The sequence below is a fragment of the Yonghaparkia sp. Root332 genome, assembly GCF_001425665.1.
GTDB lineage: Bacteria > Actinomycetota > Actinomycetes > Actinomycetales > Microbacteriaceae > Microcella.
Genome location: NZ_LMCX01000002.1, coordinates 740,043 through 797,713, shown reverse-complemented (window position 1 = coordinate 797,713; position 57,671 = coordinate 740,043). Strand labels below are relative to the sequence as shown.

Genomic DNA, 57,671 nt, shown 5'->3' with positions numbered 1-57,671 from the left:
GTCGAGCGCGTGAGGAAGGTCTCACCCGACGCGAGGTCGCGGAACACGATCGCCTTGTACTCGGGGTGGATGTCAGTCTTCATGAACGGTTCCTTGGATTCTCTGTTCAGCGGGGTGCCCCCGCTGCGGGCAGGTTGATGGGCAGGCGAAGGGCGAACCTTCGAGGCCGACTCTCAAGACTAGCAGAGCGCGGCTCGGTGCTCGGGTCGGGTCAGGCGCCCCGAGCGGCGAAGCGGTCGCCCTCGCGGCTGACCTGGAGCGGGATCCCGAAGGCTTCCGTCAGGTGCTCGGCCGTGATGATCTCGTCGATCGGCCCCGCGGCCGAGATGCGACCCTCGGCCAGCAGCAGCGCGTGCGTGAAGCCGGCCGGGATCTCCTCGACGTGGTGGGTGACCATGACCATCGCGGGCGAGTCGGGCGAGCTCGCGAAGCTGCCGAGCAGGAGCACGAGCTCCTCCCGGGCGCCGAGGTCGAGGCTCGCGGCGGGCTCGTCGAGCAGCAGCAGCTCGGGGTCGGTCATGATCGAGCGCGCGATCTGCACGCGCTTCTGCTCGCCGTCGCTCAGGCTGCCGAAGCGGCGGTCGGCGAAGCGCTCGAGGTGCCACTCGCGCAGCACGCGGCGGGCGCGGCGCTCGTCGACGTCCTCGTACTCCTCGTTCCACCGACCCGTGACCGAGTGCGCCGCAGTCATGACGACGTCGAGCACTCGCTCATCGGCGGGCACGCGGCGCGCCATCGCCGTCGAAGCGAAGCCGATGCGCGGCCGCAGCGAGGCGAGGTCGGAGTGCCCGATCTCCTCCTCGAGCACGGTGACGCGCCCGCTCGTGGGGTGCAGGTTCGCGGCGGCGAGCTGCAGGAGCGTCGTCTTGCCCGCGCCGTTGGGGCCGAGGACGACCCAGCGATCGGCGTCCTCCACGTTCCAGCGGATGCCGTCGAGGATGGCGGCGCCATCGCGGCTGAGGGAGACATCGTCGAACTCGAGAACGCTGGCCATGATGCGTCCAGCCTAGACGAGCAGGCTCGCGTAGAGCGCGCGTGTCCGTTCCGCGATCGCTCCCCACGCGAAGTGCTCCTCCGCGCGCGCACGGCCCGCTCGGCCCATGGCCGCGGCGCGCTCGGGGTCGCTCACGACCTCGCCGAGCACAGCCGCGAGATCGGCGACGAACCTCGCGGGGTCGACGGGGATCCCGGTGCCGTCCTGCACCTGCTCGATCGGGACAAGCCGGCCGGTCTCGCCGTCGGCGACGACCTCGGGGATCCCTCCGGTGGCGGTGCCGACGACGGCGACGCCGCAGGCCATGGCCTCGAGGTTGACGATGCCGAGCGGCTCGTAGACGCTCGGGCACACGAACGTCGTGGCGTGGGACAGGACGGCCGCGAGCTCGCGCTGCGAGAGCATCCGCTCGATCCAGACGACGCCCGTGCGCTCCGCCTGGAGCGCGGCGACGCCGTTCTGCACCTCGCGCAGGATCTCGGGCGTGTCGGGCGCGCCGGCGCACAGCACGAGCTGGACGTCCTTCGGCAGCGACCGCACGGCCTCGAGCAGATACGGAAGACCCTTCTGGCGGGTGATGCGGCCGACGAAGACGATCGTCGGGCGGTCGGGGTCGATGCCGAGCGTGCGGACGAACTCGTGGTCGATCGTCCGCTGCCATCCGTCGAGGTCGATGCCGTTGTGGATCACGCCGACCTTCTGCTCGTCGAGCTTCGGGTAGGAGCGCAGGATGTCGCGGCGCATGCCGTCGCTCACGGCGATGACGGCATCCGCCGTCTCGAACGCCTCGCGCTCGATCCAGCTGGAGATCCGGTAGCCGCCGCCGAGCTGCTCGGCCTTCCACGGCCGCAGCGGCTCGAGACTGTGGGCGGTGACGACGTGCGGGATCCCGTGCAGCATCTGCGCGAGCTGACCGGCGGCGTTGGCGTACCAGGTGTGCGAGTGCACGATGTCGGCGCCGTCGACGTCGTCGGCGATCGCGAGGTCGACGCCGAGCGTCGCGAGGGCCGGATTCGCCGAGGAGAGGGCGCCGGGGACGAGGTAGGCGTGCGTGTCGGCCTCGTTGCGCGGGGCGCCGAAGCAGCGCACGCGGACATCCAGCGCATCGTGGCGCAGCGCGCGCACGAGCTCCGCGACGTGGACTCCCGCCCCTCCGTAGACCTCGGGCGGATACTCACGGGAGATGACGTCGACGCGCATGGTGATGACGCTAGTACAGCGCCTGGGAGTCGCCTACTGTGGGGGCATGGCGACCCCCAAGGTGTTCGGAATCGTGCTGGCTGGCGGCGAGGGGAAGCGGCTCATGCCGCTCACGGCAGACAGGGCGAAGCCCGCCGTGCCCTTCGCGGGGGGCTACCGCCTCATCGACTTCGCGCTGTCGAACCTCATCAACTCGGGGCTGCGCCAGATCGTCGTGCTGACCCAGTACAAGAGCCACTCGCTCGACCGCCACGTCTCGCAGACCTGGCGGCTGAGCGGCATGCTCAACGCCTACGTCGCCTCCGTTCCGGCGCAGCAGCGACTGGGCAAGCGCTGGTTCTCCGGCAGCGCCGACGCGATCTTCCAGAGCCTCAACCTGATCCGCGACGAGAAGCCCGACATCGTCGTCGTGGTCGGCGCCGACCACGTGTACCGCATGGACTTCACCCAGATGATCGAGGCGCACATCGCTTCGGGCGCGGGCGTCACGGTCGCCGGCATCCGCCAGCCGATCGAGCTCGCCGACCAGTTCGGCATCATCGAGACCGACCCCGCGAACCCCTCGCGCATCGCCGCCTTCCACGAGAAGCCGAGGCAGGCGGTCGGCCTCGCCGACGCCCCCGACCAGGTGCTCGCCTCGATGGGCAACTACGTCTTCGACGCCGACGTGCTCATGGACGCGGTGACGCGCGATGCCGAGCTCGAGGACTCCGCCCACGACATGGGCGGCGACATCGTGCCCGACTTCGTCAACCGGGGCGAGGCGTTCGTCTACGACCTCAACCACAACGACGTTCCGGGCGCGACCGAGCGCGATCGCTTCTACTGGCGCGACGTGGGCACGATCGAGTCGTTCTTCGACGCCCACCAGGACCTCATCGCGGCCCTCCCCGTCTTCAACCTCTACAACACCGCGTGGCCGATCTACACGCAGCAGCTCAACATGCCGCCGGCGAAGTTCGTGCGCGACGGCGCCGGTGAGACGGGCCACGTGATCGATTCGATCGTGTCGCTCGGCTCGGTGCTCTCGGGCGCCCGCATCGAGCGCAGCGTGCTCGGCACCTGGGTCACGGTCGAGTCGGCCGAGGTCGCCGATTCGGTCGTCTTCGAGCGCACGACGATCGGCGCGGGCGCCGTCGTCCGGCGGGCTATTCTCGACAAGGAGGTCGTGGTCTCCCCCGGCGCGCAGGTCGGCGTCGACCACGCCGCCGACCGAGCCCGCGGCTTCACGGTCACCGACACCGGCATCACGGTCGTCGGCAAGGGCATCCGCATCGAGTGATCGGGCGCGTGCGCCCCCGACGAGGAGTGCCCGCCCCATGACCCGCTTCCTCGTCGTCCTCGACGTCGACTCCACGCTCATCGAGCAGGAGGCCATCGAGCTCCTCGCCGACGAAGCCGGATCCGGACCCGCCGTGGCCGCCATCACCGATCGCGCGATGGCGGGCGAGCTCGACTTCGCCGCCTCGCTCGCCGAGCGCGTCGCGACGCTCGCGGGCCTCGATGACGGATGCTGCGCTCGCGTCGGCGCCCGCATCACCCTCACGACAGGAGCCCGCGAGCTCGTCGCGGCCGTCCACGCCGCCTACGGGGCCGTCGGCGTCGTGTCCGGCGGGTTCCACGAGCTGCTCGACCCGATCGCCGCCGAGCTCGGGCTCGATCACCACCGCGCCAATCGGCTCGAGGTCGTCGAAGGTCGATTCACGGGCCGCACGCTCGGCCCCGTCATCGATGCCGAGGCCAAGGCGATCGCCCTGCGCGAGTGGGCAGCGGAGCGCGGGGTGCCGCTGGCCCGCACCGTCGCTGTCGGCGACGGCGCGAACGACCTCGCGATGCTCGAGGCCGCGGGGCTCGGCGTCGCCTTCGCCGCGAAGTCCATCGTGCGCGAGCGCGCCGACGTCAGCATCGCCCGCCGCGACCTGCGCGACGTGCTCCCGCTGCTCGGCCTGCGCGGCTGAGCCCGCTGCGGGTCGGGCGGGGCGTCAGTGCCCCATCCCGAGGCCGCCGTCGACCGGGATGACCGCGCCGGAGATGTAGGCGGCGTCGTCGCTCGCGATCCACGTCACGACGCGCGCGACCTCCTGCGGGCTCGCGAAGCGGCCGGCGGGGATTGAGTCCTTGTACGCCTTCTGCTGCTCCTCCGGCAGCTCGGCCGTCATGTCGGTCTCGATGAAGCCGGGCGCGATGACGTTCGCGGTGATGCCGCGGCCGCCGAGCTCGCGCGTGATCGAGCGGGCCATGCCGACGAGGGCCGCCTTCGAGGAGGAGTAGTTGACCTGCCCGGGCGAGCCGTACAGCCCGACGACGGAGGAGATGAGGATGATGCGGCCGAACCGCGCCTTGAGCATCCCCTTCATCGCCCTCTTCACGGAGCGGAAGGCACCCGTCAGGTTCGTGTCGACGACTGTCTGGAAGTCCTCGTCCGACATGCGCAGCAGCAGGGTGTCGCGCGTGATGCCCGCGTTGGCGACGACGACCTCGATGGGGCCGTAGGCGGCCTCGACCTCGCTGTAGGCGGCGTCGAGGGAGGCGGCGTCGGTGACGTCGGCGGTGACGGTCAGCGCGCCCTCCGGGCCGGTGCCCGAGCGGGCGGTGACCGCGACGCGGTGGCCCTGGGCGAGGAACTCCTCGGCGATCGCGTAGCCGATGCCGCGGTTGCCTCCGGTGACGAGAACGGTGCGCTGAGTGGTCATGGCATCAAGCCTATTGGCAGGCTTCGAACCAGTGATCTCGCAGGCGGCGAACGTACACTCGAGACCTCATGAAGCAGCCGACCGGCGCCGCCATCACCAGCCTCCCGTCCTCTCCGACCGACGAGCGGCGCACGCGCATGATCAAGTACTCGGTGGCGATGGCCGTTCGCCTCGTCTGCATCGGCGCGTGCTTCGTCGTGCCCGGCTGGTGGCTGCTCCTTCCCGCCCTCGGCGCGATCGTCCTGCCGTACTTCGCCGTGGTCGTCGCCAACAACGTCGCCCCGAGCGACGGCCGCGCGGTCGAGCGCCCCGGCCAGCTGCTGCCCTACACGCCGCAGGGCCCCGCGGCGTGATCTCGCTCCCCGGGGAGATCTCCGGAACGCGCTGCTCGCGCAGCGGGTGCCGCGCCGAGGCGACCTGGGCGGTGAACTGGCGCAATACGCGCATCCACGGCCCCGAGCGCGTCAAGGTGTGGCTCGCGTGCGACGAGCACCGCGACTTCCTCTACGACTTCGTCGCCCAGCGCTCGTTCCCCGTGACGATCACGCCCGCGGGCGTGGTCGTCGACTCGCTGCCGGATCCGGGAGAATCGAGGGCGTGAGCATCCTGAGCCTGGCCCTGCAGCGCCGCTGGCTCGGCTGGCTCGGCCTCACGGCCCTCTTCGCCGTGGTCTGCGTGGGCCTCGCCCAGTGGCAGTGGCAGCGGCGGCTGGAGGCGGTCGCCGAGATCCGCGTCGTCGCGGCGAACTGGGATGCGGCCCCGGTTCCGCTCACCGAGGCTCTGCCCGAGACCGACGTGCTCGATCCGGACCTCGAGTGGCAGCCCGTGGAGCTCGTGGGCGAGTACCTCGTCGACGAGCAGCTGCTCGTGCGCGCCCGGCCGCTCAACGGCCGGCCCGGCTTCGAGGTGCTCACTCCCCTGCTGCTCGACGACGGCACCGTGTTCGTCGTCGACCGGGGCTGGCTGCCCGTGGGCTCGGAGCAGGACTCGCCCGACGTCGTGCCCGCTCCTCCGAGCGGGCGCGTGGAGGTGCTCGCGCGGCTCAAGCCCGGCGAGCCCGAGCTGCGCGGCCGCGGCGCCCCCGAGGGTCAGATCGCGACCATCCACCTGCCCGACGTCGCGCAGCGGGTCGAGGCGGGCGCCGTCATGACGGGCGCGTACGGCCTGCTCGACAGCGAGTCGCCGGCCCCCGACACTCGTCCGGTCGCGGCGACGCGGCCCGTGCCCGACGAGGGCCCGCACCTCAGCTACACCTTCCAGTGGTACCTGTTCGGCCTCATGGGCTTCATCGGCTACGGCTGGGCGCTGCGCAAGGAGCGCCAGCGCATCGTCGCCGAGGAGACCGGCGAGCCGACGCCGCAGCGGGTGCGCGCGCGGGCGAGCGACGCCGATGAGGAGGATGCCCTGCTCGGGCACCGCTAGACGCGGGTCAGGCGAGCGAGATGAGCTCGGCGTAGTCCTTCGTCCAGAGGTCCTCGACGCCGTCGGGCATGATGAGCACGCGCTCGGGGTTGAGCGCCTCGACGGCGCCTTCGTCGTGGCTGACGAGGATGACGGCGCCGGAGTAGTTCGCGAGCGCTCCGAGGATCTCCTCGCGGCTCGCGGGGTCGAGGTTGTTCGTCGGCTCGTCGAGCAGCAGCAGGTTGGCCTTGGAGACGACGAGCATCGCGAGCGAGAGGCGCGTCTTCTCGCCGCCCGAGAGCACGCCTGCGGGCTTCGCGGTGTCGTCACCCGTGAAGAGGAACGAGCCGAGCACCTTGCGCGCCTCGAGCTCGGTGATCGCGGGCGAGGCCGACATCATGTTCTGCAGGACGCTGCGCGTGACGTCGAGCGTCTCGTGCTCCTGCGCGTAGTAGCCGACCCTGAGGCCGTGGCCGGGCTCGAGCTGGCCGGTGTCGGGCTGGTCGACGCCGGCGAGGATCCGCAGGAGGGTCGTCTTGCCCGCGCCGTTGAGGCCGAGGATGACGACCTTCGAGCCGCGGTCGACGGCGAGGTCGACGGCCGTGAAGATCTCGAGCGAGCCGTAGCTCTTCGAGAGGTTCTTCGCCTGCAGCGGCGTCCTGCCGACGGGTGCGGGCTCGGGGAACCGCAGCTTCGCCACGCGGTCGACCGCGCGCACCTCGTCGAGGCCGGCGAGCATCTTCTCGGCGCGCGCGACCATCTGGTGGGCGGCGGCGGCCTTCGAGGCCTTCGCGCCGAAGCGCGCGGCCTGCAGCTGCAGGGCGGTCGCCTTCTTCTCGACGTTGGCGCGCTCCTTCTTGCGCCTCTCCTCGTCCGACTCGCGCTGGCGCAGATAGTTCTTCCAGCCCATGTTGTAGACGTCGATGACCTGGCGGTTCGCGTCGAGGTAGAAGACCTTGTTGACGGTCTCCTCCACGAGGTGGATGTCGTGGCTGATGACGATGAAGCCGCCCTGGTACGAGCTCAGGAACTCGCGCAGCCACACCACGGAGTCGGCGTCGAGGTGGTTGGTCGGCTCGTCGAGGATCATCGTCTCGGCATCGCTGAAGAGGATGCGGGCCAGCTCGATGCGGCGCCGCTGACCGCCCGACAGCGTCTTCAGCGGCTGGCTGAGGATCCGGTCGGGCAGGTTCAGGTTGCTCGCGATCGAGGCGGCCTCGGCCTCGGCCGCGTACCCGCCGAGCGCGAGGAATCGGTCGGTGAGCCGCCCGTAGCGGTTCATCGCCTTCTCGCTCACCGCCGGGTCGGGGCTCGCCATGTCCAGCGTCGCCTGCTGCATGTCGATGACGATCTGGCCCAGGCCTCGAGCGTCGAGGATGCGCGTGCGGGCGAGCTGCTCGGGGTCTCCCGATCGGGGATCCTGCGGCAGGTAGCCGAGCTCTCCCGTGCGCTGCACGTGCCCGGCGGCGGGGAGCTCGTCGCCTGCGAGAACCTTCGTGAGGGTCGTCTTACCGGCGCCGTTGCGACCGACGAGTCCGACCTTGTCGCCCTTGTCGACGCGGAAGGAGACGTTCTCCATGAGCAGGCGCGCTCCGACTCGGATCTCGAGATCCTGCACAGCGAGCACAGCGAACGTCCGTTTCTTTCGTGGGTTTCGTCAGGGAGGGGCACGGGGGGCCAGCCCGATAGTCTAACCGCAGTCCCTTGGTCCCCGATTCCCGTGAGGAACGCATCCCCGTGACGCTCGCCACCGCTCTCCCCGCCCGCTCGACCCTCGTCGACCGCGTCGTCCCCCGCTCGCTGATCTCCGACGCCGCGCTCGTCATCGCCGGCACGGCGCTCGTCGCGGCGCTCGCGCAGGTCGCCGTCCCGCTCTGGCCGGTGCCCGTGACCGGGCAGACCCTCGCGGTGCTGCTCGTCGGCGCCTCGCTCGGCGCAGCACGCGGCGCCGCATCGCTCGGCCTCTACGCGCTGCTCGGCGCGATCGGCCTCCCGATCTACAGCGACGCGGCCTCCGGCTGGAGCGTGCTCGTCGGCCCCACCGGCGGCTACATCATCGGCTTCGTGCTCTCGGCCGCGATCGTCGGCTGGGCGGCTGAGCGCCGCTGGGACCGCGGCTGGCTCAAGGCCGCCGTCACGTTCATCGGTGGCTCGCTCGTCGTGTTCGCGGTCGGTCTGCCGTGGCTGTCGTACTCGCTCGGCGGGTTCGGCCTGCCGAACGACCTGCAGGCGACCCTCGTTGCGGGGTTCTACCCCTTCATCATCGGTGGGCTCATCAAGGCCGCGATCGCTGCAGCGCTCCTGCCGGCGATCTGGAAGGCCGTCGAGCGCAACGACCGCACTGAGGCCTAGTCGTCTCTCGCACCACGAAGGCCCCCTCCCGATCGGGAGGGGGCCTTTCGCGTGGTCGTGACGGGGATCAGATGCTGAAGCCCAGCGCTCTCATCATGTCGCGACCGTCGTCGGTGATGCGCTCGGGGCCCCACGGCGGCATCCACACCCAGTTGATGCGGAACCGCTCGACGATGCCGTCGAGCGAGCTCGCGACCGATTCCTCGATCACATCGGTGAGCGGGCAGCCGGCGGAGGTCAGGGTCATGGAGATGATGAGCGCGTCCGTCTCGTCATCCCACGCGAGGTCGTAGACGAGGCCGAGATCGACGATGTTGACCCCGAGCTCGGGGTCGACGACGTCCTTCAGCCCCTCCTCGACCTGGTCGAAGAGCTTCGGCTCGAGTGCGGTGGGCATGCGACTAGCCTACGGTCGACCCGGTCAGGTAGCGGTCGTAGCCCTCGTTCTCCAAGCGCTCGGCCAGCTCAGCGCCGCCCTCCTCGGCGACGCGGCCGTCGACGAAGACGTGCACGAAGTCGGGGTGGATGTAGCGCAGGATGCGCGTGTAGTGCGTGATGAGGAGCACGCCGAGACCCGTCTGCTCCTTGACGCGATTGACACCCTCCGAGACGATCTTGAGCGCGTCGACGTCGAGGCCCGAGTCGGTCTCGTCGAGGACGGCGATCTTCGGCTTGAGCAGCTCGAGCTGCACGATCTCGTGACGCTTCTTCTCACCGCCCGAGAAGCCCTCGTTGACGTTGCGCTCGGCGAAGGAGGTATCCATCCGCATGGCCTCCATCGAGCCGCGGAGCTCCTTGATCCAGCCGCGCAGCGCGGGGGCCTCGCCGTCGATCGCGGTCTTCGCGGTGCGGAGGAAGTTCGACACGGTCACGCCAGGGATCTCGACGGGGTACTGCATCGCCAGGAAGAGCCCGGCCTTCGCGCGCTCGTCGATGCTCATCTCGAGCACGTTCTCGCCGTCGAGCGTGATCGAGCCGGAGTCGACGGTGTACCGGGGGTGGCCGGCGATCGTGTACGCGAGGGTAGACTTGCCCGAGCCGTTGGGGCCCATGATGGCGTGGATCTCGCCCTGCTTGATGGTCAGGTCCACGCCGCGCAGGATCTGCTTGACGCCCTGGTCGGTCTCGATGCTGACGTGGAGATCGCGGATCTCGAGGGTTGCCATGTCTGTCTCTTCCTTACGTGGTGAGGGTCTGGTCGGCGTCGACGAAGATCTCGCCGTTCTCGACGGTGACCGCGTAGACGGGGACCGGCTCGTAGGCCGGGAAGTTCTTCGGCTTGCCGGTCGCGAGCTCGAACTTCGAGCCGTGCGCCCAGCACTCCAGGCTGTCGTCCTCGACGAAGCCCTCGCTGAGCGAGATGTCGCCGTGAGTGCAGGTGTCGCCGAGCGCGTGCACGGCGCCCGAGGAGTCCTTCACGACGGCGATGGGCTTGCCGTCGATGACGACCTTCATCGCCGTCGCGGGCGCGAGCTCGGCGTCGGTGCAGACGCGTGTCGCGGCCATCGTCACACCACCGCCACGGCGGCGAGCTCGGCCTCGATCGCCGCCAGCAGCCGCGACTCGAGCTCGGGCTGGCCGATCTTCTGGACGACCTCGAGCAGGAAGCCGAGGACGACGAGGCGGCGAGCCTCCTGCTCGGGGATCCCGCGCGAGCGCAGGTAGAACAGCTGCTCGTCGTCGAAGCGACCCGTCGCGCTCGCATGGCCGGCTCCGGCGATGTCGCCGGTCTCGATCTCGAGGTTCGGGATCGAGTCGGCGCGCGTGCCGTCGCTCAGGACGAGGTTGCGGTTCTGCTCGTAGGAGTCGGTTCCCGGCGCGGTGCGGCCGATGAGGACATCCCCCACCCAGACGGTGCGGGCGCCGTCGCCGTTCAGCGCGCCCTTGTAGGTGACGCGACTGACGGTGTTCGGGGCGTCGTGGTGCACGTAGACGCGCTGCTCGAGGTGCTGGCCGGCGTCGGAGAAGTACAGACCGAGGAGCTCGCCCGTGGCGCCCTGCTCGGCGAGGTGCGCCGAGGGGTTGACGCGGACGACCGCGCCGCCGAGGGAGACCACGACGTGCTTGAGCACGGCGTCGCGCCCGATGCGCGCGAACTGGCTCGACAGGTGGACGCTCTCGTCGTCCCACTCCTGCAGGCTCACGACGGTGAGGTGCGCTGCGTCGCCGACGACGATCTCGACGTTCTCGCTCAGGCGAGCGCTGCCGCGGTTGTCGATCACGACGATGCCGCGCGCGTTGGGGTCCGCGGTGATGATCGTGTGGGCGGCGCGCGGGGTGCGGTCATCCCCCGTGCGATCGATGACGACCTCGGTGAACTCCTCGGCGGTCAGGGTGACCGCGAGGGCCTCCTGGAAGCTCGACCAGGCGTTCGCCGCCGCGCGCTCCTCCGCGAGGCCCGCGGAGCCGATGCGCGCGTCGTCACGGGCGATCCACTCGCTCGTGACGCCCGCGGCCTCGCTCACGACGGCCGGGAACCGGCCGCCGTCGAGCTCGCCGTCGATGAGGTCGCGGACCTTCTCGACGGGCGTGAGGCGCCACTCGAGCTCGCGCCCGGTGACCTCGGGGAAGTCGTCGTGCACGGCTGAGGCGAAGCGCTCGGAGCGCGTCTGCACGGGGACGTCCCACGCGCCGTCGGTGTGGGCCGTCGAGCCCGGGACAAGAGGCTTCTCAGTCTCGATGGTGGAGCTCATTCCTAGCCGACGCTGCCTTCCATGCTCATCTCGATGAGCTTGTTGAGTTCCAGTGCGTACTCCATGGGGAGCTCGCGCGCGATGGGCTCGATGAACCCGCGCACGATCATCGCCATGGCCTCGTCCTCCGGGAGCCCGCGCGACTGCAGGTAGAACAGCTGCTCCTCGCTCACGCGCGAGACCGTCGCCTCGTGCCCGAGCTGCACGTCGTCGACGCGGATGTCGATCGCCGGGTAGGTGTCGGAGCGCGAGATGGTGTCGACCAGCAGCGCGTCGCACCGCACGGTGTTCGCCGAGTGATGCGCGTTGGCGTCCACCCGCACCTCGCCGCGGTAGCCCGCGCGGCCGCCGCCGCGCGCGATCGACTTCGAGACGATCGACGACGTCGTGTACGGCGCCATGTGGATCATCTTCGCGCCGGCGTCCTGGTGCTGGCCGGGGCCCGCGAACGCGACCGAGAGCGTCTCGCCCTTGGCGTGCTCGCCCATCAGGAAGATCGACGGGTACTTCATCGTGACCTTCGAGCCGATGTTGCCGTCGATCCACTCCATCGTCGCGCCCTCGTGCGCCACGGCGCGCTTGGTGACGAGGTTGTAGACGTTGTTCGACCAGTTCTGGATCGTCGTGTAGCGGACGCGGGCGTTCTTCTTCACGATGATCTCGACGACGGCCGAGTGCAGCGAGTCGCTCTTGTAGATCGGCGCGGTGCAGCCCTCGATGTAGTGCACGTACGAGCCCTCGTCGGCGATGATGAGCGTCCGCTCGAACTGGCCCATGTTCTCGGTGTTGATGCGGAAGTAGGCCTGCAGCGGGATCTCCACCTGCACGCCAGGGGGCACGTAGACGAAGGACCCGCCCGACCAGACGGCCGTGTTGAGGGCGGCGAACTTGTTGTCGCCGGCGGGGATGACCGTGCCGAAGTACTCCTCGAAGAACTCGGGGTGCTCGCGCAGGGCCGTGTCGGTGTCCATGAAGATGACGCCCTGGGCCTCGAGGTCCTCGCGGATCTGGTGGTAGACCACCTCGGACTCGTACTGCGCGGCGACGCCGGCGACGAGGCGCTGGCGCTCGGCCTCGGGGATCCCGAGCTTCTCGTAGGTCGCCTTGATGTCGTCCGGCAGCTCCTCCCACGACGTGGCCTGCTTCTCGGTCGATCGCACGAAGTACTTGATGTTGTCGAAGTCGATGCCCGACAGGTCGGCGCCCCACAGCGGCATGGGCTTCTTGCCGAAGAGCTCGTAGCCGCGAAGACGCCGCTTGAGCATCCATTCGGGCTCGTTCTTGAGGTTCGAGATGTCGGTGACGACCTCGGCGGAGATCCCGCGGCGAGCCGTGGCGCCCGCGGTGTCGGAGTCGGCCCAGCCGAACTCGTACTGCCCCAGGCCCTCCAGCTCGGGTCGGTCGATGAGCACGTCGGACATGCTGTTCCTCTCTCTTGCCGAACCCAACCGGTCGCGATGTCGGCGCATTCCCTCGAACTCCCCTGGACCGCAGGGTGCAACGGGCTGGGGGCTGATGCTCAAAGAGCCAGAACTAGACTGGCCACGGACGGGCCGACCGGCGATTCTGCGCCGCATCGACGCCCGTGATCGACACTGATGGTGAGCTCCATGATTCTACAGGGCCTCACCGGGAATCGGAGGATGCGAGCCGTGAATCGTCTGTGGCAGTCCCGGCTGTGGCAGTGGCTCCCGACGACGGTCGACCGTCGTGTGCGGGTCGTCGCGTGGGCCTCTCTCGTGAGCCAGACGCTCATCGTCGGCACGGGCGGCGCCGTGCGCCTCACGGGCTCCGGTCTCGGGTGCCCGACCTGGCCGCGCTGCACGCCCGAGTCGTTCGTCGCGACGCCCGAGATGGGCATCCACGGCATCGTCGAGTTCGGCAACCGCCTCCTGACCTTCGTTCTCGTCATCATCGCGATCCTCGCGTTCGCCTTCGTGGTGCGGATGCGGCGCGAGCGCCCCGAGCTGATGCGCCTGTCGATCGCGCTCGGACTCGGGATCCCCGCCCAGGCGATCATCGGCGGCATCACGGTGCTCACCGACCTCAACCCCTGGATCGTCGGGTTCCACTTCGTCGTCTCCGCCGTGCTCGTCTCCCTCGCGACCGTCCTCGTCGTGCGGGTCTACCGCGGCCCGGCCGGTGCGCTCGTCCCCCTCCCCCGCGCGGTGCGTCCGCTCGCCCTCGCCACCGCCGTCGTCGTCGGGGTGACGGTGCTCGTCGGCATCGTCGTGACCGGCTCCGGCCCGCACGCGGGCGACGGCGGCGCCGCCCGCAACGGCCTCGACTCCGAGCTGTGGCAGCACGTCCACTCGTGGCCAGCCTACGCGTCCTTCGCCGGCGGCGTTCTGCTCGTCATCGTCGCCCGGCGCACCGGCCCCGCGCTCCTGCAGCGGGCGACGCGCGCGCTCGTCTCCGTCGAGCTCGTGCAGATCGGCGTCGGGCTCGCGCAGGCGCGGCTCGGGCTCCCGGTCATCCTCGTCGGGATCCACATGGTGCTCGCGTGCGTGCTCGTCTCGGCGATGACGCTCGTGCTGCTGAGCCTGCGGGCGCCGCGAGCCGCGGACGGGGCCGAGGGCGCGCCGATCGTGCGCGACGCGGTCAGCGCGTGACGGGCATCCCCCGCTAGAACGGCAGGAGCGGGTCGATCCCGACCGCGACGAACAGCAACGTCAGATAGCTGATGCTCGCGTGGAAGACCCGCATCGGCGCCGCCGTCTCGTCGCGCAGCAGGCGCCCGTAGAGCTGGTGGCTCTCGACGATGAACCAGGCGCCCGCTCCCACTGCGGCGAGGACGTACACGAGACCCATGCCCGCGACGGGGATCAGGATGAGCGACATCGCGACGGTCGCCCAGGCGTAGAGGATGATCTGCACGCCGACGACCGTGCCGCCGCGCACGACCGCGAGCATCGGCACGTGGGCCGAGGCGTAGTCGTCGCGGTAGCGCATCGACAGCGGCCAGTAGTGGGGCGGCGTCCAGAGGAAGACCACGAGGAAGAGGATCACCGGAGCCCAGTCGAGCGAGCCCGTCACGGCGCTCCAGCCGATGAGGACGGGGAAGCAGCCGGCGATGCCGCCCCAGATGATGTTCTGCTCGGTGCGGCGCTTGAGCACCATCGTGTACAGGATCACGTAGAAGAGGATCGCCGCGAGCGACAGCGACGCCGCGAGCCAGTTGGCGAACACGCCGAGCCATACGATCGAGACCGCGCCCGAGGCGAAGGCGAACACGAGCGCCTGACGGTCGGTGAGCTCGCCCGTCACGAGAGGCCGGTTGCGCGTGCGGTTCATGAGCCGATCGATGTCGCGATCGAGGTACATGTTGAACGCGTTCGCCGAACCCGCGGAGAGCGTGCCGCCGATGAGGGTCGCGATGACGAGCCAGGCGTCGGGCAGGCCGTCCTGGGCGAGCACCATCACGGGCGCCGTCGTCACGAGCAGCAGCTCGACCACGCGCAGCTTCATGAGGGCGACGTACGCGAGAAGGGTTCGGCGGAGGGTCGGTCGCCGGGCGACGGCGGGCTGATCCAGCGCTGTGTCCATGTCTCCTCTTCGTACGGCGTGCGGCCTCCAGTCTACGCGAGCCGTTCCGATGCCCCGCCGAGTGCGGTGGGGCCCCGCCTCCCAGCGCACTCTTATACTGGGAGGGCTTGTCCGCCGCCACGTCCGTCTCTCGAAACGGGGGCATCCCGGTCGTCATCCGACCGGGCGCCCGAGCAGGCCGCGGTCTCGATCAACGGTGATCTGGGCAAGAGTCTTTCGCCCGACCACCACCGGGCTCGATTCGAGAAAGGGCTGTACCCCCGAATGACCGACCTCCTCTGGGACGAGATCGACTCCGCCGCGGTAGACACCGCACGACTGCTGGCGGCCGATGCCGTCGAGAAGGTGGGGAACGGGCATCCGGGCACGGCCATGAGCCTCGCCCCCGTCGCGTACCTCCTGCACCAGAAGGTCATGGAGCACGACCCGGGCGACCCGCACTGGCTTGGCCGCGACCGCTTCATCCTCTCCGCAGGGCACAGCTCGCTGACCCAGTACGTGCAGCTCTACCTGGGCGGCTACGGCCTCGAGCTCGACGACCTCAAGGCGCTGCGCACGTGGGGCTCGAAGACCCCCGGGCACCCCGAGTACGGCCACACCGACGGGGTCGAGATCACGACGGGGCCGCTCGGCCAGGGTCTCGCCTCCGCCGTCGGATTCGCCTACGCCGCCCGCTTCGAGCGCGGCCTGCTCGACCCCGGGACGCCCGCGGGCGAGAGCGTCTTCGACCACCACGTCTACGTCATCGCCGGCGACGGCGACCTGCAGGAGGGCGTCACGAGCGAGGCCGGCTCGCTCGCCGGCCACCAGCAGCTCGGCAACCTCGTCGTCATCTACGACTCGAACCAGATCTCGATCGAGGACGACACCGACATCGCCTTCACCGAGGACGTCGCCGCGCGCTACGGCTCCTACGGCTGGCACGTGCAGACGGTCGACTGGAAGAGGACGGGCGAGTACGTGGAGGACGTCCGCGCGCTCCACGCCGCGATCGAGGCCGCGAAGGCCGAGACGACGAAGCCGAGCATCATCATCCTGCGCACCATCATCGGCTGGCCGGCGCCCACGAAGCAGAACACCGGCAAGATCCACGGCTCCGCCCTCGGCGCGGAGGAGCTCGCGGCGACGAAGACCGTCATGGGCTTCGACCCCGAGCAGAGCTTCGTCGTGGCCGACGAGGTCATCGCGCGCACGCGCGGCGCCGTCGCCCGCGGGGCCGAGCGTCACGCCGCCTGGCAGGAGCGCTTCGACGCCTGGGCCGCCGCGAACCCCGAGCGCAAGGCGCTGCTCGACCGCATGCTCGCGGGCGAGCTGCCCGAGGGCCTCGACGCAGCGCTGCCCGTCTTCGAGGGCGGCACGAGCGTGTCGACCCGCGCCGCGAGCGGCAAGGTGATCAACGCGATCGCGGACGTCCTCCCGGAGTTCTGGGGCGGCTCGGCCGACCTCGCGGAGTCGAACCTCACGACGATCGCGAACGGCGGCTCGTTCGCCCCCGCCGAGCACTCCACGCACGAGTGGCAGGCGAACCCCTACGGCCGCATCCTGCACTTCGGCATCCGCGAGCACGCGATGGGCGCGATCCTCAACGGCATCGCCCTGCACGGGCGCACGCGCGTGTTCGGCGGCACCTTCCTGATCTTCAGCGACTACATGCGCCCCGCCGTGCGCCTCGCGGCCCTCATGCGCGTGCCGGTCACCTACGTCTGGACCCACGACTCCGTGGCGCTCGGAGAGGACGGCCCGACGCACCAGCCGATCGAGCAGCTCGCCTCCCTGCGCGCCATCCCGGGCCTGGACATCGTGCGGCCCGCAGACGCGAACGAGACGGCCGTCGCGTGGAGCACCATCCTCGAGCGCAACGACCGCCCCACGGGAATCGCGCTCACCCGCCAGAACATCCCCGTCTTCGAGCGGGGGGATGACGTCGCCTCGGGCGACGTCCTGGCCGCGGCGCACCACGTGTCCCGGGGCGCCTACGTGCTCGCCGAGGCCGCGAACGGCGCGCCCGACGTGCTGCTCATCGCGACGGGCTCCGAGGTGCAGGTCGCTCTCGCGGCCCGCGAGCAGCTCGCCGCGCAGGGCGTCCACGCCCGCGTCGTCTCGGCCCCCTGCCTGGAGTGGTTCGAGGAGCAGAGCGCGGAGTACCGCGAGTCGGTGCTGCCGAGCGAGGTCACGGCCCGCGTGTCGATCGAGGCCGGTGTCGCGCTCTCGTGGCACCGCTACCTCGGCTCGCGCGGCCGCGCGATCTCGATCGAGCACTTCGGCGCCTCCGCCGACTACCAGACGCTGTTCCGCGAGTTCGGCATCACGGCCGAGGCGGCCGTGGCCGCCGCGCTCGAGTCGATCGCCTCCTAGACGACCGTCCCCCTCCCCCGCCACCACCGGCTCCGCCGCCCGCCGCGCTCTCCGCTCCGGGCACGAGACAAAAGAGGACACCATGAGCTCCACCCCCACCGCCCAGCTGAGCGCCCTCGGCGTCAGCATCTGGCTCGACGACCTGTCGCGCGACCGCATCACCTCCGGTGCGCTCGCCTCCCTCATCGAGAACCGTGACGTCGTCGGCGTGACGACGAACCCGACGATCTTCGCGGCGGCGCTCGCGACCGGTACGACCTACGACGCGCAGGTCCGCGACCTCGCGGCGGCGGGCGTCGACGTCACCGACGCGGTCTTCGAGATCACGACGGACGACGTCGCCGCGGCGTGCGACATCTTCGCGCCGATCTACGCCAGCACTGCCGGCCAGGACGGCCGTGTCTCGATCGAGGTCGAGCCCGGTCTCGCGCACGACGCCGCGGGCACGATCGCCCAGGCCCGCCAGCTGTGGGCGAAGGTCGACCGTCCGAACGCGATGGTCAAGATCCCCGCCACCCAGGAGGGCCTGGAGGCCATCACCGAGACCATCGGCGCGGGCATCAGCGTCAACGTGACCCTCATCTTCAGCCTCGAGCGCTACCGCGCGGTCATCGAGGCCTACCTCGCCGGCCTCGAGAAGGCCCGCGAGGCCGGCATCGATCTCGCGACGATCCACTCGGTCGCCTCGTTCTTCGTCTCGCGCGTCGACACGGAGATCGACAAGCGGCTCACGGCGATCGGCACGCCCGAGGCGCTCGCTCTCAAGAGCAAGGCGGGCATCGCGAACGCGCGACTGGCATACGAGCTGTTCGAGCAGGAGTTCGCGAGCGCCCGCGCGCAGGATCTCCTGGCGTCGGGCGCCAACGTCCAGCGGCCCCTGTGGGCGTCGACCGGCGTCAAGGACCCGGCGCTGCCCGACACGCTGTACGTGACCGAGCTCGCCGTCGGCTCGACCGTCAACACGATGCCCGAGAAGACGCTCGAGGCGACGTTCGACCACGCGCGTCTCGACGGCGACGCCGTGACGGGCTCGTACGACGGCGCCCGCGCCGTTCTCGCGGCGCTCGAGGGCCTGGGCATCTCGATCGCCGAGGTGACTGCGCTGCTGGAGAAGGAGGGTGTGGAGAAGTTCATCGTGAGCTGGAACGAGCTCCTCGACACCGTCTCCGCGGCTCTCGAGAGCGCCCGATGACGGCGACGATCGGAGCCCGCGGCCCCGCCGCGGACGCCATCGAGCGGCACGTCCCCGCGCTCGTCGAGCAGCTCGTCGCGAGCCGCATCACGAACGGCGACGCGAGCCTGTGGGGAGCCGCGGCCGAGGAGGAGGCGGCGAAGCGCCTGGGCTGGACCCAGGCCGTGACCGTCTCCCGGCCGCTCGTGCCCGAGATCCTCGCCCTGCGGGACGAGCTCGCCGAGCGCGGCGTCACCCGCGTCGTGCTGTGCGGGATGGGAGGCTCCTCGCTCGCCCCGGAGGTCATCACGCGGACGGTCGGCACCGACCTCGTGGTGCTCGACTCCACGGACCCCCACCAGGTCCGCTCCGTGCTCGAGAACCGACTCGCCGAGACGGTAGTCGTCGTGTCGTCGAAGTCGGGCTCGACGGTCGAGACCGACAGCCAGAAGCGCGCCTTCGAGGCGGCGTTCGTCGCGGCGGGCATCGACCCGGCCGAGCGCATCGTGATCGTCACCGACCCCGGCTCGCCGCTCGAGCAGGCCTCGCTCGCCGCGGGGTACCGGGTCTTCCGCGCCGACCCGACCGTGGGCGGACGCTACTCGGCCCTCACGGCCTTCGGTCTCGTGCCGTCGGGGCTCGCGGGCGCCGACATCGAGGAGATCCTCGACGAGGCCGAGGCGGCGCTGCTGCCGCTCGCGATCGACAGCGCCTCGAACCCCGGCCTCCGGCTCGGCGCGGCCATCGCCGGAACCGAGCCCCGCCGCGACAAGCTCGTCATCGTCGCCGACGGCACCCACATCGTGGGGCTCGGCGACTGGGTGGAGCAGCTCATCGCCGAGTCGACGGGCAAGAACGGCACGGGCATCCTGCCGGTCGTCGTCGGCGTCGACGCGCCCGAGCTGAGCTCCGTCGCCGACGACGTCCAGGTCGTGCGCCTCGTCGCGAACGCCCGCGCCACCGAGGAGGTCGCCCCCGGCGAGATCGAGCTGTCGGGGTCGCTCGGCGGGCTCCTCATGACGTGGGAGTACGCGACGGCCGTCGCGGGCATCCTTCTCGGGATCAACCCCTTCGACCAGCCCGACGTGGAGAGCGCGAAGATCGCCGCGCGCGGCCTGCTGGATGCCCGACCGGAGCCCATCGCGCCCGCCTTCGTCGACGGCGGCATCGCCGTCACCGGCCCGGCCGAGCTGCTCGCGGGCGCTACGACGGCCGCCGAGGCCGTCGCCCGACTGCGCGACGCCGTGCCCGCCGACGGCTACATCGCCGTCCAGGCCTACCTCGACCGAACCGCGCATCCCGAGCTCGAGGCGATCCGCCACCGGCTCGCGAGCGCGAGCGGCCGCCCCGTGACGTTCGGCTGGGGCCCGCGGTTCCTGCACTCGACGGGGCAGTACCACAAGGGCGGCCCCGCGCACGGCGTGTTCCTGCAGATCGTGGGTGCGTCGTCCGACGACCTCGTGATCCCCGAGCGCCCCTTCACCTTCGGTCAGCTCATCGCGGCGCAGGCCGCCGGTGACGCGCGCGTGCTCGCCGAGCACGGTCGCCCCGTCGTGACGCTCGCCGTCGCGGACGAGGACGCGATCGCGGCGCTCATCGCCGCGATCGCCTGACCCGCACGGCCCACGAGGAGAACCATGGCACCGGTCGATATCTCGCCGGAGAACAACCCCCTGCGCGCCGTCGAAGATCGCAGGCTCCCCCGCATCGCCGGGCCGAGCGGACTCATCATCTTCGGCGTGACGGGCGACCTGTCGCGCAAGAAGCTCATGCCGGCGGTCTACGACCTCGCCAACCGCGGACTTCTGCCCCCGGGCTTCGCGCTCGTCGGCTTCGCCCGCCGCGACTGGGAGGACCAGGACTTCGAGCAGGTCGTGCACGACGCCGTGCGGCAGTACGCGCGCACGCCGTTCGACGAGGCCACCTGGAAGCAGCTCGCGGCGGGCATCCGCTTCGTATCGGGCGATTTCGACGACGACGGGGCCTTCGAGCGCCTGACGGAGACGATCGCCGAGCTCGACCGCGAGCGCGGCACGATGGGCAACCACGCGTTCTACCTGTCGATCCCGCCGAAGTCGTTCCCCGTCGTGACCGAGCAGCTGCGTCGCAGCGGCCTCGCCGAGGCGGAGGACGGCGAGTGGCGCCGCGTCGTCATCGAGAAGCCGTTCGGCAGCGACCTGACGACCGCGCGCGAGCTCAACGCCGTCGTGGAGTCGGTCTTCCCGCCCGACTCGGTCTTCCGCATCGACCACTACCTCGGCAAGGAGACCGTCCAGAACCTCCTCGCGCTGCGCTTCGCCAACATGATGTACGAGCCGATCTGGAACGCGAACTACGTCGACCACGTGCAGATCACGATGGCCGAGGACATCGGGGTGGGCGGCCGCGCCGGCTACTACGACGGCATCGGCGCCGCGCGCGACGTCATCCAGAACCACCTCCTGCAGCTGCTCGCCCTCACGGCCATGGAAGAGCCCGTCTCGTTCGACGCCGCCGACCTGCGCGCCGAGAAGGAGAAGGTACTCTCGGCTGTGCGGCTGCCCAAGGACCTCTCGACGGCGACCGCGCGCGGCCAGTACGCGAGCGGCTGGCAGGGCGGCGAGCTCGTGCCCGGCTTCCTCGAGGAGGAGGGCATGAACCCCGAGTCGGTCACCGAGACCTACGCGGCGATGCGCCTCGACATCAGCACGCGGCGCTGGGCGGGCGTGCCGTTCTACCTCCGCGCCGGCAAGCGACTCGGCCGGCGGGTGACGGAGATCGCGGTCGTGTTCAAGCGCGCGCCGCAGTACCTCTTCGCTGAGAGCCAGACGTCCGCGCTCGGCCAGAACGCGCTCGTGATCCGCGTCCAGCCCGACGAGGGCGTCACGATGCGGTTCGGATCGAAGGTGCCGGGCGCGGGCATGCAGGTGCGCGACGTGACGATGGACTTCGGCTACGGGCACGCGTTCACCGAGCAGAGCCCCGAGGCCTACGAGCGCCTCATCCTCGATGTGCTGCTGGGCGATCCGCCGCTCTTCCCCCGCCACGAGGAGGTCGAGCTCAGCTGGAAGATCCTCGACCCGATCGAGGAGTTCTGGGCCACGCAGGGCCGGCCCGAGCAGTACGCCCCCGGCACCTGGGGCCCGAAGTCCGCGGACGAGCTGCTCGCCCGCGACGGCCGCGTCTGGAGGCGCCCGTGATCATCGACCTGCCCGACACCACCACCAGCAAGGTGTCGAAGAAGCTCGTCACCCTCCGCGAGGAGGGCGGCGCGGTTGCCCTCGGCCGCGTTCTCACGCTCGTCATCGCGACCGCGATCGGAGCCGAGGAGGAGGCCATCGAGGCCGCCAACGAGGCCTCGCGCGAGCATCCGATGCGCATCATCGTCGTGTCGACCAACGGTGCGGGCGAGAAGCCGCGCCTCGACGCCGAGATCCGCGTCGGCGGCGACGCCGGCGCGAGCGAGGTCATCGTGCTGCGCGCGCACGGCGACACGGCCCGCGACCAGCAGGGGCTCGTCACGGGACTCCTGCTGCCGGACGCTCCCGTCGTCACGTGGTGGCCGGGGCAGTGCCCCGACGAGCGCGCCTGCGACACCCCGCTCGGCCGGATCGCGCAGCGTCGTATCACCGACACCGGAGCCGCGGCCGACCCCGTCGCGATGCTCGAGCGCCTCGCCGAGGACTACCAGCCGGGCGACACCGACTTCGCGTGGACCCGACTCACGCTGTGGCGCGCTCAACTCGCCGCGGCGCTCGACCAGCCGCCGTACGAGCCGATCACGAGCGCCGAGGTCTCCGGGGCTCCCGACTCGCCCTCGACCGTGCTGCTCGCCGCCTGGCTGCGCCGCCAGCTGCAGGTGCCGGTGACGGTCGACGTGGCCGACGGCAACCCGACGGCGGGCATCCACCGCGTCATCCTGCACCGCGCGACCGGCCCCGTGCGCCTGGAGCGCGTGCAGCCCGCCGTCGCCCAGCTCTCGCAGGCGGGTCAGCCGACGCACGAGCTGTCGCTGCCGCGCCGGGGACTCCGGGAGTGCCTCGCAGAGGAACTGCGTAGGCTCGACCCCGATGACGTCTACGGCGACGTGCTCCGCTCGGGGCTCGACGCCCGGGTCTGACCCGCCCGGGTCCCCCGCCGCTCCACCCCCGAAAGGCTCTCGTGACCACCGACCGCCGAGTCCTCGTCCACCCCGACAAGGCCGCCCTCGCCGCCTCCGTCGCCGCCCGCTTCCTCACGAAGGTCATCGACCTGATCGAGGACGAGGGCGAGGCGCACATCGTGCTGACCGGCGGCTCGGTCGGCATCGGAGTGCTCGCCGCGATCGCGGACTCCCCCGCGCGCAATAGCATCGACTGGTCGCGCGTGCACGTGTGGTGGGGCGACGAGCGCTGGCTGCCGCGCGGCGACGACGAGCGCAACGAGAAGCAGGCGCGGGAGGCGCTGCTCGACCACGTTCCCGTCGACGAGGCGAAAGTGCACCCCTTCCCCGCGAGCGACGCCGGGCTCACGCTCGAGGAGGCCGCGGCCGCCTACGAGGCCGAGCTGCGCGCCGCCGCGCGCGAGGGCGAGGACCACCCCGTGTTCGCGATCACCTTCCTCGGCGTCGGCCCCGACGGCCACATCGCCTCGCTCTTTCCCGAGCGCGACGGACCGACGGTCGCGACGGCCGGAGTGATCGCCGTCCGCGACTCCCCCAAGCCGCCGCCGGAGCGACTGAGCCTCACCCTGCCCCTCCTCAACAGCTCGGAGCGGATCTGGCTCGTCCTCGCCGGCGCAGACAAGGCTCCGGCCCTCGGTCTCGCGCTCGCGGGCGCCTCGCCCTCCGACGTCCCCGTCGCGGGCGTCCTCGGCCGCAAGCGCACCGTGTTCTTCATCGACGAGGCCGCCTCCGCTGAGGTGCCCGAGTCGCTCGTCATGCCCACCTCCTACTGGACGGGCGCGATGGACCAGAAGGACTGGATGCCCGGCGGCAGCTGAGCCTCCTCGAGCCATCCGTCCCGTCTCCCGGAGCGGGGGCGGAATGCGGGAAGGGCCCCGACGATCCGTCGGGGCCCTTCCCGGTGGAACGGGATTCGGGTCGGCGTCAGGCCGAGGTGCCGCGGCGCTCGCGCAGCTTCGTGAGGGCATCCTCGAGGATCTGCTTCGCCTCGTCCTCGCTGCGGCGCTCCTTCACGTAGGCGAGGTGCGTCTTGTACGGCTCGTTCTTCGCGAGCTGCGGCGGGTTGTCCTTGTCGCGACCGGCGGGCAGCCCCGAGGTCGGCGAGTCGATGACCTCGGGGATCTCCTCCTCCGGGAGATTCGCCGCGAAGTGGCGGACGGTCTCGTTGCCGTGAGCGTCCCAGTACGAGACCGCGATGCGGTCGGCGTGGACCCCGCGGTCCTGCTCGCCCATCGGGCCGGACCCGACGCGGGACCCGCGGATGGCGCTGCCTCCGGAAACCATGGTGCTCCTGCCCTAGACCGCGTCGAAGCGCGTGATGAGACCGAGGATCACGATCGAGGTCACCCAGGTGAGGGCGAGGATGATCGTGATGCGGTTGAGGTTGCGCTCGGCGACGCCGGACGCGCCGAGGTTGGACGTGACGCCGCCGCCGAACATGTCAGAGAGCCCGCCGCCGCGACCGCGGTGGAGGAGGATCATGAGCGTCAGCAGAAGGCTCGTGATGCCCAGGATGACCTGGAGCACGACCTGAAGGATTTCCACGGGATAGGGGCCTCTCGGGGTGTAGAACAGCGTCCCACTCTAACGCACCGGCAGGGGCCGGTCGGGTCACACGGTGCCGACGTGCTGACGGAACCTCGCGATGGCCGCGAACTCGTCGACGTCGAGGCTCGCGCCCCCGACGAGGGCGCCGTCGACGTCCTTCTGGTTCATGAACCCGGCGATGTTGCCCGACTTCACGCTGCCGCCGTAGAGGATGCGCGTGCGCGCGGCCGCGTCCTCCCCGAGCACCTCGGCGATCGTGGCGCGCAGGGCCGCGCAGACCTGCTGCGCCTGCTCGGGCGTCGCCGCCTGGCCGGAGCCGATGGCCCAGACGGGCTCATAGGCGACGACGATGTCGGCGTCGGCCTCGAGCGCGTCGAGCACGACGCGGAGCTGCGCGACCGGCACCGCGGAGGGCCCGTGGGCCTCGAGGTCCTCGGCGGTCTCGCCCACGCACACGACGGGCGCGACGCCGTGGCGCAGCGCCGCGACGGTCTTCTGCGCGACGACCTGGTCGTCCTCATGGTGGTACTGACGGCGCTCGGAGTGGCCGATGATGACGTAGCGGCAGGCGAGCGCCGAGAGGAACGCCCCCGAGATCTCGCCCGTGTAGGCGCCGCTGTCGTGGATCGAGACGTCCTGCGCGCCGTGCGCGAGCTCGAGCTTGTCGGCCGCGATGAGGGTCTGGACGCTGCGGAGGTCGGTGAACGGCGGGAAGACCGCGACCTCGACGTCGCCGAACGCGTGCTTCGCGTCCTTGAGCGCCCAGGCGAGCTTCTGCACGAACGCGATCGACTGCAGGTGGTCGAGGTTCATCTTCCAGTTGCCCGCGATGAGCGGGGTGCGGGCTACGCCCATCCGAGGACCTCCAGTCCGGGGAGCTTCTTTCCCTCGAGGAACTCGAGGCTGGCGCCGCCTCCGGTGGAGACGTGACCGAACTGCGCGTCGGTGAAGCCGAGGGCGCGCACGGCCGCGGCCGAGTCGCCTCCCCCGACGACGCCGAGGCCGGGGACGCGCGTGAGCGCCTCGGCGACCGCGCGGGTTCCGCCGGCGAAGGCGGGGAACTCGAACACGCCCATCGGGCCGTTCCAGAACACGGTGGCCGACGACGCCACGAGCTCCGCGAAGCGAGCCGCGGTCTCGGGGCCGATGTCGAGGCCGATGCCGGATGCCCCGGCCGGCCCCGTCTCGATCGCGTCGGCCGCGAGAACGGCGTGGTCGGCATCCGCGGCGAAGCGCTCGGCGACGACGACGTCGGTCGGCAGCACGATCTCGACGCCGCGCTCCTGGGCCTCGGCGAGGTACCCGCGGACGGTGTCGAGCTGGTCCTCCTCGAGCAGGCTCGCCCCGACCTCGTGACCCTGGGCCTTGAGGAAGGTGAAGAGCATGCCGCCGCCGATGAGGAGGCGGTCCACGCGGGGAAGGAGGTGGGCGATGACGCCGAGCTTGTCGCTCACCTTCGAGCCGCCGAGGACGACCGTGTAGGGGCGCTCGGGGCGCTCGGTGAGGCGGTCGAGGACGTCGGTCTCGGTCGAGATCAGCGAGCCGGCCGCGCTGGGCAGCAGCTGCGCGAGCTCGTACACGCTCGCCTGCTTGCGATGCACCACGCCGAAGCCGTCGGAGACCATCGCGTCGCCGAAGCGCGCGAGGCGCTCGGCGAAGGCACGTCGCTCGTCCGCGTCCTTGCTCGTCTCGCCCGGGTTGAAGCGCAGGTTCTCGAGCACCGCCACGCCGCCGTTCTCGAGGGCGGCGACCGTGCTCTCCGCGCCGTCGCCGACGGTGTCGTCGGCGACGGCGACGGCAGCGCCGAGGAGCTCGCTCAGCCGCTGGGCGACCGGCGCGAGGCTGTACTGCGGGTCCGGTGCGCCGTCCGGGCGACCGAGGTGCGAGACGATGACGACCCGGGCGCCCCGATGGACGAGGGCGTTGATCGTCGGGAGCGAGGCGCGGATGCGACCGTCGTCCGTGACGACGCCGTCCTTCAGCGGGACGTTGAGGTCGCAGCGCAGGATGACGCGCTTCCCGGCGAGCTCGCCGAGGGACTCGATGGTTCTCAGTGCCACGGGGAGGACGCCCTTCCGGAACTAGAGGCGCTCGGCGACGTACTCGGTGAGGTCGACGAGACGGTTGGAGTAGCCCCACTCGTTGTCGTACCAGGCCGAGACCTTGACGAGGTTGCCGCTGACGTTGGTCAGGCCCGAGTCGAAGATCGACGAGTGGGCGTTGAGCTGGATGTCGCTCGACACGATCGGGTCGGCGGTGTACTGCAGGTAGCCGGCGAGGCGGCCCTCCGACGCGGCGGCCTGGTAGGCCGCGTTGATCTGGTCGACCGTGAGGCCCTCGGTCGGGGTGATGATCGTGAGGTCGACGATCGACCCGGTGGGGACGGGCACGCGGTACGACGAGCCGCTGAGCTTGCCGTTGAGCTCGGGCAGGACGAGGCCGATGGCCTTCGCCGCTCCGGTCGAGGCGGGAACGATGTTGATCGCGGCCGCGCGAGCGCGGCGCAGGTCGCTGTGCGGGCCGTCCTGGAGGTTCTGGTCGGCCGTGTAGGCGTGCGCCGTCATCATGAAGCCGCGCTCGATGCCGAAGGCGTCGTTGAAGACCTTGGCGAGCGGCGCGAGGCAGTTCGTGGTGCACGAGGCGTTGGAGATGATGACGTCGGTGGCGGGGTCGTACGACTCCTCGTTGACGCCCATCACGATCGTGGCGTCGTCTCCCGTGGCGGGCGCCGAGATCAGGACCTTCTTGGCGCCGCCGGCGATGTGCTTCTTCGCGTCCTCCGCCTTGGTGAAGCGGCCGGTCGACTCGATGACGATGTCGACGTCCAGGTCGCCCCAGGGCAGGTTCGCGGGCTCGCGCTCGGCGAACACGCGGATGCGCTTGCCGCCGACGGTGATCGAGTCGCCGTCGTGCGAGACGTCGTGCGCGAGCGGGCCGCCGACGGAGTCGTACTTCAGGAGGTGCGCGAGCGCCGCGTTGTCGGTCAGGTCGTTGACCGCCACGATCTCGAGGTCGCTGCCCTGGGCCAGCGCGGCCCGGAGGTAGTTGCGACCAATGCGGCCGAAGCCGTTGATTCCGATCTTCACGCTCACTGCAGACTCCTGGTGTTTCGGTCGGCGCAGAGCGCGCCGGAGGGTGGTGGTGGGGTGGCGGCTCGAGGGTGGTGGCTCGAGGTGGTGAGGGGTGGCCGGGGCGCGTGGCCCCGGCCACGGGACCCGTTACGACAGTAGCAGGAGGGCGTCCGTGCCCGAGCGGGCGGCCTGGAAGCGCTCGGCCACGTTCTTCCAGTTCACGATGTTCCAGAACGCCTTCACGTAGTCGGCCTTGACGTTGACGTAGTCGAGGTAGAAGGCGTGCTCCCACATGTCGAGCTGCAGCAGCGGGACGGTCGCCTGCGCGGTGTTGCCCTGCTGGTCGAAGAGCTGCTGGATGACCAGGCTGCGCCCGATCGGGTCCCACGACAGCACGCCCCAGCCGGAGCCCTGGATGCCCATCGAGGCGGCGGTGAAGTGCGCCACGAACTTGTCGAACGAGCCGAAGAACTCGTCGATCGCCGAGGCGAGCTCGCCCTCGGGCTTGTCGCCGCCCTCGGGCGAGAGGTTCGTCCAGAAGATCGAGTGGTTCACGTGGCCGCCCAGGTGGAACGCGAGGTCCTTCTCGAGGCGGTTGATGTTGGCGAAATCGCCGGACTCGCGAGCCTCGGCCATCTTCTCCAGAGCGGTGTTCGCGCCGGTCACGTAGGCGGCGTGGTGCTTGGAGTGGTGGAGCTCCATGATGCGGGCGCTGATGTGCGGCTCGAGCGCGGCGTAGTCGTACGGAAGGTCGGGAAGGCTGTAAACGGACATCACGTGCTTTCTTCTCGCAGATGGTCCGAGACCGCGGTGGCGGCGGCCCCGCTGACGGCTGTCAGTCTACTGACGGCAACCGTTCAGGCCCCGGGCCTCTTCCCGATGCGCACCGGACGTTCAGTCTTCGTGCGAGCGCGGACTCAGTCGTCGTCCTCGCTCGGGAGGTCGGCATCCGTCCCGGGCACGCCGAGCTGCTCGGCGCGCTTGTCGGCCATCGCGAGAAGGCGACGGATGCGCCCGGCGACGGCATCCTTCGTCATGGGCGGGTCGGCGTGGTGGCCCAGCTCGTCGAGGCTCGCGTCGCGGTGATCGAGGCGCAGCTGGCCTGCGTACCGCAGGTGCTCGGGGATGTCGTCGCCGAGGATCTCCATGGCCCGGGCGACGCGCGCGCAGGCCGCGACGGCCGCCTGGGCCGAGCGGCGGAGGTTGGCGTCGTCGAAGTTGACCAGGCGGTTCGCGGTCGCCCGCACCTCCCGGCGCTGGCGGAGCTCCTCCCACTCGGAGACCGTCTGCGCCGCCCCCATGAGCCGGAGCATCTGGCTGATCTTCTCGCCGTCGCGGATCACGACGCGGTGGACGCCGCGCACCTCGCGGGCTTTCGCGGGAACCCCCAGGCGGCCGGCGGCACCGACGAGGGCCATCGCCGACTCGTTGCCCGGGCAGGTGATCTCCAGCGACGCCGAGCGTCCCGGATCGGTGAGCGAGCCGTGCGCGAGGAAGGCGCCGCGCCAGACGGCCGCCAGCTCGTCCTTCGACCCGGTGGTGAGCTTGTTGGGCAGTCCGCGGACGGGCCGACGCCGGGCATCCAGCAGGCCCGTCTGGCGGGCGAGCGTCTCGCCGCCGTCGACGACCCGCACGACGTAGGTGGGGGTGCGGCGGATCCCGCCGGGCGACATCATCGCGGCGTCGCTGCGCATCCCGTAGAGCTCGGCGAGGTCGCGGCGCACGCGCCGGGCGATCGTCGGAGCGTCGAGCTCGACCTCGACCGCGACGCGGCCGGAGATGAGGTGCAGCCCGCCGGCGAAGCGGAGGATGGTCGCGAGCTCCGCGGCGCGCACCGTGGTCTTGGTGACCGCCAGCTGTGCGAGTTCCTCTTTCACATCGGCGGTCAGTGCCACGGGTCGTCCTCTCGGTGAAGCGGGGGTGAGCAGCGCCCTCGTGGGGCGACAGTCGAGCCTACTCGCGTCCGAGGTCGCGATGCTTCACGGCGACCGCGACCCCGGGCATCCCCCGCAGGTGCGCGGCGACGTCCTCCACGATCGCGACCGAGCGGTGCTTGCCGCCGGTGCAGCCGATCGCGATCGTCGCTGTGCGCTTGTTCTCCCGGGCGTAGCCGCGCAGCACGGTCTGCAGCACGGCCACGTAGCGATCGACGAACTCGCGCGCGCCGTCCTGCGCCAGCACGAACTCGCTCACCCGATCGTCGACCCCGGTGAGGGAGCGCAGCGACTCCTCCCAGAAGGGGTTCGGCAGGAATCGCGCGTCGGCGACCATGTCGGCGTCGCTCGGCAGGCCGTACTTGAAGCCGAAGCTCTCGAGGGTGACGCGGACGGTCGACGCCCCGTCGGGCGAGAAGATCTCCGACACCGTCGTGGCGAGCTGGTGGATGTTGAACTCGCTCGTGTCGATGATGATGTCGCTGAGCTCGCGCACCTCGCGCATCCGCTCGCGCTCGCGGCCGATGCCATCGAGAAGCGTGCCGTCCTCCTGCAGCGGGTGCGGGCGCCGCACCTGCTCGAAGCGCCGGACGAGGGCGGCGTCGGTCGCCTCGAGGAAGAGGACGCGCACCGTGGCGCGGTCGCGCAGCTCCTCCACGATCATGCGCAGGTCGGCGAAGAGCCGGCCGCCGCGGACGTCGACGACGGCCGCCATCTTGGGCAGATGGTTGCCGGGATGCACGGCGAGGTCCACGAGCGGGCGCAGCATCTGCGGCGGGAGGTTGTCGACGACGTACCAGCCCAGGTCTTCGAGGGCGTTGGCGACGGTCGATCGGCCCGCACCGGACATCCCGGTGACGATCACCACATCGTGGGCGGGGCGTTCGGTCATTCGTGTGGCCTCACAGCGCTCGAGTCGGGTGCCTTCAGCTTAGCCGCGGGCGTGCCGACCGCTCGCTGCACGGCCTCGGCGGTCCTGCGGCCGATCCCGTCGATCGCCATGAGCTCCTCGAGGGTCGCCGAGCGCAGTCGCGCGACCGAGCCGAAGCGCGAGAGCAGCTCGCGCACGCGCGCGGGCCCGAGGCCCGGCACGCTCGAGAGCTCGGTCGAGATCGACTGCTTGCGCTTGGTGCGCTGGTGCTTGAGGGCGAAGCGGTGGGCCTCGTCGCGGAGCCGCTGCAGCAGGAACAGCGCGTCGGAGGTCCGCGGGAGGATGACGGGGTAGTCGCTGTCGGGGAGCCAGATCTCCTCGAGGCGCTTGGCGATGCCGCACACGGCCAGATCGGTGATGCCCGCGTCGGCGATCGCGCGGGCGGCGGCCTGCACCTGCGGCTGGCCGCCGTCGATCACGAGCAGCCCCGGGCGGTAGTGGAACGACTTCCTCGCCCCCGCGGCGGGTGACGGCGGAGCGGTGGGCGCCGCGGCGAGGGAGTCCGGATCGGTGCTCGTGTCGGCCGGGACCTCGGCGCCGTCGGCCCCGGGCCGCAGGTAGGCGAGCCGGCGCGAGAGCACCTGGTACACGGCGTCGGTGTCGTCGCGCGCGCTCGCGATCGAGAACGAGCGGTACTGGTCCTTGCGCGGCAGGCCATCCTCGAAGACGACCATCGACGCCACCTGGTTGGTGCCGCCGAGGTGCGAGACATCGAAGCATTCCAGTCGCAGCGGCGCCTCGTCCAGCCCGAGGGCCTCCTGGATGTCCGCGAGGGCCTGCGAGCGCGCGGTGAAGTCGCCGCTGCGTCGCGTCCTGTACACCTGCAGGGCTCCGCGCGCGTTGGCCAGCGCCGTCTCGCTCAGCGCGGCCTTGTCGCCGCGACGAGCGGACCGCACGACGACGCTCCCGCGCTCCCCCGCCGCGCGTCGACGCTCGGTGAGCACCTGCTGGAGTGCGGCGGCGTCGTCGGGGACGGCCGGGACGAGGATCTCGCGGGCGGGCGGCTCGGCGCCGTCGTACGCGTTCTGCAGCACCGAGTCGACGAGCTCGGCGAGCGTCACATCGAGCTCGGTGTCGACCACCCAGCCCCGGACGCCGCGGATGCGGCCTCCTCGCACGATGAAGAGCTGCACGGCGGCGGCGAGCTCGTCGTAGGCGATCCCGAACACGTCGGCGTCGACGTCGTCCGCGAGCACGAGCGCGCTCTTCGACAGCGCCGTCTCGAGCGCCCCGATCTGGTCGCGGTACCGCGCCGCGGCCTCGTAGTCGAGCTCGGCGGCGGCGGCGGACATGCGGGCGCGGAGGTCGCGCACGTAGCTCGCGTCGTTGCCGGCCATGAAGGAGGCGAAGTCGAGCGCGAGCGACTTGTGCTCCTCCGGGCTGACCCGCCCGACGCAGGGCGCGGCGCACTTGCCGATGTCGCCGAGCAGGCACGGGCGGTTCCGGTCCTGCGCGCGCTTGTAGGTGCTCTCGGTGCACGAGCGCACCGGGAAGGCCTTGAGCATGATGTCGACCGTCTCGCGCACGGCCCAGACCTTCGTGTACGGGCCGAAGTAGCGGGCGCCGGGGATGCCTCGGGTGCGGGTGACCATCACGCGGGGCACGCGGTCGCCGAGCGTGATGGCGAGGTAGGGGTAGGTCTTGTCGTCGCGGAACTTGACGTTGAACGGCGGAGAGAACTCCTTGATCCAGGTGTATTCGAGCTCGAGCGCCTCGAGCTCGCTGCCGACGACCGTCCACTCGACCCCGCGAGCGGTGGTGACCATGCGCCGCGTGCGGTCGTGGAGGGCGTGGAGGGGCTGGAAGTAGTTGCTCACGCGCGAGCGCAGGTTCTTCGCCTTGCCGACGTAGAGCACGCGACCGGCTTCGTCGCGGAAGCGGTACACGCCGGGCTCGGTGGGGATCTCGCCCCGGCGCGGGCGCCAGGCCTCCCGGGTCTCGCTCGCGGTCGCCACGATCGTGCTGCGGCTCAGCCGGCCGCTCGGGCGGCGGGCAGGAGCTCGGCGAGGAAGTGGCCGGTGTGGCTGCCCTCGACGCGCGCGAGGTCCTCCGGCGTGCCGGTCGCGAGTACGGTGCCGCCCCCGGAGCCGCCCTCCGGGCCGAGGTCGATGAGCCAGTCGGCCGCGCGGATGACGTCGAGGTTATGCTCGATGACGACGACCGTGTTGCCCTTGTCGACGAGGCCGCCGAGCACGGCCAGCAGCTTCCGGACATCCTCGAAGTGAAGACCCGTGGTCGGCTCGTCGAGCACGTAGATGCTGCGCCCGTTGGAGCGCTTCTGCAGCTCGGTCGCGAGCTTGACGCGCTGCGCCTCGCCGCCGGAGAGCGTCGTCGCGCTCTGCCCGAGTCGCACGTAGCCCAGCCCGACGTCGACGAGAGTCTGGAGGAAGCGGTGGATCGCGGTGATCGGCGCGAAGAACTCCGCGGCCTCCTCGATCGGCATGTCGAGCACCTCGGCGATGTTCTTGCCCTTGTAGTGCACGGCGAGCGTGTCGCGGTTGTAGCGGTCGCCGCCGCAGACCTCGCACGCGACGTAGACGTCGGGGAGGAAGTTCATCTCGATCTTGATGGTGCCGTCGCCCGCGCAGTTCTCGCAGCGCCCGCCCTTGACGTTGAAGCTGAAGCGACCGGGGAGGTAGCCGCGCGACTTCGCCTCGACGGTCTCGGCGAAGAGCGCGCGGATCCGGTCGAAGACGCCCGTGTAGGTTGCGGGGTTGGACCGCGGCGTGCGCCCGATGGGTGCCTGGTCGACGTGGACGACCTTGTCGAGGTGCTCGAGCCCCGTGATGCGGGTGTGCTTGCCCGGCACCTGGCGGGCGCCATTGAGCTTGTTGGCGAGCACCTTGTAGAGGATGTCGTTGACGAGCGACGACTTCCCGGAGCCGCTCACGCCCGTGACGGCGACGAACACCCCGAGCGGGATGTCGACGGAGACGTTCTGGAGGTTGTTGGCGCGCGCACCCTCGATCGTCAGCCGGCGGCCCTGGTCGATCGCGCGGCGCGGGAGCGTCTCGACGACCTGGCGCCGACCGGCGAGGTAGTCGCCCGTGATCGACTCGCGGTTCGCGAGGAGCTCCGCGTACGAGCCGGAGTGCACGACGCGACCGCCGTGCTCCCCCGCGCCCGGACCGATGTCGACGACCCAGTCCGCGGTGCGGATCGTGTCCTCGTCGTGCTCGACGACGATGAGGGTGTTGCCGAGGTTCTTGAGCTTCACGAGCGTGTCGATGAGGCGGCGGTTGTCGCGCTGGTGCAACCCGATCGAGGGCTCGTCGAGCACGTACAGCACGCCCGTGAGCCCCGAGCCGATCTGCGTCGCGAGGCGGATGCGCTGCGCCTCGCCGCCCGAGAGCGTCCCGGCGGCGCGCGCCATGCTCAGGTAGCCGAGCCCGACCTCGAGCAGGAACTCCAGCCGCGCCCGGATCTCGCGGAGCACCGCCGCGGCGATCGACGCCTCGCGCTCGGTGAGGTGGATGCTCTGCATGAACTCGTACGCGTCGTGGATGCTCAGCTCGGCGACGGACGAGATCGAGCGGTCGTCCACGAGCACCGCGAGCACCTCGGGCTTGAGCCGCGCGCCCTCGCACTCCGGGCACGGCACCTCCCGGAGGTACTCGGCGAAGCGCTGCTGCGACCAGTCGCTCTCGGCCTCGGCGTACTTGCGCTCGATGTACGGGATGACGCCCTCGAAGCCCGTGGAGTACGTCACGTCGCGCCCGTAGCGGTTGCGCCACTTCACGCGCACCTCGAAGTCGTTGCCGTGGAGGATCGCCTGCTGCGTGCTCTCCTCCAGCTCGCCCCAGGGGGTGTCGAGCGAGAAGCCGAGGTCGCGCCCGAGGCCGGCGAGCAGCTTCTGGAAGTAGCTGTACAGACCCTTGCCCTGCTGGTTCCAGGGCAGGATGACGCCGTCGTTGAGAGTCAGACTCGGGTCGCCGACCAGGAGCTCCTCGTCGACCGCCATGCGGGTGCCGAGGCCCGAGCAGACGGGGCACGCGCCGAAGGGCGAGTTGAACGAGAACGTGCGCGGCTCGATCTCGGTGAGCTGGAGCGGGTGGCGGTTGGGGCACGACAGCTTCTCGCTGAAGGTGCGCGTGCGCGGGGGCGTGCCGGCCTCCTCGTCGACGAAGTCGATCGTGACGATCCCGTCGGTGAGCCCGAGCGCGGTCTCGAGCGAGTCGGTGAGGCGGGTCAGGATGTCCGCGCTCGCGACGAGCCGATCGACGACGACGGAGATGTCGTGCTTGTTCTGCTTCTTGAGCGTCGGCGGCTCGGAGAGCTGGATGAGCTCGCCGTCGACGACGGCGCGCGAGTAGCCGCTCGCCGCGAGCTCGGCGAAGAGGTCGACGAACTCGCCCTTCTTCTGGCTCACGACGGGGGCGAGGATCTGGAAGCGCCGCCCCTCGGGGAGCTCCATGAGCTCATCGGCGATCTGCTGGACGGTCTGGCGCTGGATCCGCTCGCCGCAGACCGGGCAGTGCGGGATACCGACGCGCGCCCAGAGCAGGCGCATGTAGTCGTAGATCTCGGTGATCGTGCCGACGGTGGAGCGCGGGTTGCGGTTGGTCGACTTCTGGTCGATCGACACCGCGGGGCTCAGCCCCTCGATGAAGTCGACGTCGGGCCGGTCGACCTGACCGAGGAACTGCCGCGCGTAGGCGGAGAGCGACTCGACGTAGCGCCGCTGGCCCTCGGCGAAGATCGTGTCGAAGGCGAGCGAGCTCTTGCCCGAGCCCGAGAGGCCCGTGAAGACGACGAGCGAGTCGCGCGGGATCACGAGGTCGACGTCGCGCAGATTGTGCACGCGCGCGCCGCGCACGCTCAGGTGCGAATGAAGGTCGAGAGGGGATGCCGGCACTCGCGTCATTCTAGGCGGCGCCTCCGACAGTCCTCCGTGCGCACCCGGTTCCGCAGTGCGCGCTCAGCGTACGTGGCCCGCCTCCACCATCTGCCGCAGCTCGCGCTTCATCTCCTGCACCTCGTCGCGCAGGCGCGCGGCGAGCTCGAACTTGAGCTCGGCGGCCGCCGTGAGCATCTGGGCCGTGAGGTCGCCGATGATCGCCTCGAGCTCGGTGGCCCCTTCGGCCGCCTTGCCCTCGCGGGGGCGGCGCGGCGTGGGCGCGGACTTCCCGCCGCCCCGACCGCGCTGGGCGAGCAGCTCGGCGGTGTCGGCGCCCTCGCGGGCGAGCTGGTCGGTGATGTCGGCGATCCTCTTGCGCAGCGGCGTCGGGTCGATGCCGTTGGCGAGGTTGTACGCGACCTGCTTCTCGCGGCGCCGCGTGGTCTCCTCGATCGCCTGGGCCATCGACGGCGTGACGACGTCGGCGTACATGTGCACAGAGCCGGAGACGTTGCGCGCGGCGCGCCCGATCGTCTGGATGAGCGAGGTCGCCGAGCGCAGGAAGCCCTCCTTGTCGGCGTCGAGGATGGCCACGAGCGAGACCTCCGGCAGGTCGAGGCCCTCACGGAGGAGGTTGATGCCGACGAGGACGTCGTAGACGCCCTGGCGCAGCTCGCTCAGCAGCTCGACGCGGCGCAGCGTGTCGACGTCGGAGTGCAGGTACCGCACGCGCACTCCGGCCTCCGTGAGGAAGTCGGTGAGCTCTTCCGCCATCTTCTTCGTCAGCGTCGTCACGAGGACGCGCTCGTCGCGCTCGACCCGCAGTCGGATCTGCTCGAGGAGGTCGTCGATCTGGCCCTTGCTGGGCTTGACGACGATCTCGGGGTCGACGAGGCCCGTCGGGCGGATGATCTGCTCGACGATCGAGTCGGTGATGCCGAGCTCGTACTTGCCCGGCGTCGCCGAGAGGTAGACCTTCTGCCCCGTCCGGTCGAGGAACTCCTCCCACCGCAGGGGTCGGTTGTCGAGCGCGCTCGGGAGGCGGAAGCCGTGCTCGACGAGCGTGCGCTTGCGCGAGGCGTCGCCCTCGTACATCGCGCCGATCTGCGGCACGGTGACGTGGCTCTCGTCGATGACGACGAGGAAGTCCTCCGGGAAGTAGTCGAGCAGGCAGTTGGGCGGCTCCCCCGGCTGGCGGCCGTCGATGTGCCTGGAGTAGTTCTCGATGCCGTTGCAGAACCCGATCTGCTCCATCATCTCGATGTCGTAGGTCGTGCGCATGCGCAGCCGCTGAGCCTCCAGGAGCTTGCCCTGCCGCTCGAGCTCGGCGAGTCGCAGCTCCAGCTCCTCCTTGATCGTGACGATCGCGCGCTGCATCGTGTCGGGTGACGCGGCGTAGTGCGTGGCGGGGAAGACGGAGACCGCGTCGAGGGTCTTCACGACGTCGCCCGTGAGCGGGTGGAGCGCGTAGAGCGCCTCGATCTCATCGCCGAACATCTCGATGCGGATCGCCAGCTCCTCGTACATCGGGATGATCTCGATCGTGTCGCCGCGCACGCGGAACTTGCCGCGCGAGAAGTCGATGTCGTTGCGCTGGTACTGCATGCCGACGAAGCGGCGGATCAGGGCATCCCTCGAGATGCGCTCACCCACCTGGAGGGCGACCATGGCGTCGAGGTACTCCTCCGCAGCGCCGAGGCCGTAGATGCACGACACCGTCGAGACGACGACGACGTCGCGGCGGCTCAGGAGCGAGTTCGTCGTCGAGTGGCGGAGGCGCTCGACCTCGGCGTTCACCGAGCTGTCCTTCTCGATGAAGGTGTCGGTCTGCGGGACGTACGCTTCGGGCTGGTAGTAGTCGTAGTACGAGACGAAGTACTCGACCGCGTTGTGCGGCAGCAGGTCTCGGAACTCGGTCGCGAGCTGCGCCGCGAGCGTCTTGTTGTGCGCGAGCACGAGAGTGGGGCGCTGCACCTGCTCGATGAGCCACGCGGTCGTCGCCGACTTGCCCGTTCCGGTGGCGCCGAGAAGCACGACATCGGTCTCGCCGGCGTTGATGCGGGCCGCGAGGTCGGCGATCGCCTGCGGCTGGTCGCCGCTCGGCGTGTAGTCGCTGACGACCTCGAAGGGGCGGACGGACCTCGTGGGCTGCATCCCTCCAGACTAGGAGGGACCACCGACAGCGCGCTGGGCGACCAGGCGCTCCCACACGGCGTCGACCTGCTCGAGCGTGGCGTCCAGCGTGCCGCTTGAATCGATGACGATATCCGCCATCGCGCGGCGCTCGGCGTCGGGGATCTGCGCCGCGACGCGGGCCTCGGCGGCCGCCCGGTCGAGGCCGCGCAGCCGGACGAGCCGCTCGACCCGGACGTCCGGCGGAGCGTCGACGACGACGACGAGTGCGAACTCATCCGCGGCGCGGGCCTCCGCGAGTAGCGGGACGTCGTACACGACGACGGCGTCCGGATCGGACGCGGCGATCGCCTCGACGCGCTCGCGGTACAGTCGCCGGACCTCTGGATGCACAATGGCGTTGAGGTCGCGCCGGTCGACCTCGCTCCCGAAGATGATGGCGCCCAGGGCCGTCCGATTGAGCGCGCCTTCCGCGTCGAGCACCGTCTCTCCGAAGCGCTGGACGACGGCGGAAAGCCCCGGCGTGCCGGGCGCGACCGCCTCGCGCGCCAGCCGATCGGCGTCCACGATGACCGCTCCCAGCTCCGCCAGTCGTGCCGCGACCGCCGACTTGCCCGCGGCGATGCCGCCCGTGAGCCCGATGACCTCCACCCCTCGAGCCTATCCCGCTGACGGCTTCGGCCCCGGCGAGTACCATGTGGCACACCGAGGAGGAGGCGAATCGTGCTCGAAGTCCTGACCGGCACCGGCCTGGCCGTCGCGGCCGGGCTCAACGCCTACATCCCCCTCCTGCTGCTCGGCCTGGCCGGGCGCTTCCTCGACGTCGTGACCCTGCCCGCCGGATGGACCTGGCTCGAGAACGAGTGGGTGCTCGGCGGCCTCGCCGTGCTGCTCGTGATCGAGGTCGTCGCCGACAAGGTCCCCGCCGTCGACTCGATCAACGACTGGCTGCAGACCATCATCCGGCCCGCGGCCGGCGGCATCGTCTTCGGCTCGGGAAGCGGAGCGCAGACCGTCGCGGTCAGCGACCCGAGCGAGTTCGTCGCCTCGCAGCAGTGGGTGCCCATCGCCGCGGGCGTCGTGATCGCCCTCATCGTCCACCTCGGCAAGATGGCGGCGCGGCCCGCCGCCAACGCGCTCACCGCGGGCGCGGCCGCCCCCGTGCTGTCGACAGCGGAGGACGTCGGGGCGGTGGGGCTCAGCATCCTCGCCCTGGTCGTGCCGGTGCTCGTCGTCGTCGCGCTGCTCGCCCTCGTCGTCGCGGTGCCGCTCCTCCTTGTGCGCGCCCGGCGTCGTCGTCTCTCCGTCGACCAGCTCTGAGCAGACCCGGCTCACGCCAGCGCGTCGTCACGGGAACCCGGAACGGGCCGCCCTCCCCGTCAGGGAGAGCGGCCCGCTCGCGATCGGGTCGATGAGACCCGGGTGGCTCAGTCGCCTGTCGTTCAGTTGCCCGAGAGCTTCTCGCGCAGAGCGGCGAGCGACTCGTCGTCGGCGAGGGTGCCCGCGCCGGCCGACTCGGAGCTGAAGGTCGAGCCACCGGGGAGGTCGAGCGTCGACTCCTCCGTGAGGGCCGTGGCGACCTGCTTCTTGTGGGCCTCCCAGCGGGCCTGGGCGGCAGCGTAGTCCTGCTCCCACTTGGCGCGCTGCTCCTCGAAGCCGTCCTTCCACTCGCCCGACTCGGGGTCGAAGCCCTCGGGGTACTTGTAGTTGCCGGCCTCGTCGTACTCGGTCGGCATGCCGTACACCGCGGGGTCGAACTCGGCGCCCTCGGGGTCGACGCCCTCGTTGGCCTGCTTGAGGCTCAGCGAGATGCGACGGCGGTCGAGGTCGATGTCGATGACCTTGACGAACACCTCGTCGCCGACCGAGACGATCTGCTCGGCGAGCTCGACGTGCTTGCCCGACAGCTCCGAGATGTGGACGAGGCCCTCGATGCCGTCCGCGACGCGCACGAACGCGCCGAAGGGGACGAGCTTCGTGACCTTGCCCGGCGCGACCTGGCCGATGGCGTGGGTGCGGGCGAAGACCTGCCACGGGTCCTCCTGCGTCGCCTTGAGCGAGAGCGACACGCGCTCGCGCTCGAGGTCGACCTCGAGGATCTCGACGGTGACCTCCTGGCCGACCTCGACGACCTCGCTCGCGTGCTCGATGTGCTTCCAGCTGAGCTCGGAGACGTGCACGAGGCCGTCCACGCCGCCGAGGTCGACGAACGCGCCGAAGTTGACGATCGAGGAGACGACGCCCTTGCGGACCTGGCCCTTGGCGAGGTTGTTGAGGAACGTGGTGCGGCTCTCGGACTGCGTCTGCTCGAGGAGCGCGCGACGCGAGAGGACGACGTTGTTGCGGTTCTTGTCCAGCTCGAGGATCTTCGCCTCGAGCTCCTGGCCGAGGTACGGCGTGAGGTCGCGGACGCGACGCAGCTCGATGAGCGAGGCGGGGAGGAAGCCGCGGAGGCCGATGTCGACGATGAGGCCGCCCTTGACGACCTCGATGACCTGACCGGTCACGACGCCGTCGGCGTCCTTGATCTTCTCGACGTCGCCCCAGGCGCGCTCGTACTGGGCGCGCTTCTTGGACAGGATGAGGCGGCCTTCCTTGTCCTCCTTCTGGAGAACGAGGGCCTCGACGGTGTCGCCGACGCTGACGACCTCGGTGGGGTCGACGTCGTGCTTGATCGAGAGCTCGCGCGAGGGGATGACGCCCTCGGTCTTGTAGCCGACGTCGAGGAGGACCTCGTCGCGGTCGATCTTCACGACGGTGCCTTCGATGAGGTCGCCGTCGTTGAAGAACTTCAGGGTCTTCTCGACCGCGGCCAGGAAGTCTTCAGCAGAGCCGATGTCGTTGATGGCGATCTGCTTGGGGGCCTTGGTCGTTACGGTGGTCATGTAGTGGTTGCTCCGATGCGGACATGGATCGGGCCCGGGGCGACGAGGTGCTGGAAGGTGTCGTCCGGGCGTACGGACAGAACGACGCCAGATTGGCGACCCTCCACCCTATCGCCCCGGCACTCCCCCGGCAAACACGCGATCGGACGACCGCGGCCCCGCCGACTGGTGGTCGACGGGGCCGCGACGATGAGCGGATGCTCGACGCAGGTGAGCGCGACGGCTCAGCCGAGCAGCGCCGACTTCAGCGTGTCGAGGCCGACGCCGCCGAGGTCGAGCGCCTTCTTGTGGAAGGCCTTGTTGGAGAACGCGTCGCCCTCGCGGGCCTTGTACTCGTCGCGGATCTGCTCCCAGATGCGCTGGCCGACCTTGTACGACGGCGCCTGCCCGGGCCAGCCGAGGTAACGGTTGACCTCGAACTGGACGAACCCGTCGTTCATGTTGACGTTCTTGCGCATGAAGGCGAAGGCGTCCTCGCTCGTCCAGACCTTCCCCGTCTCGGGGTGGATCTTGCCGAGGTGCACGCCGATGTCGAGAACGACGCGGGCGGCGCGCATGCGCTGACCGTCGAGCATGCCGAGGCGGTCGGCCGGGTCGTCGAGGTAGCCGAGCTCCTCCATGAGGCGCTCGGCGTAGAGCGCCCAGCCCTCCGCGTGGCCGCTCGTGCCGGCGAGAAGCCGTCGCCACGAGTTGAGCTCGGCGCGGTTGTAGACGGCCTGACCGATCTGCAGGTGGTGGCCGGGAACGCCCTCGTGGTACACGGTCGTGGTCTCGCGCCAGGTGTCGAACGAGTCGACGCCCTCGGGGATCGACCACCACATGCGGCCCGGGCGAGAGAAGTCGTCGGTCGGGCCCGTGTAGTAGATGGCGCCGCCCGGCGTCGGGGCGATCATGCACTCGAGCGCCTTGACGGGCTCGGGGATGTCGAAGTGCGTGCGGGAGAGCTCCTCCACGGCGGTGTCGCTGAGCTGCTGCATCCACTCCTGCAGCGCCTTCCGGCCGTGCAGCTTGCGCGACTCGTCCTTCTCGAGGTGAGCGATGGCCTCCTCGACCGTGGCGCCCGGGAGGATCTCGTTCGCGATGCGCGTCTGCTCCTCGACCATGCGGGCGAGCTCCTGGATGCCCCACTCGTAGGTCTCGTCCAGGTCGATCGTGGCGCCGAGGAAGCGGCGCGACATGAGGCTGTACAGCTCGCGGCCGACCGCGTCCTCCTCACGGGCGGCGGGGGCGAGCTCGTGCTCGAGGAAGTCGCCGAATCGGCCGTAGGCATCGGCGGCCTGCTCGGCGGCGGCGGCGAGCTCCTTCTTGAGACTCTCGGACACCTCGGCTCCGCCGGTGAACTCGGCGAAGAATCCGTCGCGGGCGGCATTGGTGCGCACCTGCGTGAGCACCTCGCGCACCTGGCGGACGGCCGGCGTGTTCTCGTTCGCGATACCCTCGCGCAGCGTCTCGGTGTACCCCTCCAGGGCGTCGGAGACGCGCGTGAGCTTGCGGGCGATGGTCGCCCAGTCCTCCTCCGTCGCGGTCGGCATGAGGTCGTAGATCTCACGGATGCCCTGCGCGGGCGAGGCGAGGACGTTCAGGTCGCGCGCCTCCCACCCGGCCTCGGCGAGCTCGAGCTCGAGGCGGATCTCCGCGGACATGTCGGCGATCGTGACGCGGTCGGTGTCGTCGACGGGAGTGGCGGCCTCGAGCTTGGCGAGGACCTCCCGCCCGGCGGCGTGCATCTGTGCACGACCCGCGGGCGAGTAGTCCTGGTACTCGTCGAGCTTCCCGTCGGCACCGATGTAGGTGGCGAGCTCGGGGCTCAGGGAGACCAGGGTGGCGACCCATTCCTCGGCGATCGTGTCGACCTCGGTGGGCTGGCGGCTGGCGGCGTTGTCAGTCATGCCCCGAGCCTAATGCGCGGCGGCATCCCAGTTCGGGCCCGTTCCCACCTGCACCTCGAGCGGCACGTCGAGGTCGGCGGCCGAGCCCATGCGCGCCCGCACGATCGCCTCGAGGTCCTCCCGCTCGCCGGCGGCGACCTCGAAGACGAGCTCGTCGTGCACCTGCAGGAGCATCCGCGATTCGAGCCGCTGCTCGCGCAGGTCGGCGTCGACGCCGAGCATGGCGATCTTCATGATGTCGGCCGCCGTGCCCTGGATGGGCGCGTTGAGCGCGGCGCGCTCGGCGTTCTCGCGCAGCACGCGGTTGGGAGAGTTGAGGTCGGCGAAGGGGCGCCGGCGGCCGAAGATCGTCTCCGTGTAGCCGTCCTCCTTCGCCTGCACGACGACCGACCGAAGGTAGTCGCGCACCGCCCCGAAGCGCGCGAAGTAGTCGGTCATGAGCTGCTTCGCCTCGGCGCTCGAGATGCGCAGCTGCTTGGAGAGCCCGAAGGCGCTCAGCCCGTAGGCGAGGCCGTAGCTCATCGCCTTGACCTTCGTGCGCATCTCGGGCGTCACGTCGGCCGGCTCGACGCCGAAGATCCGCGAGCCGACGAAGCGATGGAGGTCCTCCCCCGTCGTGAACGCCTCGATGAGACCGGGGTCGCCCGAGAGGTGCGCCATGATGCGCATCTCGATCTGCGAGTAGTCCGCGGTCAGCAGGCCCTCGTAGCCCTCGCCGGCGACGAACGCGGCGCGGATGCGGTGGCCGGCCTCGGTGCGCACCGGGATGTTCTGCAGGTTCGGGTCGGTCGACGAGATGCGGCCCGTCGTCGTCCCGGTCTGGTCGTACGTCGTGTGGATGCGGCCGTCGTCGCCCGTGGCGCGCTCGAGCGTCTCGACCATCTGGCGCAGCTTCGTCGCGTCGCGATGCTGCAGCAGCAGGCCGAGGAACGGGTGCGGATGCGCCTCCTGCAGATCGGCGAGGGCCGCGGCGTCGGTCGAGTATCCCGTCTTGGTCGCCCGCGTCTTCGGCATGCCGAGCTCCTCGAAGAGCACCTGCTGCAGCTGCTTGGGCGAGCCGAGGTTCACCTCGCGGCCGATCTCGGCGTACGCCTTCTCGGCGAGGCCCGCCGCGGTCTCGCCGAGCTCGGCGTTGAGAGCCGTCAGGCCGGCGCGATCGACGGCGATGCCCGCGCGCTCCATCGCAGCGATCACCGGGGTGACGGGCAGCTCGATCGTCGTGAGCACGGTCGCGCTCGAGGGAGCGAGCCGCTCGCGCTGCGCACCGACGATGCGGGCGAGGTACCAGGCGCCCGTCGCCGGCGAGAGCGCCGCGGTGTCGGGCACGAGCTGGTTCGGGTCGGGCTCGGGCAGGCTCTCGCCGAGGATGCTCCCGACGAGCTCGGCGAGCGACTGGGTGCTCGACCCTGGGCGCTCGAGCCACGCCGCGAGAGACGCATCCCAGGCGACGCCCGCGAGCGGCAGGCCGGCGGCGGCGAGGATGCTCGTCGCACGCTTCCCGTCGACGACCAGTTTCGGCTCGTCGCTCGCGAGCCACTGCTCGAGGGCGGTGTAGTCGGGGCGGCCCGCGGCCCAGTTGACGTGCACCGTGTCGGCGCCGGCGGCGAGGCCGAAGCCCTCGAGCGAGCCGAGCGGGGCATCCACCACCAGGGCGATCGGATCGCCGGTGGCGACGGCGGCGCGCAGCCACGCCGCGAGCTCCTCGTCGACGAGGGTGCGGACCGCGGGGGCGTCGGCGGCGGCGGCGGCGGACGGAGCCTCGCCGTCAGCGCTCATGTCGGCGCCCTCCGCGGCGGCGATCTTGAGAACGCGCTCGGTCAGGGTGCGGAACTGCAGGCGCTCGAAGACGCGCTTGACCGCGGCGACATCCATGGGCTTGCGCTCGAGATCGGCGGGCGCGACGGGCAGCTCGACGTCGGTCACGAGGCGGTTGAGGCGGCGGTTTCGCTCGGCGCGGTCGCGCTGCTCGCGCAGGTTGTTGCCGACCACTCCACCGATCTCGTCGGCGTGCGCGAGGAGGTTCTCGAGCGAGCCGTACTGCGTGATCCACTTCACGGCGGTCTTCTCGCCGACCTTGTCGACGCCCGGCAGGTTGTCGCTCGTCTCGCCGACGAGGGCCGCGATCTCGGGGTACTGCTCGGGGTTGATGCCGTAGCGCTCGCGCACCGCGTCGGCGTCGTAGCGCTTGAGCTCGGAGACGCCGCGCGCGTTCGGGTAGAGCAGGGTCACGCGATCGTTGACGAGCTGGATCGTGTCGCGGTCGCCCGACACGACGAGCACGTCGAAGCCCTGCTCGCCGCCCTGGTGCGCGAGCGTGGCGAGAATGTCGTCGGCCTCGAAGTCTTCCTTCGTGATCGTCGTCACGTTCATCGCCGCGAGCGCCTCTTGCAGCAGAGGCACCTGGCCCACGAACTCGGGCGGAGTCTCGCCGCGCGTGCCCTTGTACTCGGGGTACTCGCGCGTGCGGAACGAGTAGCGCGAGATGTCGAAGGCGACGGCGACGTGCGTCGGTTTCTCCTTCGCGAGCAGCCCGAGGAACATCGAGATGAAGCCGTGGATCGCGTTCGTGTGCTGGCCGTCATGCGTGACGAAGCTGTCGATCGGCAGGGCGTAGAACGCCCGGAAGGCCAGCGAATGGCCGTCGACGATGAGAAGGGTAGGCTTTGCTGAGTCCGTCACGGGGCCAGCCTAACGGGGCGCTCCGACACCTCAGGAGGGGGCCGGGAGCCGCTCTCCGCGACCTCTTCGAAGGACCTCGATGACGCTGTTCCCCGCCGATCTCGACCCGGAGCTCTACGACCGCCTCATCGCCTCGGGTGGAGGAGCGCTCACCCGCAAGATGGGCATCGAGTTCGTCGAGCTGGGCGCCGAGCGATCGGTGGCGCGGATGCCCGTCGAGGGCAACACGCAGGTCATCGGTCTGCTGCACGGCGGCGCGCACGTCGTGCTCGGCGAGAGCCTCGGCTCGATCTCATCGGCGATCCACGCCGGGCCCGGGCGCTACGCCGTCGGCATCGAGATCAACGCGACCCACTCGCGCTCGACCACCTCTGGCTGGGTCGAGGGCACGTGCACCGCGCTCTCGCTCGGGCGCACCCTCGCGACGCACGAGATCGTCATCCGCGACGAGGAGGGCCGACGGCTCTCCACGGTGCGCATGACGAACATGCTGCGCGACCGCTGAGCGCGCGGGCGCACCGGTTCGACCGCGGGGCGGCCGGCCGCCGATCAGTCGTCGGCAGGGGCCTTCTTGGGCGCATCCTTCTTCGGCGACAGCTGCTCGATGACGGCCTGCGCGACCGCGTGCATCGTCGTGCGGCGATCCATCGACGCCTTCTGGATCCAGCGGAAGGCCTCGGGCTCGGTCAGGCCCATGCGCTCGTTGAGCAGGCCCTTCGCGCGGTCGACGAGCTTGCGGGTCTCGAAGCGCTCGACGAGGTCGGCGACCTCGGTCTCGAGGGTGAGGATCTGCTGGTACCGGCTCAGCGCGATCTCGATCGCGGGAAGCAGGTCGTTCGGGGTGAAGGGCTTCACGACGTAGGCGAGAGCGCCGGCCTCGCTCGCCTGCTCGACGAGCTCCTTCTGCGAGAACGCGGTCAGCAGGACGACGGGCGCGATGTGGTTCTCGCTCAGGCGCTTGGCGGCCTCGATACCGTCCATCTGCGGCATGCGGATGTCCATGACGACGAGGTCGGGGCGCAGCTCGGTCGCGAGCGCGACGGCGGTCTCGCCATCTCCGGCCTCCCCCACGACGTCGAAGCCGTTGTCGCGGAGGATCTCCACGATGTCCATGCGGATCAGCGACTCGTCCTCGGCGACGATGACACGGCGGGGGGCGACGGTGCTCTGTTCCTGGTCACTCACGGAAATGAGCCTACGGTATGGTCGAGCCGTCGGGCCCTGGGCCCGCGCCGGCTTGGCGGAATGGCAGACGCGGCGCACTCAAAATGCGCTGTCCGAGAGGACGTGTGGGTTCGAGCCCCACAGCCGGTACGGTCCGGATCGCGCTCTCACCCGCGCGTCGGCCACGACCAGGCCGCGCCCTCGAGCGGCAGCACCCCGCGCACGGCGGTGGCGAGCCCATGGCGCTCGAGCTCGACCAGGCCTGCGGACGGAGCGAGCGAGCGGACGAGGGGCTCGGCGTGCGAGACGACGACGACCTGCGTCGAGCGCGCGGCCCGCTCGATGAGCGAACCGAGGGCGGGCAGCAGACTCGGATGCAGACTCGCCTCCGGCTCGTTGAGCACCATCAGCCCGGGCGGGCGCGGCGACAGGAGCGCGGTCGACAGCAGGAGGAAGCGCAGCATCCCGTCGCTGAGCTCGGATGCCTCGAACCAGCGCGGCGCACCCGCCTGCCGCAGCCCCACGCGCGCGATGCCGCGGTCGTCCTCCTCGACGACGGCCTGAGCGCCGTCGAAGGCGGAGGCCAGCGCCGACTGCAGAGCATCGGCATCACCGACCCGCATCAGCGTCGCCAGCGCACCGGGGAGAGTGCCGCCGTCGCCGGAGAGGACGGGAGTGAAGGTCGCTGGTCCCGGACGACGAGCGGGCGCGTCCGGGTCGGTGCGCAGAGCGTCGTAGAACCGCCACCCCCGCGCGCGCTCGCGGAGCGCGAACAGCTCCGGCGCGGCCTGCGGGTCGGCGAGAGTGGCCAGCATCGATTCCGTCGCGCTCACCGACCACGGGGCGACCGCGAGGTGGCCGTCGTCGTCGCGCACACGGACCCGGAGCGACCGACGATCGGCGGCGATCGTCGACGGACGCAGGGTCGGCCCCGACCACACCGCCTCCGTCTTCACCTCCGGGTCCAGAGGGAACGGGCTCACCCCCGGTTGCGGCAGCCCCAGGTCGATCGCGTAGGACAGCTCGTCGGCGGCGAACCCGAGTCGCATCGAGACGGGTGCTGCTCCGCGCGAGCCCGCATGGAGCGCGCTGCGGAAGCCTCCCTCGGCGGCCAGAGAGGTCAGCGCGCCCGCTCGGACGATCTCGGACACCAGCCGCAGCGCCCGGTAGACGTTCGACTTCCCGCTGCCGTTCGGGCCCGTCACCACCGTCAGCGGCGAGAGCTCGATGGCCAGGCTCCGCAGGGAGCGGTACTGCTCGACGGCGAAGACACGCAGCATGCCCCCACCCTACGAGCGACCGCCGACTTCGAGCCGGGCCGCCTCCCCCGGCGGCGACTGCGCGGGATCGCGGTGACAGCGACCCTGCCCCGTCGTCGCGCGCGTGCCGGCACGGAGTCTGACCGCACCGTGGATGCGTTCCGATGGTCTCCTGGGAAATCAACCCCGGTGCGGCATCGCTTCGGATGCTCTTGGCTGGAGACAAGAAGGAGGTCCACCATGACGTCAGCCAACGACCGGGACCGCATCGACGGCCCCCGAGAGACCACGCACGACGACCCCCGCATCGACCGGGATCTCGACGGGCGGGACGACCGCACCGAGGCGCTCCACCGGGACCGGATCGACCGCGACCACGACGGAGTCGACGACCGCCGCGAGGCGGCTCCCGTCGTCGCCGACACCGGCCGCCACGGCGCCCCCGACCACGTCGAGGACCCCCGTCTCGTGCAGCGAGAGATGATCGCGCGCGAGAAGGAGGAGTTCGGCGGCATCAAGTGGGGCTCGGCGTTCTTCGGCTGGCTCGCCGCCGTCGGCACCGGCGTGCTGCTCACGGCGCTCGTCGCCGGGACCGGAACGGCGCTCGGTCTCGCGACCGACACGACCGCGGAGGAGGCCGTCGAGGGCGCGGCGCAGGGCACCGACACCGTCGGCATCATCGGCGCCGTGCTGCTCGCGCTCGTGATCTTCATCGCCTACTACGCCGGCGGCTACGTCGCCGGGCGCATGGCGCGCCTCGATGGCGCGAAGCAGGGCCTCGCCGTGTGGCTGTGGGCCCTCGTGATCGCGATCGTCGTCGCGATCATCGGCGCGATCGGAGGCGCCGAGTTCAACATCCTCGCGAACGTCAACGGGTTCCCGCGCCTGCCCATCGGCGAGGGTGAGCTCACCACGATCGGCATCATCACGGCTGTCGTCGTGGCGCTCGTCAGCCTCGGCGGCGCGGTGCTCGGCGGTCTCGCCGGCATGCGCTTCCACCGGCGCGTCGACCGCGCGGGCCTCGGCCTCACTCGCCGCTAGCGGGGTGGTCGCCGCGGCGACCGTGACCTCCGGCAGCGGATGCGCGAACGGGGTGCGACCATCAGGTCGCACCCCGTTCATGGTCCGCGGACGAAGAGGGATCAGTCGGCGTGGTCGCCGCTCTCCCAGACCGGGGCCTTGGCGTGGATCGCGTCGCCGATCGTGTGCACGCGGATGTCGTTCGTGGAGCCCGGGATGCCGGGAGGGGACCCGGAGATCACGACGACCTTGTCGCCGATCTCGGCGAGACCCGCGTCGAGCAGCGCGACGTCGACCTGGTGGTACATCGCGTCGGTGTGCGTCACGCGCTCCACGAGGAACGACTGGATGCCCCACGTGAGCGCCATGCGGCGCTGGATCGCGGCATCCGGCGTGAACGCCTTCATCGGGATGCGGAACCGCAGCCGCGACATGCGTCGGGCCGAGTCGCCGGACTCGGTGAACACGCACACATACTTCGCGTCGACGAAGTCCGCGACCTCGGCGGCGGCGAGCGTGATGGCGCCGCCCTGCGTGCGCGGCTTGGTGCCGAGCGGCGGGATGCGCTCGAGACCGTGCTCCTCGGTCGACTCGACGATGCGGGCCATGGTCGACACGGTGATGACCGGGAACTCCCCCACGCTCGTCTCGCCCGAGAGCATGACGGCGTCGGCGCCGTCGAGGACGGCGTTCGCGACGTCGGAGGTCTCCGCGCGCGTCGGGATGGGGCTCGAGATCATCGACTCGAGCATCTGCGTCGCGACGATGACGGGCTTGGCCATCCGGCGCGCGAGCTCGACGGCGCGCTTCTGCACGATCGGCACGGCCTCGAGGGGCAGCTCGACGCCGAGGTCGCCTCGGGCCACCATGATGCCGTCGAACGCGTCGACGATCTCCTCGAGGGCATCCACCGCCTGGGGCTTCTCGATCTTCGCGATGACGGGGATGGTGCGCCCCTCCTCGGCCATGATCTCGTGCACGCGCACGACGTCCGAGGCGTTGCGGACGAACGAGAGGGCGATGTAGTCGGCGCCGAGCTTGAGGCCCCAGCGCAGGTCGTCCTCGTCCTTCTCCGACAGCGCGGGCACGTTGACCGCGACGCCGGGGAGGTTGATGCCCTTGTTGTTGGAGACGGGGCCCGCCACGACGACCTCGGTGCGCACGCGCACGCCGTCGGTGTCGAGCACCTTCACCTTGACCTTGCCGTCGTCGATGAGCAGGAAGTCGCCGGGCTTGACGTCGCCGGGCAGGCCCTTGAACGTCGTGCCGACGAGCTCCTTCGTGCCGAGCACGTCTTCGGTCGTGATCGTGAAGACGTCGCCCTCGGCGAGCTCGTGAGGGCCGTTCTCGAACTTGCCGAGACGGATCTTCGGGCCCTGCAGGTCGACGAGGACCGCGACGGGGCGGGCGGAGTCCTGGGCCGCCTGCCGGACGTTGCGGTAGACCTCCTCGTGCACGGCGTAGCTTCCGTGGCTGAGGTTCATGCGGGCGACGTCGACGCCCGCCTCGATGATGGCTCGGATGTTCTCGTAGCTCGAGGTCGCCGGCCCGAGGGTCGCGACGATCTTTGCTCGTCTCATAACTTCCTTATTCGTGGGGTGGTGGTAGAGGTGGTGCTGCCGCCCCGAGGGGCGGTCGTCTCAGACGGCCAGGGCGCGATCGGTGGCCCTGACGGGTGCCGGGAGGTCGGTGCGTCCCTCCAGGAATCGGTCGACCTCGGCGGCGACGGCGCGCCCCTCCGCGATCGCCCAGACGATGAGCGAGGCGCCGCGGCCGGCGTCCCCCGCGACGAACACGCCCGACTCGCTGGTCGTGTAGTCGGCAGCGCGCGCGACGGTGCCGCGGTCGTCGATCGGGAGGGCGAGCTGCTCGTCGAGCGTCGCGCGCTCCACGCCTGTGAAGCCGAGGGCGAGCAGCACGAGGTCGGCGGGGATCTCGCGCTCGGTTCCGGCCTTCGGGATGCGCCGGCCGTCGACGTACTCGGTCTCGGCGACGCGCAGCGCGCGCACCTCGCCCGCGCCGTTGGTGAGGAACTCCACGGTCGAGGCGAGGTACATGCGCTCGCCGCCCTCCTCGTGGGCGCTCTGCACCTCGAAGAGCGTCGGCTGCAGCGGCCAGGGCTGGTTCGCGGGGCGCTCGGCGGGCGGCTGGACGCCGATGGCGAGGTTGGTGACCGAGAGGGCGCCCTGGCGGTGCGCGGTGCCGATGCAGTCGGCGCCCGTGTCGCCGCCGCCGAGGACGACGACGTGCTTCCCCTCGGCCGTGATCTGCTCGGGAACGCGGTCGCCGGCCTGCACGCGGTTGGACTGCGCGAGGTACTCCATCGCGAAGTGCACGCCGAGCGCGTCGCGGCCGGGGATCGGCAGATCGCGCGGAACGGGCGCGCCGGTGGCGACGATGACGGCGTCGTAGCGCGAGCGCAGATCGCTCCAGCTGATGTCGCGGCCGATCTCGACGCCGGCGCGGAATCGCGTGCCCTCGGCCTGCATCTGCGTCAGGCGGGCATCGAGGTGACGCTTCTCCATCTTGAAATCGGGGATGCCGTACCGGAGCAGGCCGCCGATCCGGTCATCCTTCTCGAAGACGGCGACGGTGTGACCGGCGCGGGTGAGCTGCTGCGCCGCGGCGAGGCCGGCCGGGCCGGAGCCGACCACGGCGACGGTCTTGCCGGTGAGCCGCTCGGGCGGGACGGGCTGGACCCACCCGTTCTGCCAGGCCTGCTCGATGATCGACGCCTCGACCTGCTTGATCGTGACGGGCGGCTGGTTGATGCCGAGCACGCACGAGGCCTCGCACGGGGCGGGGCACAGCTTGCCGGTGAACTCCGGGAAGTTGTTCGTCGCGTGGAGGCGCTCGATGGCCTGACGGCCCTCGCCGCGCCACGTGAGGTCGTTCCACTCGGGGATGAGGTTGCCGAGCGGGCAGCCCTGGTGGCAGAACGGGATGCCGCAGTCCATGCACCGGCCGGCCTGGCGCTTGAGGACGGCGGAGTCGCCGGCCTCATACACCTCCTTCCAGTCCATGAGACGGATCGGCACCGGTCGACGGGGCGGGAGCTCGCGCTCGGGGACGTTGATGAAGCCGCGGTGGTCAGCCACCGGTCACCTCCAGGATGCGGCCCCACACGACGTCGCCGTCGGGGTCGAGGCCTTCGTCGAGCGCGGTCTGCCGCGTCGCGAGGACGGCGGCGTAGTCGCGTGGGAGAACCTTCACGAAGCGGTCGAGCGCGGCGTCGCCCTCGGCGATCAGGCGGGCGGCGAGGGCCGACTCCGTCTCGTCGTGATGGCGCCGCAGGAGCGCGGAGAGCTCGGCGCGGTCGTCGGCGTCCAGCGGGAGGAGCTCGAGCTCTCCGCTGTCGAGGGCGTCGCGGTTGACGCGCTCGCGGCGCAGGTCGTGCACGTAGGCGATGCCGCCGGACATCCCTGCTCCGAGGTTGCGCCCGGTGGAGCCGAGGATGACGGCGCGGCCGCCGGTCATGTACTCGAGCGCGTGGTCGCCCACGCCCTCCACGACCGCGGTCGCGCCGGAGTTGCGCACGAGGAACCGCTCGCCGACGATGCCGCGGATGAACATCTCGCCGCTCGTCGCCCCGTAGCCGATGACGTTGCCGGCGATGACGTTGCGCTCGGCGTGGAAGACGGCGTCGCGCGCGGGGCGCACGATGACGCACCCGCCCGAGAGGCCCTTGCCGACGTAGTCGTTGCTGTCGCCGTAGAGGCGCAGCGTGATGCCGCCCGGCATGAAGGCGCCGAGGCTCTGCCCGGCCGAGCCGGAGAGCGTCACGTCGATCGTGTCGGGCGCGAGGCCCATCTCGCCGTGCTTCATCGTCACGTGGTGGCCGAGCATCGTGCCGACCGCCCGCTCGGTGTTGCGGATCGGCAGGTCGATGCGCACCGGATGCCCGTGCTCGAGGGCATCGGCGCTCAGGCGGATCAGCTCGTTGTCGAAGTGCTCCTCGAGCTCGTGGTCCTGCTCCTCGCGCTTGGTGCGCGGGGCCGTCTCGTCGAACGCGGGGCCCGAGAGGATCGGCGAGAGGTCGAGCCCGTCGGCCTTCCAGTGCCGGATCGCGCGGTCGACGTCGAGCAGCTCGGCGTGGCCGATCGCCTCCTCGAGGCTCCGGAATCCGAGGGCCGCGAGGTACTCGCGCACCTCCTGGGCGAGGAACTCGAAGAAGGTGATGACGAACTCGGGCGTGCCCGTGAACCGCTTGCGCAGCTCGGGGTTCTGCGTCGCGACGCCCACGGGGCAGGTGTCGAGGTGGCAGACGCGCATGAGGATGCAGCCCGAGACGACCATCGGCGCGGTCGCGAAGCCGAACTCCTCGGCCCCCAGCAGCGCCGCGATGATGACGTCGCGGCCGGTCTTCATCTGACCGTCGGCCTGGACGGTGACGCGCCCGCGCATGTTGTTGAGCATGAGCGTCTGCTGCGCCTCGGCGAGACCGAGCTCCCACGGGGTGCCGGCGTGCTTGAGAGAGTTCAGCGGGCTGGCTCCCGTGCCGCCGTCGTGGCCGGAGATCAGGATGACGTCGGCCTTCGCCTTCGCGACGCCCGCCGCGACCGCCCCGATGCCGGACTGACTCACGAGCTTGACGTGGATGCGCGCGCTCGGGTTCGACCGCTTGAGATCGAAGATGAGCTGCTTGAGATCCTCGATCGAGTAGATGTCGTGGTGCGGCGGGGGCGAGATGAGCCCGACGCCCGCGGTGCCGTGGCGCAGCCGCGCGATCCACGGGTACACCTTGTTGGCCGGCAGCTGCCCGCCCTCGCCGGGCTTCGCGCCCTGCGCCATCTTGATCTGGATGTCGTCGGCGTGGCTCAGGTAGAGGCTCGTGACGCCGAAGCGGCCCGACGCGACCTGCTTGATCGCGCTGCGCTTCTCGGGGTCGAGGAGGCGCTCGGGGCTCTCGCCGCCCTCGCCGGTGTTGCTGCGGCCGCCGATGCGGTTCATCGCCACGGCGAGCGTCTCGTGCATCTCGGGGCTGATCGCGCCCATGCTCATCGCGCCCGTCGTGAAGCGGGAGATGATCGACTCGACCGACTCGACCTCGTCGATCGGCACGGGGCGTCGGTCCTCCGTCCTGAGACGGAAGAGCCCGCGCAAGGTCATGAGGTTCTCGGCCTGCTCGTCGACCGCGCGCGTGTAGTCGCGGAAGATGTCGTACCGCTTCTCGCGCGTCGCGTGCTGGAGGCGGAAGACCGTCTCCGGGTTGAACAGGTGCGGCGGACCCTCGCGGCGCCACTGGTACTCGCCGCCGGTCTGGAGGCGCTCGTGCGGGTTCACGGGGGCGGATGCGGGGTACGCGAGGGCGTGCCTGCGGGCGTTCTCCTCCGCGATCGTCTCGATCCCGACCCCGCCGAGCACGCTCGAGGTGCCGGTGAAGTAGCGGTCGACGAACTCCTGGCTCAGACCGACGGCCTCGAACGCCTGAGCGCCGGCGTAGGAGCCGACCGTCGAGATCCCCATCTTCGACATGATCTTCAGCACGCCCTTGCCGAGCGCCTTGATGACGTTGCGGACGGCCTTCTCGGGAGTGATCCCCGTGATCATGCCGCTGCGGACGAGGTTCTCGACCGTCTCCATCGCGAGGTAGGGGTTGATCGCCGACGCGCCGTAGCCGATCAGCACGGCGCAGTGGTGGACCTCGCGGACGTCGCCCGCTTCGACGATAAGGCCGACCTGCATGCGCTTCTCGGTGCGGATGAGGTGGTGGTGCACTGCGGCGAGCATGAGCAGCGAGGGCACGGGGGCGAGATCGGCGGTCGAGTCGCGGTCGCTCAGCACGATGAACTCGGCGCCGTCGGCGATCGCCTCGTCGACCTCCGCGCACATCGCGGCGATGCGCTTCTCGAGGGCCTTCGGGCCCTTGTCGACGCGGTAGAGGCCCTTGATCGTCGTCGTGAGCGAGCTGCCGGGTCGCGAGTCGATGTGCTGGATCTTCGCGAGCTCGTCGTTGTCGATGATCGGGAAGTCGAGCACGACCTGCCGCGCGTGCCGCGGAGTCGCCGTGAGCAGGTTGCGCTCGGGCCCGAGGCCGAGCCGCATGGAGGTCACGACCTCCTCGCGGATCGAGTCGAGCGGCGGGTTCGTGACCTGCGCGAACTGCTGAGTGAAGTAGTCGAAGATCAGGCGCGGTCGCTCGGAGAGCACGGCTATCGGCGTGTCGGAGCCCATCGCGCCGAGCGGCTCGGCCCCCGCCGATGCCATGGGCGCCAGGAGGACGCGCACCTCCTCCTCCGTGTAGCCGAAGGTGCGCTGGCGGCGGACGATCGAGGCGGGGGTGTGCACGATGTGCTCCCGCTCCGGGAGGTCGCGCAGGTTGATGCGCTGAGCGTCGAGCCACTCGCCCCACGGCTCGGCGGAGGCGAGCTGCGACTTGATCTCGTCGTCCTCGATGAGACGGCCCTCGACCGTGTCGACGAGGAACATCTTCCCCGGGCGCAGGCGGCCCTTGCGGACGATGCGACTCGGCTCGATGTCGAGCACGCCGATCTCGGACGCGAGCACGACGAGGCCGTCATCGGTGACGAGGAAGCGCCCGGGGCGCAGTCCGTTGCGGTCGAGCGTCGCGCCGACGAGGGACCCGTCGGTGAAGACGAGCGCCGCGGGGCCGTCCCACGGCTCCATGAGCATGCCGTGGTACTCGTAGAAGTCGCGCAGCGCGGGGTCGATGTCGGTCTGGTTCTCCCACGCCTCCGGCACCATCATCATGATCGCGTGCGGGAGGCTGCGCCCGCCGAGGGTCAGCAGCTCCACGACCTCGTCGAAGGAGGCCGAGTCGCTCGCGCCCGGGGTGACGATGGGGAAGACGTCGCGGAGGTCGCCGAAGACCTCGCTCTCCAGCTGCGACTGCCGGGCGCGCATCCAGTTGCGGTTGCCCTGCACGGTGTTGATCTCGCCGTTGTGGGCGATCAAGCGGAAGGGCTGCGCGAGCGGCCACGAGGGGAAGGTGTTCGTGGAGTAGCGCGAGTGGACGAGCGCGAGCCGGGACGTGAAGCGCTCGTCGCTCAGGTCGGGGTAGAACGGCTCGAGCTGGAGGGTCGTGACCATGCCCTTGTAGACGAGGGTGCGGCACGACAGCGACGGGAAGTAGGAGCCGAGCTCGCGCTCGGCGCGCTTGCGAAGCCGGAAGGTCTGCAGATCCAGCGCGACGCCCGAGAACGGCTGACCGTCGGCGGTCGATCGCGTGGAGCGCACGAAGAGCTGCTCGAAGGCCGGCATCGCGGCGCGGGCGAGGTTGCCGATGTGCGAGGCGTCGACGGGCACCTCTCGCCAGCCGATGACCGCAAGCCCCTCCTGCTCGGCGATCGCCTCGATCCCCTCCTTCTCGCGAGCGCGCTCGGTGTCATCGATGGGGAGGAAGGCCGTTCCGACGGCGTAGCGACCGGCGGCGGGGAGCTCGAACGGCGCGACGGCGCGCAGGAAGGCATCGGGGATCTGCGTGATGATGCCGGCGCCGTCACCCGTTCCCGCGTCGGACCCGACCGCACCGCGGTGCTCGAGGTTGCGCAGTGCGTCGAGCGCGGCCTGGATGATGTCGTGCCCGGCCGTGCCGCGCAGCGTCGCGACCATGGCGAGGCCGCAGGCGTCGCGCTCGCGCTCGGGGTCGTAGAGACCCTGGGCGGCGGGAACACCCGAGAACCGCTGGTAGGGCTGCTGCTGGATGCGATCCATGGGGAACCGTCCTCACGTGGTGCTGGGGAGGCGGGACGTCATCGGCCCGATGGAAGAGGTGCGCGCGGTGCGCGGCGCGGCTGCGGGAGCCCGGGGGTCGTCAGGGTGCGGGCTCCTACGACCGAGTGGTGGCTTCGCTTGTGGCGCGTGACGATCCGGTGGTGGCGGAGACGAGCGCGGCGCCATTGCCGTCGTCGTCGGTCTCTGTGTAGACGTCTTCGGAGTCTACCCCAGCATCTTCCGTCCACTCGCGACCGGCGACGTAGGGGCTGGGCTCCGCTCCCGGGTGCCGGCGGCGCTGCACGATCACGATCACGATGCCGATCACGACGGCCAGCCAGGCGGCCCAGACGTTCACCCGGATCCCGAGGAAGAGCTCGCTGGGGTCGAGGCGGATCGACTCGAAGACGCTGCGGCCGACGCCGTACCAGATCAGGTAGCCGCCGAGAAGCTTGCCCCAGTGCACGCGGAGCCGACCATCCAGCAGCAGCAGGACGGCGACGCCCGCGAGGTTCCAGATGATCTCGTACAGGAAGGTCGGGTGGAAGAGAGTGGACTCGGGCAGACCGATCGGGATGGCGTCGTTGGGGCGGTCGATCTCCAGGCCCCACGGCAGGTCGGTCGGCAGGCCGAAGAGCTCTTGGTTGAACCAGTTGCCCAGCCGCCCGAAGGCCTGCGCGAGGAGGAGCCCCGGCGCGAGGGCGTCGGCGAAGGACCAGAAGCGGATGCCCGTGACGCGGCAGCCGATCCAGACGCCGATCGCGCCTCCGATCAGCGCCCCGAAGATGGCCATGCCTCCCTCCCAGATGCGCAGCGTCGCCCAGAGGTCGGCCCCCTCGAAGAAGTAGTCGTCCGGGTGGGTGAGCACGTGGTACACCCGGCCGCCGATGATGCCGAGCGGAACGGCGAAGAGCGCGATGTCGAGCGTGATCCACGGCTCGGCGCCGCGACGCGAGAGCCGGTGGTTGGTCAGCATCGTGGCGGCCACGATGCCGAGGAGGATGCACAGCGCGTAGGCGTAGATCGAGACGTCCCAGGAGAACCAGGTCAGACCGAGGTCGCGCAGCCACTGGCCGAGGTTGAAGACCTGCCACTCGTCGCTCGGGCTGGGGATGCTGAGGGGGTGGATCACAGTGGGAGGACCTTTCCAGGTGGGAGGACGCGCATCAGCCTAGCGGCGCGCTCCGCGGGGGTTCGGCGACGGGGAGGGCTAGTCCTTGCCCGTCGCGAGCTCGGCGGCGATCGCGGCCACGGCGGGCACGCCGCCGTCGGCGAGAGCGGAGACCAGGCGCGACCCCACGATGGCGCCGTCGGCGTAGGTGAGCACATCGGCGACCTGCTCGGGCGTGGAGATGCCGAGCCCGACGCAGGCGCTCGTCGCCCCCGCCTCGCGGAGACGGGAGATGACGCTGCGGGCGGCGGCGTCGACGTCGGAGCGGGCGCCGGTGATGCCCATCGTGGAGACGGCGTAGACGAAGCCGCGGCTCGACTCGACCGCCTGCGTCATGCGAGCGGGGCTCGAGGAGGGCGCGGCGAGGAAGACGCGGTCCAGGTCATGGGCGTCGGAGGCGGTCAGCCACTCGGCGGCCTCGTCGGGGATCAGGTCGGGCGTGATGAGGCCCGCTCCCCCGGCGCTCTCGAGGTCGGCCGCGAAGCGCTCGACGCCGTACTGGATCACGGGGTTCCAGTAGGTCATCACCAGCAGTGGCGCGTCGACGCGGGAGCGGATGCGCTCGACCGCCTCGAAGCCCTGCTTGAGCGTGAAGCCGCCCTGGAGCGCCGCCTGCGTGGCTCGCTGGATGACGAGGCCGTCCATCACGGGGTCGCTGTACGGCAGGCCGAGCTCGACGATGTCGACGCCGTTCTCGATGAGGGCGACGGCCGCGTCGACGCTCGTGTCGAGATCGGGGAAGCCGACGGGCAGGTAGCCGATGAGGGCGCCCGAGCCCGCGTCGACGCGGGTGCGGATGACGGACTCGACGGGGCTCGTGGTCATGACTGCGCATCCTCCGCGGCGGTGGGGTGGGCGTCCTTCTCGGCGGCGCGCTCGGCGGCCTGAGCGTCGAGGAGGCCGAAGTAGCGGGCGGCCGTCTCCATGTCC

50 protein-coding genes and 1 tRNA gene (2 of these 51 cut by a window edge) are annotated in these 57,671 nt (G+C 70.7%); 17 read left to right on the top strand and 34 right to left on the bottom strand.

Annotation, left to right across the window (positions count from 1 at the left end; translation table 11 throughout):
* The 3 genes from ASC54_RS11395 to glgA form a co-directional block, all read right to left on the bottom strand.
* On the bottom strand, positions 1-83 hold the 5' end (the start) of the coding sequence (locus ASC54_RS11395) for a type B 50S ribosomal protein L31 (protein WP_055899121.1). It extends 169 nt beyond the left edge of the window; the window shows 83 of its 252 coding nt (coding positions 1-83); its start codon is at positions 81-83; the stop codon falls past the left edge of the window.
* Between the two features lie 128 nt (positions 84-211).
* The gene (locus ASC54_RS11390) at positions 212-994 is read right to left on the bottom strand and encodes an ABC transporter ATP-binding protein (protein WP_055899119.1); all 783 of its coding nucleotides are present in this window, start codon (positions 992-994) and stop codon (positions 212-214) included.
* 12 nt (positions 995-1,006) lie between these two features.
* Positions 1,007-2,194 carry a glycogen synthase gene (gene glgA, locus ASC54_RS11385; RefSeq protein WP_055861334.1) on the bottom strand — a complete coding sequence of 396 codons (1,188 nt, stop codon included), beginning with the start codon at positions 2,192-2,194 and terminating at the stop codon, positions 1,007-1,009.
* Positions 2,195-2,240: 46 nt separating this feature from the next.
* On the opposite strand from glgA, the gene glgC reads away from it, so the two are divergent.
* Both glgC and serB read left to right on the top strand, forming a co-directional pair.
* Positions 2,241-3,476 (top strand): glucose-1-phosphate adenylyltransferase, encoded by a 1,236-nt coding sequence (gene glgC / locus ASC54_RS11380; RefSeq protein ID WP_055899116.1) that lies wholly within the window; start codon positions 2,241-2,243, stop codon positions 3,474-3,476.
* 37 nt (positions 3,477-3,513) lie between these two features.
* Complete coding sequence (gene serB, locus ASC54_RS11375; RefSeq protein ID WP_055899113.1) at positions 3,514-4,152, top strand: phosphoserine phosphatase SerB; 639 nt, start codon at positions 3,514-3,516, stop codon at positions 4,150-4,152.
* A gap of 24 nt (positions 4,153-4,176) precedes the next feature.
* Here serB and fabG read toward each other — a convergent pair whose 3' ends face one another.
* Positions 4,177-4,887, bottom strand: coding sequence for a 3-oxoacyl-ACP reductase FabG (fabG, locus tag ASC54_RS11370; RefSeq protein ID WP_055861325.1), 711 nt, complete (start codon positions 4,885-4,887; stop codon positions 4,177-4,179).
* Between the two features lie 68 nt (positions 4,888-4,955).
* Between fabG and ASC54_RS11365 the strand changes: the two genes are divergently transcribed.
* From ASC54_RS11365 to ASC54_RS11355, 3 genes are read left to right on the top strand one after another with little or no spacing between them, the layout of a single operon-like run.
* A complete protein-coding gene (locus ASC54_RS11365; protein ID WP_082515065.1) occupies positions 4,956-5,240 on the top strand; it encodes a DUF3099 domain-containing protein in 285 nt (94 codons plus the stop codon).
* The gene (locus ASC54_RS11360) at positions 5,237-5,488 is read left to right on the top strand and encodes a hypothetical protein (protein WP_082515064.1); all 252 of its coding nucleotides are present in this window, start codon (positions 5,237-5,239) and stop codon (positions 5,486-5,488) included. The genes ASC54_RS11365 and ASC54_RS11360 overlap by 4 nt, the downstream gene beginning before the upstream one ends.
* Positions 5,485-6,309: an SURF1 family protein gene (locus tag ASC54_RS11355; RefSeq protein WP_055861322.1), complete on the top strand. Its 825-nt coding sequence runs from the start codon at positions 5,485-5,487 to the stop codon at positions 6,307-6,309. The genes ASC54_RS11360 and ASC54_RS11355 overlap by 4 nt, the downstream gene beginning before the upstream one ends.
* Before the next feature lie 7 nt (positions 6,310-6,316).
* On the opposite strand, the gene ASC54_RS11350 is transcribed toward ASC54_RS11355, so the two are convergent.
* A complete protein-coding gene (locus ASC54_RS11350; protein ID WP_055899110.1) occupies positions 6,317-7,915 on the bottom strand; it encodes an ABC-F family ATP-binding cassette domain-containing protein in 1,599 nt (532 codons plus the stop codon).
* Between the two features lie 110 nt (positions 7,916-8,025).
* Here ASC54_RS11350 and ASC54_RS11345 point away from each other — a divergent pair, with 110 nt between their 5' ends.
* On the top strand, positions 8,026-8,640 hold the full coding sequence (locus ASC54_RS11345) for a biotin transporter BioY (protein ID WP_055899108.1): 615 nt from the start codon (positions 8,026-8,028) through the stop codon (positions 8,638-8,640).
* Positions 8,641-8,707: 67 nt separating this feature from the next.
* Here the strand turns inward: ASC54_RS11345 and ASC54_RS11340 are convergent, their stop codons facing one another.
* Genes ASC54_RS11340 through sufB form a run of 5 tightly spaced genes read right to left on the bottom strand, consistent with a single transcriptional unit; the run spans position 8,708 to position 12,754 of the window.
* Positions 8,708-9,037: a metal-sulfur cluster assembly factor gene (locus ASC54_RS11340; protein ID WP_055861316.1), complete on the bottom strand. Its 330-nt coding sequence runs from the start codon at positions 9,035-9,037 to the stop codon at positions 8,708-8,710.
* Between the two features lie 4 nt (positions 9,038-9,041).
* Positions 9,042-9,806: a Fe-S cluster assembly ATPase SufC gene (sufC, locus tag ASC54_RS11335; protein WP_055861313.1), complete on the bottom strand. Its 765-nt coding sequence runs from the start codon at positions 9,804-9,806 to the stop codon at positions 9,042-9,044.
* A 13-nt stretch (positions 9,807-9,819) separates the two neighbouring features.
* Positions 9,820-10,146 (bottom strand): non-heme iron oxygenase ferredoxin subunit, encoded by a 327-nt coding sequence (locus ASC54_RS11330; RefSeq protein ID WP_055861310.1) that lies wholly within the window; start codon positions 10,144-10,146, stop codon positions 9,820-9,822.
* A 2-nt stretch (positions 10,147-10,148) separates the two neighbouring features.
* The gene (gene sufD / locus ASC54_RS11325; protein ID WP_082515063.1) at positions 10,149-11,333 is read right to left on the bottom strand and encodes a Fe-S cluster assembly protein SufD; all 1,185 of its coding nucleotides are present in this window, start codon (positions 11,331-11,333) and stop codon (positions 10,149-10,151) included.
* A gap of 2 nt (positions 11,334-11,335) precedes the next feature.
* Positions 11,336-12,754 carry a Fe-S cluster assembly protein SufB gene (gene sufB, locus ASC54_RS11320; protein ID WP_055861305.1) on the bottom strand — a complete coding sequence of 473 codons (1,419 nt, stop codon included), beginning with the start codon at positions 12,752-12,754 and terminating at the stop codon, positions 11,336-11,338.
* Between the two features lie 231 nt (positions 12,755-12,985).
* Between sufB and ASC54_RS11315 the strand changes: the two genes are divergently transcribed.
* On the top strand, positions 12,986-13,945 hold the full coding sequence (locus ASC54_RS11315; protein ID WP_369813326.1) for a heme A synthase: 960 nt from the start codon (positions 12,986-12,988) through the stop codon (positions 13,943-13,945).
* Between the two features lie 13 nt (positions 13,946-13,958).
* Here the strand turns inward: ASC54_RS11315 and ASC54_RS11310 are convergent, their stop codons facing one another.
* Positions 13,959-14,879 carry a heme o synthase gene (locus ASC54_RS11310; RefSeq protein ID WP_055861299.1) on the bottom strand — a complete coding sequence of 307 codons (921 nt, stop codon included), beginning with the start codon at positions 14,877-14,879 and terminating at the stop codon, positions 13,959-13,961.
* A 264-nt stretch (positions 14,880-15,143) separates the two neighbouring features.
* On the opposite strand from ASC54_RS11310, the gene tkt reads away from it, so the two are divergent.
* From tkt to pgl, 6 genes are all read left to right on the top strand, one after another.
* Positions 15,144-17,234, top strand: a complete 2,091-nt coding sequence (gene tkt, locus ASC54_RS11305) for a transketolase (protein ID WP_055899102.1) — start codon at positions 15,144-15,146, stop codon at positions 17,232-17,234.
* Between the two features lie 82 nt (positions 17,235-17,316).
* Positions 17,317-18,426, top strand: a complete 1,110-nt coding sequence (tal, locus tag ASC54_RS11300) for a transaldolase (protein WP_055861294.1) — start codon at positions 17,317-17,319, stop codon at positions 18,424-18,426.
* Positions 18,423-20,018 (top strand): glucose-6-phosphate isomerase, encoded by a 1,596-nt coding sequence (locus tag ASC54_RS11295; protein ID WP_055861291.1) that lies wholly within the window; start codon positions 18,423-18,425, stop codon positions 20,016-20,018. The genes tal and ASC54_RS11295 overlap by 4 nt, the downstream gene beginning before the upstream one ends.
* 24 nt (positions 20,019-20,042) lie before the next feature.
* Positions 20,043-21,584 (top strand): glucose-6-phosphate dehydrogenase, encoded by a 1,542-nt coding sequence (zwf, locus tag ASC54_RS11290; RefSeq protein WP_055861287.1) that lies wholly within the window; start codon positions 20,043-20,045, stop codon positions 21,582-21,584.
* On the top strand, positions 21,581-22,504 hold the full coding sequence (locus ASC54_RS11285) for a glucose-6-phosphate dehydrogenase assembly protein OpcA (RefSeq protein ID WP_055861284.1): 924 nt from the start codon (positions 21,581-21,583) through the stop codon (positions 22,502-22,504). Before zwf ends, ASC54_RS11285 begins: the two co-directional genes overlap by 4 nt.
* A 41-nt stretch (positions 22,505-22,545) precedes the next feature.
* On the top strand, positions 22,546-23,364 hold the full coding sequence (gene pgl / locus ASC54_RS11280; RefSeq protein ID WP_055861281.1) for a 6-phosphogluconolactonase: 819 nt from the start codon (positions 22,546-22,548) through the stop codon (positions 23,362-23,364).
* Positions 23,365-23,470: 106 nt separating this feature from the next.
* On the opposite strand, the gene ASC54_RS11275 is transcribed toward pgl, so the two are convergent.
* The 12 genes from ASC54_RS11275 to coaE form a co-directional block, all read right to left on the bottom strand.
* The gene (locus ASC54_RS11275; RefSeq protein ID WP_055861278.1) at positions 23,471-23,830 is read right to left on the bottom strand and encodes an RNA polymerase-binding protein RbpA; all 360 of its coding nucleotides are present in this window, start codon (positions 23,828-23,830) and stop codon (positions 23,471-23,473) included.
* A 12-nt stretch (positions 23,831-23,842) separates the two neighbouring features.
* On the bottom strand, positions 23,843-24,091 hold the full coding sequence (secG, locus tag ASC54_RS11270) for a preprotein translocase subunit SecG (RefSeq protein WP_055861275.1): 249 nt from the start codon (positions 24,089-24,091) through the stop codon (positions 23,843-23,845).
* Positions 24,092-24,157: 66 nt separating this feature from the next.
* Positions 24,158-24,949: a triose-phosphate isomerase gene (tpiA, locus tag ASC54_RS11265; protein WP_055899099.1), complete on the bottom strand. Its 792-nt coding sequence runs from the start codon at positions 24,947-24,949 to the stop codon at positions 24,158-24,160.
* Entirely contained in the window at positions 24,940-26,154 is a 1,215-nt protein-coding gene (pgk, locus tag ASC54_RS11260; RefSeq protein ID WP_055899096.1) for a phosphoglycerate kinase, read from the bottom strand. The genes tpiA and pgk overlap by 10 nt, the downstream gene beginning before the upstream one ends.
* A gap of 21 nt (positions 26,155-26,175) precedes the next feature.
* Positions 26,176-27,186, bottom strand: a complete 1,011-nt coding sequence (gene gap, locus ASC54_RS11255) for a type I glyceraldehyde-3-phosphate dehydrogenase (RefSeq protein WP_055899093.1) — start codon at positions 27,184-27,186, stop codon at positions 26,176-26,178.
* 126 nt (positions 27,187-27,312) lie between these two features.
* A complete protein-coding gene (locus ASC54_RS11250) occupies positions 27,313-27,939 on the bottom strand; it encodes a superoxide dismutase (protein ID WP_055899090.1) in 627 nt (208 codons plus the stop codon).
* A gap of 143 nt (positions 27,940-28,082) precedes the next feature.
* Entirely contained in the window at positions 28,083-29,060 is a 978-nt protein-coding gene (gene whiA / locus ASC54_RS11245) for a DNA-binding protein WhiA (protein ID WP_055861261.1), read from the bottom strand.
* Between the two features lie 58 nt (positions 29,061-29,118).
* On the bottom strand, positions 29,119-29,991 hold the full coding sequence (gene rapZ / locus ASC54_RS11240) for an RNase adapter RapZ (protein WP_055861258.1): 873 nt from the start codon (positions 29,989-29,991) through the stop codon (positions 29,119-29,121).
* Positions 29,988-31,985, bottom strand: a complete 1,998-nt coding sequence (gene uvrC / locus ASC54_RS11235; RefSeq protein WP_055861255.1) for an excinuclease ABC subunit UvrC — start codon at positions 31,983-31,985, stop codon at positions 29,988-29,990. Before uvrC ends, rapZ begins: the two co-directional genes overlap by 4 nt.
* 14 nt (positions 31,986-31,999) lie before the next feature.
* Positions 32,000-34,894, bottom strand: coding sequence for an excinuclease ABC subunit UvrA (gene uvrA, locus ASC54_RS11230; RefSeq protein WP_055899087.1), 2,895 nt, complete (start codon positions 34,892-34,894; stop codon positions 32,000-32,002).
* Between the two features lie 54 nt (positions 34,895-34,948).
* Positions 34,949-37,021: an excinuclease ABC subunit UvrB gene (uvrB, locus tag ASC54_RS11225; protein ID WP_055899084.1), complete on the bottom strand. Its 2,073-nt coding sequence runs from the start codon at positions 37,019-37,021 to the stop codon at positions 34,949-34,951.
* 9 nt (positions 37,022-37,030) lie between these two features.
* Complete coding sequence (gene coaE / locus ASC54_RS11220) at positions 37,031-37,651, bottom strand: dephospho-CoA kinase (protein ID WP_055899081.1); 621 nt, start codon at positions 37,649-37,651, stop codon at positions 37,031-37,033.
* 72 nt (positions 37,652-37,723) lie between these two features.
* Here coaE and ASC54_RS11215 point away from each other — a divergent pair, with 72 nt between their 5' ends.
* On the top strand, positions 37,724-38,320 hold the full coding sequence (locus ASC54_RS11215) for a DUF4126 domain-containing protein (RefSeq protein ID WP_055899078.1): 597 nt from the start codon (positions 37,724-37,726) through the stop codon (positions 38,318-38,320).
* A gap of 122 nt (positions 38,321-38,442) precedes the next feature.
* Here the strand turns inward: ASC54_RS11215 and rpsA are convergent, their stop codons facing one another.
* The 3 genes from rpsA to polA all read right to left on the bottom strand — a co-directional run bounded on the left by rpsA (position 38,443) and on the right by polA (position 44,453).
* The gene (rpsA, locus tag ASC54_RS11210) at positions 38,443-39,885 is read right to left on the bottom strand and encodes a 30S ribosomal protein S1 (protein WP_055861240.1); all 1,443 of its coding nucleotides are present in this window, start codon (positions 39,883-39,885) and stop codon (positions 38,443-38,445) included.
* 224 nt (positions 39,886-40,109) lie between these two features.
* Entirely contained in the window at positions 40,110-41,774 is a 1,665-nt protein-coding gene (locus tag ASC54_RS11205; RefSeq protein WP_055899075.1) for a DUF885 domain-containing protein, read from the bottom strand.
* A 9-nt stretch (positions 41,775-41,783) separates the two neighbouring features.
* Positions 41,784-44,453: a DNA polymerase I gene (polA, locus tag ASC54_RS11200; RefSeq protein WP_055899072.1), complete on the bottom strand. Its 2,670-nt coding sequence runs from the start codon at positions 44,451-44,453 to the stop codon at positions 41,784-41,786.
* A 79-nt stretch (positions 44,454-44,532) separates the two neighbouring features.
* On the opposite strand from polA, the gene ASC54_RS11195 reads away from it, so the two are divergent.
* Positions 44,533-44,958 carry a hotdog fold thioesterase gene (locus ASC54_RS11195; protein WP_055861232.1) on the top strand — a complete coding sequence of 142 codons (426 nt, stop codon included), beginning with the start codon at positions 44,533-44,535 and terminating at the stop codon, positions 44,956-44,958.
* A 44-nt stretch (positions 44,959-45,002) separates the two neighbouring features.
* On the opposite strand, the gene ASC54_RS11190 is transcribed toward ASC54_RS11195, so the two are convergent.
* Positions 45,003-45,638, bottom strand: a complete 636-nt coding sequence (locus ASC54_RS11190) for an ANTAR domain-containing response regulator (RefSeq protein WP_055899069.1) — start codon at positions 45,636-45,638, stop codon at positions 45,003-45,005.
* Positions 45,639-45,684: 46 nt separating this feature from the next.
* On the opposite strand from ASC54_RS11190, the gene ASC54_RS11185 reads away from it, so the two are divergent.
* Positions 45,685-45,767: transfer RNA gene (locus ASC54_RS11185), tRNA-Leu, on the top strand.
* A 17-nt stretch (positions 45,768-45,784) separates the two neighbouring features.
* Here ASC54_RS11185 and ASC54_RS11180 read toward each other — a convergent pair.
* A complete protein-coding gene (locus tag ASC54_RS11180; protein ID WP_055899067.1) occupies positions 45,785-46,897 on the bottom strand; it encodes an AAA family ATPase in 1,113 nt (370 codons plus the stop codon).
* 219 nt (positions 46,898-47,116) lie between these two features.
* Here ASC54_RS11180 and ASC54_RS11175 point away from each other — a divergent pair, with 219 nt between their 5' ends.
* Positions 47,117-47,917, top strand: a complete 801-nt coding sequence (locus ASC54_RS11175) for a hypothetical protein (RefSeq protein ID WP_055861223.1) — start codon at positions 47,117-47,119, stop codon at positions 47,915-47,917.
* 101 nt (positions 47,918-48,018) lie between these two features.
* Here ASC54_RS11175 and pyk read toward each other — a convergent pair whose 3' ends face one another.
* The 6 genes from pyk to trpB all read right to left on the bottom strand — a co-directional run.
* Positions 48,019-49,476: a pyruvate kinase gene (pyk, locus tag ASC54_RS11170; RefSeq protein WP_055861220.1), complete on the bottom strand. Its 1,458-nt coding sequence runs from the start codon at positions 49,474-49,476 to the stop codon at positions 48,019-48,021.
* 60 nt (positions 49,477-49,536) lie between these two features.
* Positions 49,537-50,994, bottom strand: coding sequence for a glutamate synthase subunit beta (locus ASC54_RS11165; protein ID WP_055899065.1), 1,458 nt, complete (start codon positions 50,992-50,994; stop codon positions 49,537-49,539).
* Positions 50,987-55,570 carry a glutamate synthase large subunit gene (gene gltB, locus ASC54_RS11160; RefSeq protein ID WP_055861215.1) on the bottom strand — a complete coding sequence of 1,528 codons (4,584 nt, stop codon included), beginning with the start codon at positions 55,568-55,570 and terminating at the stop codon, positions 50,987-50,989. The genes ASC54_RS11165 and gltB overlap by 8 nt, the downstream gene beginning before the upstream one ends.
* Positions 55,571-55,685: 115 nt before the next feature.
* Positions 55,686-56,702, bottom strand: coding sequence for a prolipoprotein diacylglyceryl transferase (lgt, locus tag ASC54_RS11155; RefSeq protein WP_369813325.1), 1,017 nt, complete (start codon positions 56,700-56,702; stop codon positions 55,686-55,688).
* A gap of 78 nt (positions 56,703-56,780) precedes the next feature.
* On the bottom strand, positions 56,781-57,566 hold the full coding sequence (trpA, locus tag ASC54_RS11150) for a tryptophan synthase subunit alpha (protein ID WP_055861212.1): 786 nt from the start codon (positions 57,564-57,566) through the stop codon (positions 56,781-56,783).
* Positions 57,563-57,671, bottom strand: partial view of a tryptophan synthase subunit beta gene (trpB, locus tag ASC54_RS11145; RefSeq protein ID WP_055861209.1) — the final stretch only. Its footprint extends 1,151 nt past the window's final position; 109 of the gene's 1,260 nt are visible here — the last part of the coding sequence; the start codon falls outside the window, past its right edge; its stop codon occupies positions 57,563-57,565. The genes trpA and trpB overlap by 4 nt, the downstream gene beginning before the upstream one ends.

Coding starts and splice junctions, on each gene's coding strand:
- ASC54_RS11390 (WP_055899119.1), bottom strand. CDS start 994: ATGGCCAGCGTTCTCGAGTTCGACGATGTCTCCCTCAGCCGCGATGGC.
- glgA (WP_055861334.1), bottom strand. CDS start 2,194: ATGCGCGTCGACGTCATCTCCCGTGAGTATCCGCCCGAGGTCTACGGA.
- glgC (WP_055899116.1), top strand. CDS start 2,241: ATGGCGACCCCCAAGGTGTTCGGAATCGTGCTGGCTGGCGGCGAGGGG.
- serB (WP_055899113.1), top strand. CDS start 3,514: ATGACCCGCTTCCTCGTCGTCCTCGACGTCGACTCCACGCTCATCGAG.
- fabG (WP_055861325.1), bottom strand. CDS start 4,887: ATGACCACTCAGCGCACCGTTCTCGTCACCGGAGGCAACCGCGGCATC.
- ASC54_RS11365 (WP_082515065.1), top strand. CDS start 4,956: ATGAAGCAGCCGACCGGCGCCGCCATCACCAGCCTCCCGTCCTCTCCG.
- ASC54_RS11340 (WP_055861316.1), bottom strand. CDS start 9,037: ATGCCCACCGCACTCGAGCCGAAGCTCTTCGACCAGGTCGAGGAGGGG.
- sufC (WP_055861313.1), bottom strand. CDS start 9,806: ATGGCAACCCTCGAGATCCGCGATCTCCACGTCAGCATCGAGACCGAC.
- ASC54_RS11330 (WP_055861310.1), bottom strand. CDS start 10,146: ATGGCCGCGACACGCGTCTGCACCGACGCCGAGCTCGCGCCCGCGACG.
- sufD (WP_082515063.1), bottom strand. CDS start 11,333: ATGAGCTCCACCATCGAGACTGAGAAGCCTCTTGTCCCGGGCTCGACG.
- sufB (WP_055861305.1), bottom strand. CDS start 12,754: ATGTCCGACGTGCTCATCGACCGACCCGAGCTGGAGGGCCTGGGGCAG.
- ASC54_RS11310 (WP_055861299.1), bottom strand. CDS start 14,879: ATGGACACAGCGCTGGATCAGCCCGCCGTCGCCCGGCGACCGACCCTC.
- tkt (WP_055899102.1), top strand. CDS start 15,144: ATGACCGACCTCCTCTGGGACGAGATCGACTCCGCCGCGGTAGACACC.
- tal (WP_055861294.1), top strand. CDS start 17,317: ATGAGCTCCACCCCCACCGCCCAGCTGAGCGCCCTCGGCGTCAGCATC.
- ASC54_RS11295 (WP_055861291.1), top strand. CDS start 18,423: ATGACGGCGACGATCGGAGCCCGCGGCCCCGCCGCGGACGCCATCGAG.
- zwf (WP_055861287.1), top strand. CDS start 20,043: ATGGCACCGGTCGATATCTCGCCGGAGAACAACCCCCTGCGCGCCGTC.
- ASC54_RS11275 (WP_055861278.1), bottom strand. CDS start 23,830: ATGGTTTCCGGAGGCAGCGCCATCCGCGGGTCCCGCGTCGGGTCCGGC.
- tpiA (WP_055899099.1), bottom strand. CDS start 24,949: ATGGGCGTAGCCCGCACCCCGCTCATCGCGGGCAACTGGAAGATGAAC.
- ASC54_RS11250 (WP_055899090.1), bottom strand. CDS start 27,939: ATGTCCGTTTACAGCCTTCCCGACCTTCCGTACGACTACGCCGCGCTC.
- rapZ (WP_055861258.1), bottom strand. CDS start 29,991: ATGACCGAACGCCCCGCCCACGATGTGGTGATCGTCACCGGGATGTCC.
- uvrA (WP_055899087.1), bottom strand. CDS start 34,894: ATGACGCGAGTGCCGGCATCCCCTCTCGACCTTCATTCGCACCTGAGC.
- uvrB (WP_055899084.1), bottom strand. CDS start 37,021: ATGCAGCCCACGAGGTCCGTCCGCCCCTTCGAGGTCGTCAGCGACTAC.
- rpsA (WP_055861240.1), bottom strand. CDS start 39,885: ATGACCACCGTAACGACCAAGGCCCCCAAGCAGATCGCCATCAACGAC.
- ASC54_RS11205 (WP_055899075.1), bottom strand. CDS start 41,774: ATGACTGACAACGCCGCCAGCCGCCAGCCCACCGAGGTCGACACGATC.
- ASC54_RS11195 (WP_055861232.1), top strand. CDS start 44,533: ATGACGCTGTTCCCCGCCGATCTCGACCCGGAGCTCTACGACCGCCTC.
- ASC54_RS11180 (WP_055899067.1), bottom strand. CDS start 46,897: ATGCTGCGTGTCTTCGCCGTCGAGCAGTACCGCTCCCTGCGGAGCCTG.
- ASC54_RS11175 (WP_055861223.1), top strand. CDS start 47,117: ATGACGTCAGCCAACGACCGGGACCGCATCGACGGCCCCCGAGAGACC.
- pyk (WP_055861220.1), bottom strand. CDS start 49,476: ATGAGACGAGCAAAGATCGTCGCGACCCTCGGGCCGGCGACCTCGAGC.
- gltB (WP_055861215.1), bottom strand. CDS start 55,570: ATGGATCGCATCCAGCAGCAGCCCTACCAGCGGTTCTCGGGTGTTCCC.
- trpA (WP_055861212.1), bottom strand. CDS start 57,566: ATGACCACGAGCCCCGTCGAGTCCGTCATCCGCACCCGCGTCGACGCG.